39 protein-coding genes and 1 pseudogene are annotated in these 43586 nt (G+C 59.4%); 15 read left to right on the forward strand and 25 right to left on the reverse strand.

Annotated features, from left to right (window positions below):
* Window positions 1-453: 453 nt before the first annotated feature.
* Together AOZ13_RS03740 and AOZ13_RS03745 are read right to left on the reverse strand one after the other, a co-directional pair.
* Window positions 454-1251 (reverse strand): hypothetical protein, encoded by a 798-nt coding sequence (locus AOZ13_RS03740; RefSeq protein WP_020222871.1) that lies wholly within the window; start codon window positions 1249-1251, stop codon window positions 454-456.
* A 154-nt stretch (window positions 1252-1405) separates the two neighbouring features.
* Window positions 1406-2266, reverse strand: coding sequence for a CBS domain-containing protein (locus AOZ13_RS03745; RefSeq protein ID WP_020222697.1), 861 nt, complete (start codon window positions 2264-2266; stop codon window positions 1406-1408).
* A gap of 111 nt (window positions 2267-2377) precedes the next feature.
* Between AOZ13_RS03745 and AOZ13_RS03750 the strand changes: the two genes are divergently transcribed.
* The 3 genes from AOZ13_RS03750 to AOZ13_RS03760 are packed head-to-tail and all read left to right on the forward strand — an operon-like array spanning window position 2378 to window position 3978.
* The gene (locus tag AOZ13_RS03750) at window positions 2378-2734 is read left to right on the forward strand and encodes a hypothetical protein (RefSeq protein ID WP_020222696.1); all 357 of its coding nucleotides are present in this window, start codon (window positions 2378-2380) and stop codon (window positions 2732-2734) included.
* Window positions 2735-2748: 14 nt separating this feature from the next.
* Window positions 2749-3018 (forward strand): hypothetical protein, encoded by a 270-nt coding sequence (locus tag AOZ13_RS03755; RefSeq protein ID WP_020222695.1) that lies wholly within the window; start codon window positions 2749-2751, stop codon window positions 3016-3018.
* A 42-nt stretch (window positions 3019-3060) separates the two neighbouring features.
* The gene (locus AOZ13_RS03760) at window positions 3061-3978 is read left to right on the forward strand and encodes an ADP-ribosylglycohydrolase family protein (RefSeq protein ID WP_049933802.1); all 918 of its coding nucleotides are present in this window, start codon (window positions 3061-3063) and stop codon (window positions 3976-3978) included.
* Window positions 3979-4015: 37 nt separating this feature from the next.
* Here the strand turns inward: AOZ13_RS03760 and AOZ13_RS03765 are convergent, their stop codons facing one another.
* Window positions 4016-4291 (reverse strand): helix-turn-helix transcriptional regulator, encoded by a 276-nt coding sequence (locus tag AOZ13_RS03765; RefSeq protein ID WP_020220555.1) that lies wholly within the window; start codon window positions 4289-4291, stop codon window positions 4016-4018.
* A 145-nt stretch (window positions 4292-4436) separates the two neighbouring features.
* Window positions 4437-5372, reverse strand: a complete 936-nt coding sequence (locus AOZ13_RS03770) for an ImmA/IrrE family metallo-endopeptidase (RefSeq protein WP_021779864.1) — start codon at window positions 5370-5372, stop codon at window positions 4437-4439.
* Between the two features lie 217 nt (window positions 5373-5589).
* Here AOZ13_RS03770 and AOZ13_RS03775 point away from each other — a divergent pair, with 217 nt between their 5' ends.
* Entirely contained in the window at window positions 5590-5865 is a 276-nt protein-coding gene (locus AOZ13_RS03775; RefSeq protein ID WP_020220553.1) for a hypothetical protein, read from the forward strand.
* A gap of 42 nt (window positions 5866-5907) precedes the next feature.
* On the opposite strand, the gene AOZ13_RS03780 is transcribed toward AOZ13_RS03775, so the two are convergent.
* From AOZ13_RS03780 to AOZ13_RS03840, 13 genes are all read right to left on the reverse strand, one after another.
* The gene (locus tag AOZ13_RS03780; RefSeq protein WP_081706757.1) at window positions 5908-6210 is read right to left on the reverse strand and encodes a hypothetical protein; all 303 of its coding nucleotides are present in this window, start codon (window positions 6208-6210) and stop codon (window positions 5908-5910) included.
* Window positions 6211-6282: 72 nt separating this feature from the next.
* Entirely contained in the window at window positions 6283-6495 is a 213-nt protein-coding gene (locus AOZ13_RS03785; RefSeq protein WP_020220551.1) for a hypothetical protein, read from the reverse strand.
* A 62-nt stretch (window positions 6496-6557) separates the two neighbouring features.
* Entirely contained in the window at window positions 6558-6821 is a 264-nt protein-coding gene (locus tag AOZ13_RS03790; protein WP_020220550.1) for a DUF7389 domain-containing protein, read from the reverse strand.
* Between the two features lie 18 nt (window positions 6822-6839).
* Complete coding sequence (locus tag AOZ13_RS03795) at window positions 6840-7223, reverse strand: DUF6166 domain-containing protein (RefSeq protein ID WP_049933809.1); 384 nt, start codon at window positions 7221-7223, stop codon at window positions 6840-6842.
* A 210-nt stretch (window positions 7224-7433) separates the two neighbouring features.
* The gene (locus AOZ13_RS03800; protein WP_021779868.1) at window positions 7434-7613 is read right to left on the reverse strand and encodes a hypothetical protein; all 180 of its coding nucleotides are present in this window, start codon (window positions 7611-7613) and stop codon (window positions 7434-7436) included.
* Window positions 7614-7615: 2 nt separating this feature from the next.
* Window positions 7616-8107, reverse strand: coding sequence for a hypothetical protein (locus AOZ13_RS03805; protein WP_049933804.1), 492 nt, complete (start codon window positions 8105-8107; stop codon window positions 7616-7618).
* 192 nt (window positions 8108-8299) lie between these two features.
* Window positions 8300-8521 carry a hypothetical protein gene (locus AOZ13_RS03810; protein ID WP_199896981.1) on the reverse strand — a complete coding sequence of 74 codons (222 nt, stop codon included), beginning with the start codon at window positions 8519-8521 and terminating at the stop codon, window positions 8300-8302.
* A gap of 420 nt (window positions 8522-8941) precedes the next feature.
* Window positions 8942-9928, reverse strand: a complete 987-nt coding sequence (locus AOZ13_RS13825; RefSeq protein ID WP_449404296.1) for a biosurfactant protein 1 — start codon at window positions 9926-9928, stop codon at window positions 8942-8944.
* The gene (locus AOZ13_RS03820; RefSeq protein ID WP_020220547.1) at window positions 9897-10301 is read right to left on the reverse strand and encodes a hypothetical protein; all 405 of its coding nucleotides are present in this window, start codon (window positions 10299-10301) and stop codon (window positions 9897-9899) included. Before AOZ13_RS03820 ends, AOZ13_RS13825 begins: the two co-directional genes overlap by 32 nt.
* A gap of 91 nt (window positions 10302-10392) precedes the next feature.
* Window positions 10393-11313: a transcription initiation factor IIB gene (locus AOZ13_RS03825; protein WP_020220546.1), complete on the reverse strand. Its 921-nt coding sequence runs from the start codon at window positions 11311-11313 to the stop codon at window positions 10393-10395.
* An 85-nt stretch (window positions 11314-11398) separates the two neighbouring features.
* Window positions 11399-11845, reverse strand: coding sequence for a hypothetical protein (locus AOZ13_RS03830; RefSeq protein WP_020220545.1), 447 nt, complete (start codon window positions 11843-11845; stop codon window positions 11399-11401).
* Window positions 11842-12417, reverse strand: coding sequence for a DUF7342 family protein (locus AOZ13_RS03835; protein ID WP_020220544.1), 576 nt, complete (start codon window positions 12415-12417; stop codon window positions 11842-11844). The genes AOZ13_RS03830 and AOZ13_RS03835 overlap by 4 nt, the downstream gene beginning before the upstream one ends.
* Before the next feature lie 55 nt (window positions 12418-12472).
* Window positions 12473-12739: a type II toxin-antitoxin system HicB family antitoxin gene (locus AOZ13_RS03840; RefSeq protein ID WP_020220543.1), complete on the reverse strand. Its 267-nt coding sequence runs from the start codon at window positions 12737-12739 to the stop codon at window positions 12473-12475.
* An 877-nt stretch (window positions 12740-13616) separates the two neighbouring features.
* On the opposite strand from AOZ13_RS03840, the gene AOZ13_RS03845 reads away from it, so the two are divergent.
* Window positions 13617-14819 (forward strand): Cdc6/Cdc18 family protein, encoded by a 1203-nt coding sequence (locus AOZ13_RS03845; protein ID WP_021779871.1) that lies wholly within the window; start codon window positions 13617-13619, stop codon window positions 14817-14819.
* Window positions 14820-16376: 1557 nt separating this feature from the next.
* On the opposite strand, the gene AOZ13_RS03850 is transcribed toward AOZ13_RS03845, so the two are convergent.
* The 3 genes from AOZ13_RS03850 to AOZ13_RS03860 all read right to left on the reverse strand — a co-directional run bounded on the left by AOZ13_RS03850 (window position 16377) and on the right by AOZ13_RS03860 (window position 18829).
* The gene (locus tag AOZ13_RS03850; protein WP_020220539.1) at window positions 16377-17771 is read right to left on the reverse strand and encodes a hypothetical protein; all 1395 of its coding nucleotides are present in this window, start codon (window positions 17769-17771) and stop codon (window positions 16377-16379) included.
* A 62-nt stretch (window positions 17772-17833) separates the two neighbouring features.
* Window positions 17834-18466, reverse strand: a complete 633-nt coding sequence (locus AOZ13_RS03855) for a DUF6735 family protein (protein ID WP_020220538.1) — start codon at window positions 18464-18466, stop codon at window positions 17834-17836.
* A gap of 102 nt (window positions 18467-18568) precedes the next feature.
* Window positions 18569-18829, reverse strand: a complete 261-nt coding sequence (locus AOZ13_RS03860) for a hypothetical protein (RefSeq protein ID WP_081641481.1) — start codon at window positions 18827-18829, stop codon at window positions 18569-18571.
* A gap of 193 nt (window positions 18830-19022) precedes the next feature.
* Here AOZ13_RS03860 and AOZ13_RS13830 point away from each other — a divergent pair, with 193 nt between their 5' ends.
* The 9 genes from AOZ13_RS13830 (at window position 19023) to AOZ13_RS03910 (ending at window position 36636) form a co-directional block, all read left to right on the forward strand.
* A complete protein-coding gene (locus AOZ13_RS13830; protein WP_148294558.1) occupies window positions 19023-20057 on the forward strand; it encodes a hypothetical protein in 1035 nt (344 codons plus the stop codon).
* A gap of 49 nt (window positions 20058-20106) precedes the next feature.
* Window positions 20107-22770 carry a hypothetical protein gene (locus tag AOZ13_RS03875; RefSeq protein ID WP_021779874.1) on the forward strand — a complete coding sequence of 888 codons (2664 nt, stop codon included), beginning with the start codon at window positions 20107-20109 and terminating at the stop codon, window positions 22768-22770.
* A gap of 276 nt (window positions 22771-23046) precedes the next feature.
* Window positions 23047-26712: a helicase-related protein gene (locus AOZ13_RS03880; protein ID WP_020220535.1), complete on the forward strand. Its 3666-nt coding sequence runs from the start codon at window positions 23047-23049 to the stop codon at window positions 26710-26712.
* A gap of 16 nt (window positions 26713-26728) precedes the next feature.
* Entirely contained in the window at window positions 26729-28621 is a 1893-nt protein-coding gene (locus tag AOZ13_RS03885; protein WP_020220534.1) for a DUF1998 domain-containing protein, read from the forward strand.
* Window positions 28622-28624: 3 nt separating this feature from the next.
* Entirely contained in the window at window positions 28625-29383 is a 759-nt protein-coding gene (locus AOZ13_RS03890; protein WP_021779875.1) for a phospholipase D-like domain-containing protein, read from the forward strand.
* Between the two features lie 1039 nt (window positions 29384-30422).
* A complete protein-coding gene (locus AOZ13_RS03895; protein WP_159101005.1) occupies window positions 30423-32783 on the forward strand; it encodes a DUF5797 family protein in 2361 nt (786 codons plus the stop codon).
* 183 nt (window positions 32784-32966) lie between these two features.
* The gene (locus AOZ13_RS03900) at window positions 32967-34898 is read left to right on the forward strand and encodes a hypothetical protein (protein WP_020220531.1); all 1932 of its coding nucleotides are present in this window, start codon (window positions 32967-32969) and stop codon (window positions 34896-34898) included.
* Window positions 34899-34900: 2 nt separating this feature from the next.
* Entirely contained in the window at window positions 34901-35902 is a 1002-nt protein-coding gene (locus AOZ13_RS03905; protein WP_199897061.1) for a hypothetical protein, read from the forward strand.
* A complete protein-coding gene (locus AOZ13_RS03910; protein WP_020220529.1) occupies window positions 35902-36636 on the forward strand; it encodes a DUF6339 family protein in 735 nt (244 codons plus the stop codon). Before AOZ13_RS03905 ends, AOZ13_RS03910 begins: the two co-directional genes overlap by 1 nt.
* Before the next feature lie 6 nt (window positions 36637-36642).
* Here AOZ13_RS03910 and AOZ13_RS03915 read toward each other — a convergent pair whose 3' ends face one another.
* Both AOZ13_RS03915 and AOZ13_RS15615 read right to left on the reverse strand, forming a co-directional pair.
* A complete protein-coding gene (locus tag AOZ13_RS03915) occupies window positions 36643-37242 on the reverse strand; it encodes a hypothetical protein (RefSeq protein WP_234402824.1) in 600 nt (199 codons plus the stop codon).
* A 385-nt stretch (window positions 37243-37627) separates the two neighbouring features.
* A pseudogene (locus AOZ13_RS15615) lies at window positions 37628-38137 on the reverse strand (hypothetical protein); the annotation flags it as partial.
* Between the two features lie 242 nt (window positions 38138-38379).
* Here AOZ13_RS15615 and AOZ13_RS03925 point away from each other — a divergent pair.
* Entirely contained in the window at window positions 38380-38913 is a 534-nt protein-coding gene (locus AOZ13_RS03925; protein ID WP_020220526.1) for a hypothetical protein, read from the forward strand.
* Window positions 38914-38970: 57 nt separating this feature from the next.
* Here AOZ13_RS03925 and AOZ13_RS03930 read toward each other — a convergent pair whose 3' ends face one another.
* The 3 genes from AOZ13_RS03930 to AOZ13_RS03940 all read right to left on the reverse strand — a co-directional run bounded on the left by AOZ13_RS03930 (window position 38971) and on the right by AOZ13_RS03940 (window position 43421).
* Complete coding sequence (locus AOZ13_RS03930; protein WP_199896977.1) at window positions 38971-41028, reverse strand: BbrUII/HgiDII family restriction enzyme; 2058 nt, start codon at window positions 41026-41028, stop codon at window positions 38971-38973.
* A complete protein-coding gene (locus tag AOZ13_RS03935; RefSeq protein ID WP_044956955.1) occupies window positions 40979-42031 on the reverse strand; it encodes a DNA cytosine methyltransferase in 1053 nt (350 codons plus the stop codon). Before AOZ13_RS03935 ends, AOZ13_RS03930 begins: the two co-directional genes overlap by 50 nt.
* A 499-nt stretch (window positions 42032-42530) precedes the next feature.
* A complete protein-coding gene (locus AOZ13_RS03940; RefSeq protein ID WP_020220522.1) occupies window positions 42531-43421 on the reverse strand; it encodes a hypothetical protein in 891 nt (296 codons plus the stop codon).
* Between the last annotated feature and the right edge of the window lie 165 nt (window positions 43422-43586).

Genomic DNA, 43586 nt, shown 5'->3' on the forward strand with positions numbered 1-43586 from the left:
TTTGTGAGGTACTGATTCTGGAAAACGGAGTGATAGTCTCCGGCTAACTGTTCCGAGATGGAGAGTGGCCCCGACTCATCAGGCATACACAGGATATCATCTCACTTTGCAATAACCCTTTCGACGGTTTGCAGAGTTAGAGCGAATACCCCCGCCCCGTTTGCAAAGTGAGCCAGGAAATAAGAAGAAGTGGTGGCCAAAACAGAGCTGAACACCATCTGGATATGACTAGCAGTTATTAGAAGAATATATCGCGTACTGCACTACGGGTGTGGTACATCTAGTAAATACATAAATCCTTCTCCTATCTAGGGTCGCTTCAGCCGGTTTTCAAGGTTCATTCTTGCGGGTTCCCTGGTTACAGCAGAATCGGGCTATCTATCGCTCGTTCTCTTTCGCTAGCTCACTTTGCAAACGGGGAGGGGGTGGAAAACGGCCATCACTTAACGACGACTACACTGGAAGGCGACCATCCGGCCGCGGGACTCGTCCGTGCTTGATTTCGTGGTCGACGCGACGGAGGTGCTTGCAACCGCCGTCAGGTTCTCGCTTCTGGTAGTCCGGACAGGTACACGTCTCGGCGATGATGTCGACGTCGTAGATGCTTCCCGAGGCTGAGCGAACCTCGTACTGGCCGCCCTTCGCAAGGAGGGAGACGTCCATCTCCTCGTCGATCGCGCGCTGCGTTCGGGCTTCGAGGCCTCCCGTCTGCGCTTGGTCGCTCACGGCTTCGCGAGCTCGGACGTCGCCCGCACAACCACCGTCGGGCGCAACGGCCTGTGTGTCTCGTTCGAGGCGCTCGTCGAGTTGGTCCTCGACGGGGTGGCCGAGTGGCCAGCAGTAGTGGACTTCGCGACGACCTCGGTGGTTGTAGGCGCCGATGTCGACGGCGTCACCCGACCAGACGCGCCAGGCGCCGAGCGCACCCATCACGTCACTGACTGCTCTCGGGACGTGTGCGACGTCGTCGGGGTAGAAGACGCGGAACCGCGTGCAGTCCTCCCGGGCGGGCATTTCGTCCCACCAGGGGACTGTTGAGCGCCAGGTGTCCGCCATCGCCGCGTCCCTCCCGTACCCGACGGTCACGTCGACTGCCGATGAGCGCTGGTCGGCGTCGCCTTCGAGGAGTCGGAGGACGGCGTACCGCAGGTATTCGTGGAGCGAGTCATCGACGCCGCTCGCGACCGCCAGGTAGTCGTTCGCGACGTGCACCGCTTCCTCAAGGAGCGTCTCGAGATCGTGTTCGGGCATCGTTCGAAAACCGGGGTCTGTGCGCCCCGCCCCTCGCGGGCGCCGACAAACCTTAACCAACAAGACGCAGATCCTATCCCTATATGTTGGTTAAGATGCCGGCGCGTTGTGGCTACTCTGTGAGGCCACATGGCAACAGCCTCGTTAGGAGCGTCTATGGTCGCGTGTCAGGACCGACTTGCTGTTCCGTGCGTCGTGCTGCGGTTGGGTCCGGGTCGTAGCCAGCGTCTTGGAGAGACGCGAGTACCTCGGTGATCGTTTGGAGAGTGTCATGGAGATTCTCAGTTGTGCGGCCACTGCTGAGAAAGCGGTCACTGTCGGTGTTTTCGACGAGGAGGTTGGCGTGTGCGACGTCGTTGCGGAGTTCGGTGACGTCGTGGAGTCGCGCATCCGCGGTTTCATCTCGTGAGAAGCCACACGCCTGCCAGCAGGCCTCGACGTCGGTGACGATAGTTTCGAGAGTCGAGAACTGCGCGTAGTGGATCTCCTCAAGGGCGACATTCGCGGCTTGGGCGTCCTCGTAGCGCTCTTCGATCGCCTCGATTTCGCTGACGGTGACGGATGTCCGCTTCCAGTCGGGTGCCTCCATGAGGACGAGTTTGCGGAGGTGTTCTTCGAGGTAGGTGATGCGGTCGAACAAGTACATGCGGGCGGGGGCAGTGTTGAGGTCGGCGCGGGTGAGGACGCCGCTGACGTGATTGTGGCCACCAAGGAAGTAGGCGGAGTGCTCGATGAGGGCGGCGAGGACGGCAGGGAAGGCCGCGTCCCCGCTGATCATGTGAGTAATTGTGAGCGGCGTGAGGTAGGCGTCAAGCGTATCGCCTGTGGTGTCAGTGGTGACGTCGTCTTCGTGGATGAACCCGACGGGGTCGCTGTCTCGGTAGACGGGTGCGGCGTCGTAGCCATTCTCTGTGAGCCACTCGGCGGCGTCACTCGGCGACGTGTCGTGGGGGAGGTGTTCGACGGGCTTGGTGGCGAGTTCCGCTGCAGTACAGTCGTAGAGATCGCGAGGCATACTGTGAGGTTCTCGACCAGGCTACTCAACGCTGGGGGTCGTGTGCCGCGGCCGGATCTGTCTGTTCCACCATAAGACTAATGCATATGAGACATATATTATCACTTGATTATGCCCAAGGGACATTTCGGGCGGTCGGGGGCGAGTATCGACCACGGGGACGCGAAGGTGCTCTTCCCAGTCGACGAACTCGACGGAACGGTGTTCCAACATCGCGACGCCGAACTCGCGCTCGGCGACGTCGAGAGTGAGAACGTCATCGTCATCGTACCGACGAGTCTAGCGAGCAGTTACAGCCTCACTCAGCGTCCTCTCACCGCCATTCCCGTTGCCGACCTCCCCTTGGATGTCCGATCAGAGCTTGCCGACGCGCTCGACGCCCCCATCGACTCCTACGAGTTCATCCAGATCGGCAAGTGGACCGTCGATAGTCCTAATCACTCGCTCGCCGAATACACGAACGCGTAGCAGACGACCACACCATGCCCGACCAACTCGCGGAGCAGTATCCCGAAGCGGCACCATACATCCAGCAAGCCGTCGCGGAGCACGGCGAAGAGTGGGTGCTGGAACACTACGACGAGCAACTGTACCCACTCGGGCGGATCATGGCGATGCCCGATAAGGACGAACTGCCGTTCTACGACGACGACGAGCACGACACGATGACGGAGGACGAGAAGGTGGAGATGTACCAGGCGTGGGCAGCGTACCGAGAGAACCTCCGCACGGGTACGAAACCTGAGGAGTGACCGCGACCCTACACTTTTCTCAGCGGTCGTCCTTGGTGACGTATGGACGCAGATAGAGCTCGTGGTGTATTTCTCGGGCTTGCATGTGGTGATGCGCTTGGCCGGCCGGTTGAGTTCGCCTCGGCGTCGAATATCGTTGCCGAGCACGGTCGTCTCGACGAGATGGTCGGGCACGGCACGTGGAATCAGCCTGCTGGCACGATCACTGACGACACCGAGCAGGCACTCTGCATCGCGCACAGCCTCGTCGACCAACAGACGTTCGATCCGGCGGATATCGCGGAGCAGTTCGTCGCGTGGTACGACAGTGGCCCGTTCGATATCGGTCGGATGACGATGCGTTCGCTCAGCCGCCTCAAGCATGGTGACGCGTGGGATGAGGCCGGCCAGCAGGTCTGGGCGCAGAGTCCAGAAGGCCAGAACGCGGGGAACGGCAGTGTGATGCGGTGTCCACCGCTCGCGCTTCCCTACATGGAAGATCGGGCGCAACTCGTTACGGTGAGCCGGCAGTCCTCGCAGATCACGCACGCCGATCCGCGATGCACCTACGGCTGCGCGATTCTCACTCTCACCATCGCGGGTCTGCTCCATGATGTTGACACACCGCTTGGCGACGCGCTCGACGACGTTGGTGCGGACGCACCAGACGAACTCATGGCTGCATTCGAACCGATCGCCCGCGGCGACCGCCCTGCGTCACTGGAAACGTCCGGATACGTCGTCCATTCCCTGCAAACAGCGCTACACGACGGCCTGCACACCAGTAGTGCTGAGGAGGCAATCGTGACTGCTGTCAATCGCGGTGGTGACACCGACACTATCGGCGCGATCGCCGGTGCAGTCGCCGGCGCGCGCTTCGGTGCGTCGTCGCTTCCTGAGCGCTGGCTCTCCGCTATCGACGAGACTGCGGAAATTGAAGAACTGGTCGATCAGCTCGAGATCGCGGGACCCTCCGAGTAGAGCGGTTCAGAGTGGCCCGTGCCGCTAATTCGTGTCTCTACAGGTCGACGTACTGGTTTTCCCACTCGCGGCGTGCTTCGAGCTCGCGTCGGCCACGTCGCGTGAGCGCGTAGGAGTTGGTGCGTTCGTCGATCTTCCCCTTGTCGACGAGACCCTTCTCAACGAGCTCATCGAGGTTCGGATAGAGACGGCCATGGTGGACTTCGGTCTCGTAGTACGTTTCGAGTTCGTCCTTGATTGCGAGGCCGTGCTGCTCGTCCAGCCCCGCGATGACGTAGAGCAGGTCGCGCTGGAAGCCAGTGAGATCGTTCACTATCCCCATTTGGACTTGTCTATATATTAGCGTATCGGATACAGCCGCCTCAAGTAGGAAAATTGCCATCACACCGGCTTTCGCTTCCATTACTATTGGATAGTTTACTGAATTGGCCGCCTCTTGGTGTGGAGAATTCGGATCGCTATGCGGTCTTTGAATCGACGACGTCGATGAGTTGCTCAGCCGTTCGGCTGATTCGGCCGAGTCGCTCTCGGATTGCCTCCGGGTCGTCGCCGGCCCAGGCGGCGAGGTAGAACGACGAATTACTCGTGTCGAGGCCATAGTGTCGGCCGACGATGTACGCGACGGCCTCGGCTTCGAGTTCCTGCTCGGAGCGCGCCAGTGGGTCGCTGATGGCGCCATGGAGGAGGGCGTGTGCGAGTTCGTGGACGAGCGTCACCGCGAGATCCGCCTCGTTCGCCCGGTCACGAACCGCAACGAGTGGTGATTCGTCTGACTGACGTGGCTTGCAGATACCTTCTGCCTGCCCATGGATCCACTCGTCGGCGTCGACGAGACGCACCTCGACGTCGAGTTCCGAAGCTGCGTCTTCGAGGACGGTGACGAGGTCGCCGGCGTCGCCGGTCGCCGCCGTCTCGAGTTCGGGGAGTGGCTCGCCCTCGGTCTGTGAGACATCGAAGACCGATGCCGGCCGAAAGCCGACGAGTCCCTCCGACCACTCCTCCGGTGGCGTCTCGTCGTACGCACAGTCGCTTTGTTCGTGGTAGCTCGGCGAGTTCCCGCACTCTGGGCATTGCGTGGTGATGATGGGTGCCCAGATCCAGATGGCGCTCTCGCCCTCCTGGACGTATCGGTCGAACTCCTCTTGCCACGCTCGGTAGCCTGCCACCTTCGTTGCCTCCGGACACTGGAGGGTGATTAAGAGGGTGTTCCGGTAGGAGTAGTCGTGGAACCGACTCTGGACATCCAGCCACTCTTGGAACGCTTCACTCTCACGTGCCTCCTCGACGTGTGTGATGAGGTCCTCGACCCACGCCTCGATCGTTTCGGTCATCGATTCACTTCGCGAGCTCGAATCCTCGAACGCGACCGCTGACTCCGATTGTGCGTCACTCATGGATTTGGTCGCGACGACGCGCCGCGTGGGCGCGCCCGCACCCCTCCCGGGGCCAACAAACTCTGGCGCTGTGTCCCGACCGACGTCACTGCTTTTTCGAGTCGGCCGTCAGGACTCATCACTCGATGCTGTTGCTGAGACGGGATTGCTGGCGCTGTTCTCCTGGCCGCCGACATGGAACCAGAATCTACACGGCGTTCTCTCCCGAGCGTACGGTATGGCTAAGACCGTCGACGACCTCCGAAACGAGATCCGGGTCGCCACGGGCCGCTTCGAGCGCGAGATTTCGGCGACGTTCACGAAAGAGGACCTCGCCGCCATTTGCGATGCCGTCGGCTACGAGATCGACACCAACTCGCTGCCGCCGACAGCACAGATGCGCGCCGGTATCCTCGCGAGGATCGATGAACGCGACGACGATGCGACGAATGAGATCGGTCGGGCGTTCCGGAAGGGCGAACTCGAAGCGATTGCCGACGCGCTCAGCGAGTAGCTTTTCTCCCTCTCACTAACTGTCCATGTCGGGTAGTCGCAGCTAGTCGTGGAAGAGGCAGCGTGTTGCGGCGTTTTCGCCGGTGAGTGTCTGCTGGTCTTCGGGGGTATCGGGGAAGAGCGCGGCCTGCTCGTCATCCTCACTGGAGTCCTGTACTTCGGGGCGGTCGTCGACGCCGAACTCACTAGCCTTGGGTCGATCGCGTCGTGATTCGCGATCGCGATGGTCGACATCGGCGCCAAAATCCTCGAGAGACGTTTCGACGCTCGACTCCTGGACTTCAAGCCCGCCATCGTCACTGAACGCTGCTTGATGGTGAATCTCTGGGTTTGGTGTATCGCTCATCACTGAATGCCTCCACCCTCTCGGGTGGCTCGATAAACGTCTCGTCGGGCCACACACTGAGGCGCCGACTATCTAGCTCTCGTCGCGGACTTTCGCGGCTTGTTGCGCGAGTAAGTGGAGGATGGGCTCGCGATTCTGATGCGCGTTCTCGTACGCGACACACTCTTGGACGGTCTCGACGTCGGGAATCGTTACGATACAGGCGCGGAGGACGTCGGAGCTCGCTGGCGTAAGTCGCTGTTCGGGCGTGAGCGTACTCGTATTCTCGCTTTCTCGGTTGGGCATGATGGACGCCTCGCCCGCTCCCGGCGTCGACAAACCGATATCGAGAGCTTCCAGTAGCGTTCCTACTCGGTTTCAGCCTCGGGTTGGATTTGGCGTGCGTCCTCGGCGACCCGGTGCAGATACTCCCGAAGGACGTCCATGTCTTCTTGGGCGTCGTCGAGTGTCTCGGCTTTCACTTTGCCCTTGATCTTGTCCTCGTCGCGTGTTCCGGAGCCGCGTTTGAGTTGGACGGTGATCGAGACGCCGACGTCGGTACGTTCGACGTGCTGGGTTTCAGTCGGCTGTTCGGCGCGTGCGTCGCTCGAAGAGTCAGTCGTATCGGACATCGTTGGTGTGAGAGATGGCTAGGCAGTCGGTGCGACGTCGTCGTGGAGGACGTGTTCGATATCGGCGTCGGTGAGCGTCCAGGTGCCATCGGCGCCGTACTCGAGTTGGCTGATGACCTCATCTTTGAACGTCTGATAGTGTTCGCGGGCGAGCGCTGCGTTGTCCGTGTAGTTGAGGAGGACGGCGAGTGCGAGCTGTGCCGGGCCGCTGCCGCGATAGCCGACGGCGAATCCGCTCGGACTATGCCGGGCGATCTGGAGGCTGCGCTCCGGTGTGAGGCGCTCCCCACCGGGGTGCGTCGTCACGACCGTCTCGCCCTGCTCCCGGGAGCCGACGTAGCGAATCTCGCCCTGGTGATGTGTGGTCTGTGCCGTCGCGTGGTCGTCGAAAGTTCCACTCATCGTTCGGTTCGAGAGCACCACTCAGGCACTCCCGCACCCCTCTCGGGGGCGACAAACACGACGGCGGTCGCGGCCCGGCCAGTTTAACCAACACTGCCCTATTCCCGCTCTCAGATGTTGGTTAACACTCCGTCATCCAAACTTCCAAATCTGTCTAAGAGATCGTAAAGCGCCATCCAGGTGGATATTTACACTTTGCATACGGGGTGTCTACACGTCGCTCGTTCTCGAGAGTTCGTTCTCGAAGTAGCAGTCCGCACAGCGCTGATCACCCTGTGCGGCGTAGACCGGGTCCGCCGGGACCTCCCGACAGCTCGTACAGTAGCCGAAGGCGGTTTTCGGGATCGGCTTCTGCCACGGCGGCCGTCGACGAGTCGTGTAGCCCGCCATCGTCAGTAGTGGACGTCGGCGGGGACGATCCAGCACGACTCGGCGCCGCCGAGAATCGTGTTGAGCCGGTCTCGGTCCCGAATCCCCTGTCCGTGTTCGTCGTAGAGGACGACTGACGGCCCACGATAGGCACCAAGGTTGTGGCAGGCGTGCCGGACGAGGTCCTCGTCACGCATGATTGCCTCGTCGTCGAGTTCGTCCAAGCCCTCGCGAACAGCCGCGAGATTCTGCTCGAACGCCTCGATGGTCGCCTCCCAGCCAGCCTCCAAGAGGTCTTGGCCGGCGTTCGACTCGACCGGCGTCGCGGCCGGCCGCTCACCCCACCGTGCCTGGCCCGCCCCGGTGACGTCCGTCTCGTCAAACGTCACGTAGTAGTCGAACACGGCGTCGGCGTCTGGGGCGGCGCCGACCAGTCGGTCGAACGCAGATATGCCTGCTGCCAGTGCTTCGTCGCGCGTCGATGCCTCTACCAGCGCGTAGATGAGCATGTGCATCTTCGAGTCCGACGCACGCCCCCTCGGGTGCGCGTCACCCCTCTCCGCACGATAAACCTCTCAGAGACTACCGCAGGATACAGGATATCTCTCTCGTGATGGGGGCGATTTACACTCGACATCTGGAGTGTCTCGCTGTCGTCGTCGTACTCCTGCTGGTGCGACGTTGAGCGTTAGATAGAGAGGTCTAACTTAACGGCCGTAGAGTAAGTACGAGAATAGAGAAAATGCCAGTATTGCACTAATAAAGAAGATAACTAATCCGAGAAATCCAGACCACATCGCCCCCACAACAGCGCCGAAAACAAATCCGACAATAGCCGAGCCGAGTAGAAGGATAGCTCCCATCTGCCACTCTGCAAGAAATGCCACAACCTTTTCTCTCATACCATCACTTCCATTATTCTTTCCCATACTGGCACTTTCATTATACATTCGAATAGTCTTTTCGACAGTAGATATACAGTCTGGTTCGGCCTCGTCGCGCTGGAATTATCCACACTCCCGATTCGGTCAATACAGGCGACTAATCTCTCGGTTTGTCAGGCGGCTGCTGGAATGTTCGGAGCGATAGCGCTCGCAATGAATAAATCTGCGATAAAAAGAAGAAATGCAAATCCGCCGCTGAACTCGTGGGTATCAGTAGTGAGTGATGCATGAACGTACGCAGCCAGACTTACCACCATAATTCAAGAACTTGAATGTAAGTCAATAAGTCCACTGGAACCGCATGTTCAGTAGACCCTGCGTCCCGATACAATCGCAGACCCACCTAACGGTTGTTTCATCTAATATATCGCAGCAGGAAGGATAACGGTCTATCTGCGCTCCGGGTTACGATGGGTTCGGACCGTGGCGTGATGTCCCACAGACTCGACAGTCCCAGATAGGCTGCCCGGCCCACTGGTCGGCGGGACTGGTTTCGGTGCCGTGGAAGCGATGCCGGGTTTCACGCTCGCAGCGTCGACACATGAGTGTCTGCCGTGTCGGCGTCGCGGACGACCGCTGTCCTGTGTCGTCGGGACGCGACGGCTGTTGGAGTGCGAGCGCGGGGACGAGCCAGAGGGGGTCCGCTGCTTGCTCACGCACTGCGGTGAGTCGCTGCCGCGAGTTGATCGCGTCCCCGGCATGATCGTAGAGGTAGGTCGGGTGTCCGCCCGAGTCTGCATCATCCTCCCACTGTGTGCGGTCACACGCTTGGTGAAGCAGGCGCTCGCCGACGTCACTCTCCACTTGGACGACGTCGGGAAGGCTGCCCCAGTGGTTGGTGAGCGTTCGCGACGGCGAGCCATCACCATCCGCGACGAGTTCGCACTCGTGGATTGCGGTGTCGCCTTTTGTGACGAGGAGTGAGTGTGCGGCGGTCCCCTTCGCGAGCGCTGCGTACTCCGTTCGTGCTGGGACGAGCGTGAAGACGAGATGGAGGAACTCCAGTTCTGTCTCCTCCCCCTGTTGAATCGGTGTCTTCGACGCCGCGTGTTCACGGCGACACGACGCACACCGCTCACTCGTCGGTGGGACAGACGGGCCACACTCCGGACACGTCGACGATGCCTGTACAGACCCAGGATAGTCAGTACTCGCCAACTGGTCGCGTGGCTCCTCGTCTTGTTCGAGGACGTGATCTGGCTCTCGGGTTGCTTCGCCTCTGGGCCGAAATGCGTCCTCGTCGCGACGGCGATCAGGGTCTCGCGTCACACGATCTGTTCGCTCGCCTCTACAGATATATCTGGGCCGGTGGTGGTCTGATTGCAAGTTGGGTTCGTGTTCTGTGTTCTCGGTCGGTGCCCTATTCTCGCGGGTCACCGACCGGGACGTCACCGTACTCGGGACAGTTCACCCAGCCCTGCCCGAACGCCGCTCCAAACCCCTCATCGGGGTACCACTCGTGTTTTTCTCCGCAGTTTGGGCAGTCGACGTGTGGGGGCTGGATCTCCGCGGCCTCCTGTTGGAGATAGTGATTCCCTTGGTAGGCGTGACAGTGCTGGCAGACGTTGCCCCAGACTCGCTTCTCAAGAGTCCTACTATATACTCGCTCGACTGGCGTTTCATACTCCGCGAGCAATGCTCCGAGTGGCGTATCCAGATGGTCGTTGCGGGGCCACACAACCGGCGTGTCCTCACCACACTTCCAGCACTCCGTCTGCCACGTCACGAACTTCTCGTGATCTGCGGGGAACTCTTCCGGGAGCATTGTTGCTCCCCTTGTTCGCTCTATTCGTATTTGGCTGCTTCTACGCCTTGACGCAGTATTCTCCCCGCCTAACTACAGAAGTAGATTCGGACTACTGGAGTTCGCTGCGGAGCGTCTCGCGATGCGTCCGAATCGTCGTCGTCGTGACGCCCGCGACGTCCGCGACTGCAGCCTGTGTGAGCCGGTACTCGGTCTCCTGCGCTACGTGATAGAGGCAGGCCGCAGCGAACCCCGGTGGTGATGCGCCCCGCGCGAGAGATTCGGCCTCGGCGCGTTCTGCGAACATCCGCGCCTGTCGCCGGACGCTGTCGGGGACATCGAGGTCGGAGGCGAGACGTGGGAGGTACGCGTGTGGCTGCACCGGCTGGGCCGGCAGTCCGAGCTCTTTGTTCAGGGTCGCGTAGGCGTTGGTCACACGATTCTCCCCAACACGTGCGGCCTCAACGACGTCCGCGAGTGGGAGTGAGCGGCCGTTGCATCGGCAGGCGGCGTAGACGCTCGCTGCCGCCACCGCCTCGATCGACCGCCCTGGGAGGAGTCCCTCGGAGTGGGCGCTGCGGAAGAGCTGGCACGCCTGCTCCTGGAGCGTGTCGTCGACGTCGAGCACGATCGCGACTCGCTGTACCTCTCCAAGTCCGTGGCTCAGGTTTCGCTCCTGTTTGGAACGGAACCGCCCCCGTTTCTGCTCGCGACGTAGTCGGCCGAGCTGCCGGCGCTTCTTCGCCGAGAGCGCATTCCCCTTCCCGTCGCGTTTCCGCCCGATCGTCGTCGAGAGTCCTCGGTCGTGGCGCGATGTCGTCAATGGAGCACCTGTTCGCTCGGTCTCCTCCTCGTACACCGGCTCCCCGCTATGGTCGATTGCGTGTTCTTCCAGGACGAGTCCGCACGCCTCGCAGACTGTCTCCACCGTGTTCGTCGCCACTCGCCCACCGCATTCCGGGCAGCCGTTCGTCTGATTGTCAGTCTGGACGTCCTCGTCGAAACCGTTCGCGTAGATCTCTCTCGAAGCCATCCTGATCACGAGGTATCCGGGGAGCGCGTCGGTCCGCCGAACTCCTCACCCCTCTCTGGGGGTGACAAACAGACTGTGGAGTCAGCTAGTCGGTCCAGAAGCCACGCTGGCGGTCCTCAACTTCGCTTAAGACTGCTGCAAGAACGTCCCGCCAGTCAGCGGGATGGCTGGTATCCTCCCCCGGCGTCGGCGCGTCCGGCCCTGGGTGAATGTGATCTAACGCGTTGTGCGTCGAGGGATGCCGGTCCCACCGATGGTCAAACTCGCTCTCGGCATGGCTTTCGTGGTAGTGAATGGAGAACGTTCCATTCTCAAACCAGACGATGTCGAGACGTGCCTCGTTAACCTGTACTGGGTAGAGCGCGGAATCGAAGACACAGACGAGCCGCTCTGGTGCGGTCGGCGGCGACTCCTCAATTCGAGCGAAGCGAGCATCGTTTCCGAGACGCTCAGCGATGATCGAGAGCCGTTCGAAATCGACCGGTGCACCATCACCGACGTCGAGCTCGGGCGTCTCGCCACCGTCGCTCATGCCGGCGACTGCTGGCCAGCAGCACCGTCGTCCACACCAGTGAGCGCGCGTTCGAGGAGTGCGATCCGCCGTCGCGTCGTCATCCAGAAAGAGACGTCCTCCCAGACGTCCTCCACCCGTTGGTCGTGTTCCCGTGCGTACGCCGTGATCGAGACGTCCTCGGGTGTGTCGACGTCGAACTCGGTCGCGTACGACTCATCGCGGGCCGTCGCAGTCTGGAGAAACTCGAGCAGTTCGTCCTGCGAGTACTCCTCTTGGAGGTGCTGTATGCGCCGCCACTGGAGATATGCCTCGTTGCGCTCGTACGTCGCCGGCGCCTCCGTCACCCGCGTGACGACGCCCATGCGCTCGAACCACTCCAAGTACTCACGTGCGGCATCCACACCATGCTCGGCACGCTCCGCGACCTCCTCGACGGTCGTCGGGCTATCAAGAGTCAGGATCGCATCAAAGAAGTCGTCGCGCGTCCGTCCTCCGCGGACGACGTCCTCGGGTGGTGTGAGCGCATCGAAGTTCGGAGCGTTCCGCTGCTCCGCCGCGTCGGCTTGCAACTCCTCACGCGGTTTCTTCATACTACTCCCAACGCAATCAGACGGGATAAATATTCCTCTAGGCGGAATATTCCGTCTACTTGAGGAAGTCGGGACGGTCGGTGTCGCGAGTTGTGGTCGCCTCGGGGTCGATCCCCAGCTCGCGGAGTTCCGCATCGGTCGGTTCGTGGCCGATCTCGCCCTTGTGGAGCGCGACTGCCTCATCGAGATTCTCGAGGGCGTCTACTCGTGACTTTCCTTGGGTCGTGACGCCGGTCTCGACGTCCGTCGCGATCCACCAGTCGTCCTCACGCCACAGCCGAATCTCCCCCGGACGCGGACTCTCCTTCGACGACCCAGCCATTATCGCCTAATTCGGCCGCTAACCGGTAACTATCCGGTGCTGTCAACCACCCGTTGTGCGGAACGACACCGATCTTAACCAACACATGGCGGTGTTCCTAGTTCAGTGTTGGTTAATCGAAGCGGGCCCTCCACTGGTTCCGGAGTTAACTCACGTACAGTAGCGTCGTGTCAGGAGATACGGTGGCAGATGATTTCGGTGCTCCCGCAGACAGGGCATTCGTTAGTCGAAGGATCAACGGTCGCACCGCAGCGCCGGCACTCCACGACTCTCTCCGGTTGTGCTGTGGGCGAGAGCACTCGCTTGAGTAAGCGAATCATGTGTTAGGCCCCCTTGGGAGCGGGGACGCGGCCAGAGGAGGGGCTAGCCGATGTTGGAGCGTGTGACAGTGGGCGCGAAGCGCGCTCCCCCTCCTAGCTGGTTCGATGCACTCGAGGCGGATATAGTCCAGTGACTTCCGTGGCCGGCACCTCCCACACACCACTTTTCACGAGTGTTTGTGGGCGAATGGCATAGCGGTGGCTGGTAGGGAGACACCAGATTTCACGAGAGTTGTTATGGACTCCAGAGGGGGAGAGACACACCACTTTTCACGAGAGTTTCCATGATCAAGGGCCGGGGCGAAACAAGATACAAGGTTCTCCTAGAAAGAGACTAGACAGAAATAATCTTATTTCTACCCACTACGGATACTGTTTCTGCACTCTCTACTTATTCTTTTCCCATTCAATGGGTTGTCGTAGGCTGCTCTACTCTTGTAGCTCCAACACTCGTGAAAAGTGGTGTGTCTCTGTTTTATATACCGCTAACTCTCGTGAGACTCGCGACTCTTATGAAGCATGGGTGTTTAAGTAACTCCTGTCCCATGTCACCACCAATGGGGCTCGCACCGTTCGCACCCGACAATACCATCTTCAAGAACGAAACCGCGCTCCGAGACAGCTACCGGCCCGACGAACTCCTTGAACGCGACGAGGAACTCGCCGCCTACCAAAGCGCCCTTCGTCCAGTCATCAACGGCGCCCAACCCAAGAACATCTTCCTCTACGGCGAAACCGGCGTCGGAAAAACCCTTGCCACCCGAATGGTTCTCGACCGCCTCCGCCAGGACCAAGCCGACTACGACCATCTTGACCTCCATACCGTCAACCTCGTCTGCAAGTCGATGGGGTCCAGCTACCAGGTTGCTGTCAATCTTGTAAACGAATTCCGCGACCCACACGAGGAGATTAACTCCACTGGCCACCCCGCCAGCGACGTCTACAACAAACTCTGGACGCACCTTGAGGAGCTCAATGCTACCCACTGCCTCATTGTTCTCGACGAAATCGACGCGATCGGCAGTGATGACAACCTCCTCTACGAACTCCCACGCGCCAACGATAACGGGAATGTCGAGAGTACCTGGGTTGGCGTTATCGGTATCTCGAACGACTTTACGTTCCGGGAGAGCCTCAGTGCGCGCGTCACAGATAGCCTCTGCGACGAGGAGATTCACTTCCCGCCCTATGACGCGAACCAACTCCGCAAAATCCTCACCCAACGCTCCCAGGACGCCTTCCGCGACGACGTGCTCAGCGGCGACGTCATCCCTCTCTGCGCTGCCCAAACCGCCCAAAAGTATGGGAGTGCACGGCAGGCATTGAAGCGTCTCTACAAGGCTGGCGACCTCGCTCGCGATGAGGGTGCTGACGAGGTCACTGAAGACCACATCCGACAGGCTGACGATCTGGTTGAACGCGATAAAGTCCAAAGCGAACTCTCCAAGCTCCCTACCCAGGCGAAAATTGCGCTCTACGGCCTCCTCATGCTCGACGACGACGGGAAGACGCCCGCGAAGCGCTCCAAGATCTACGAGCGCTACTCGATCGCAGCGAAGCAACTTGGTGCGGACGTCGTCTCCGACCGCACCATCCACGACAACCTCAGCCAACTCACCCTCAAGGGCTTCCTCGACGTCAACGAACAAAACGAAGGCCCGAACGGCGGCAGCTACTACGAATACGAATTCAGCATCCGCCCTGACCTTGCTCGCGATGTCCTCCGACACGACGGCCGCACCGGCGACCTCTGGGAATAGTTCCCGTTAGGTTCTGTAGAGCCCTAGCCGGTTATTCGTCAGTAGAACAGCGTACCCGTATCACGATTTTGAATACAGCCCTCTGGGCTGTCTGTACTCCGCTATTCTCGCCACTAGCGGTCTTCCGCTGCACCGGAAATAGTACTCTCTCCCTCCCCCTGATTCCTCTTTTCCTCCACCTCCCGGATATACTGCTCCTTCACCGGCCGGTCAGCGTATTTCTCGCCCCCCACAGTAGTTAACTACTCAACAAGAAATACCACTCCCCACTGGAAACGCCACTTCAGCTAATCTAATAGGGGTTCGCTAACTCGTGCAATCTGGGGGGTCCTCTGTCGCCGCGAAAGACAACGAGTGCTCGCCGAGCAATCAACTAGCAGGCGGCAACACAAAACACGACTGCGATGACACCATCACCGAAGCATACGTTGCGGCAATTCGTGACCAGGTCAATCGCGGCCAGCTCCGGAATCGGATTCATGACTAGCCGACTCATGCCTGCCTGGTGCTTGCAGGTGTCGCTCACGCAATCGAATCAACCCCAGCCTAACACTCGAAACGACCTCTGTCTCCCCCATCTCGGAATATAGCGATATACACGCTCTTTGACCGCTAAGAACGCCGTCTATGGAATACAGAGGGGTCGTTTCGAGTGCTTCAGGGGACGGTCTCTCTAGTTCTGTGGCGACAGTCGCTCGGTCGCTAACTCGTGCAATCTGGGGTCCCCTACTTATCCATAGCGCGCCGTCGATCCCTGTCTCAGAGATCGCCCCGCGAAGCGTACGTTGAGACACGTCGACTGAGACTCGCGGATTTTTGCACTGGAAATTCTACTCCCCACTGGAAACACCACCCGGGGGTAGTGGCACTGGAACCACCACTCTTGCTCCCAGCTTAACCAACACTCCGCGCATTACTGCTCGTACTGTTGGTTAACGCGATGGCGCGCTCTCACAGATTCGTTGTATCCGCCAGATTGGGTGCTCCACTGACCGGCAGCAGTCCTCCCCAGTCGTCGACGTGACCTTCTCGCAGAGACTCACGAAATACGAGGGTGGCACCCCCCAGATTTCATGAGTCTCTCTTGCCCTTCGGACGGGCTTTGAGGGGCTACAGCCCCATCTCCGGTTGGTTGTGGTGTCGATAACTGTTTCCGACGAGTAGTTGCTCCAGTCTGCGAGTGGTGAAAGCTCCGGAAACGGTGGAGGGGATGGACCCGTGCTTCGGCACCCAACTCTGTGAACTCGTCCCATATTATGCGGACACGGTGGGGTGTGTATCCTTGACTTCTCATGAAATGTGGGGGGTCCCCCTACTGCAATCCCCGTGATATGACGTGAATCCCGCATTAGCACTCCCTTCGTGGAACATCCCCTCAAGAGTCCTGCGTACGGCGCCGTCGTTCGCGACGACCCTGCACATCGCGGCGCCCGTTGACGACTTTCAGCACGTCGAACCTCCATGAACCCTCGCCGTTGATTGATTCACCCTTGTATCAGCATCTGCCCAGCGAGCAGCTTGGCTCAGCCCCACTCTGAAACGGGGGGTAGATAGCGATCAGTGCTTGGGGAGCGGTGCGGGCTCGAAGTCGAAGTCCGTCCGATTAGCGGGTGCGTCCTCAGGAATCTCCTTGTGGTTGAGGAGGGCGTCTGGGTATGCATCGTAGGCGAGTCCAATGAGGAGGGCTTCGACCTCCGCAAGGTAGGCTGGATAGCCGTATGGTCCGGGATACTCGGCTGGATCCCACGCGCGCACCCAGAGGTAGAGTTCGTCTGTGAGCTGGTGGGTGCCGTCTTCGACGAGTTCGCTCGCCCAGCTCAGCTTCTTCGATGCCTCCCCGAACACTGTCTCCGAGAGCTCACCAACGTGCCAGTAACTTCCGTCTCCCCAGCGGGCGAAACTCCGCGTCCCGTCGCGATTCTGCGCGATCTCCTCGAAGTTCGCGCTCACCTCGTTCTTCTTCCCGTACGCTTCCGCCTTCCCGATATATCGCGGCACGATATCCCCCACCCCTGGGTCGTCTTCGTCGGCGAGCTGGTAGAGTACATAGAGGAGGCCGTTCGGGCCGTCGGTCACTCCATCCTCGTCGACGCATTTCCGCCCCTCGCTGCGGATTCGGTCGTCGATTTCGGCCGTCCGCTCGAACACCGTCGAGGATCCGATCTCGGTCAACGACACCGTCAAGTCCGCGTCCGTCTCGAACAGTGGGATCGGATCCGCCAGCGATTCGTCCTGCAGCTCCGCGTGAATCGTCTCCCTGACCCAGGCCTCCCAGAGGTCAGCCTTCGTCTCCCCATCGCGGTCACGCGTCGGCGGTTCCCCGGCCAGCATCGCTTCCTCGCTCTGCTCGTCCGTGTCGAACGCAACCCATTCCGGCCCAAGCGCGCCCATGCGTTGTGCGACGCGATTCGGGACGAAATCCCGATTCGCCAAGACACGATCGAACCCCGGATACGAGTGCGCGAGCCCCACCAGTTTCCCCTCGAGCTCGTGGCGATACGTCGGATAGCCATACGGGCCCGTTTCGATGTCGTCGACGTCGACGACCCACGCGCAGAGTGGCGCCGTCGACTGCTCGTAGACGGTGGCGATATGGTCGTACTTCCCGTAGCTCCCCCAGGAGCCATCATCCTCCCAGTCACCGATCGGCACCGCATCACGGAGCCGCCGGAAATGCTCAAGCAGCCGACTCGCAACGCTTCCCGTTTCGCCGATATAGACCGGGCGAATCGACTGTGGGCCATCAACCGGCTCTTCGAGCAGATAGAGCAGGTAGAGATAGTCCCCAGATCCCCGGCCGAGGCGATATGCATCGTATGCCTCAGTCATCTCGAGTTCCGGCCCGGAGGCGTCGATCATCCGGACGGGATCCGGCGTCTCCACGTCGCGAATATCCGAGAGCACCGTCGCCTCAACCCACGCCTCCCAGACATCCGCCTTCGTTCGCTCCATCACTATGCTTCAAGTATCGGCCTCAGACATACAAAAACACTCGGCACAACCGGCAATCGAAACTACTGCAGCACGACGTGGACATCAGCGTCGGCACTCCACTCACGGAACATCCGTTCGAGATACGCGAGCGCCTCCCCCTCACTCGCGAAGACGCGGCGGTCGAGGAAGTCGCCGACGATGGCTTTCAGCGCGTCGAACTCCCCACGAACGTACTCGTCGTTAGTGGGGTCGCCGTCGCGCCAGGTGACTGTCCGGAGTGCGCCATGGCCGACGGTTGGCGCACGGCGCGCCGTCGTCGCGACGTCCTCCAACCCGAACCAGAACACGCGATACGCCCTCACCCGCAACTGCCAGTCGTCACAGCGCACGACGTAGAACGCCTCGTGAGCGAGGTAGTCGACGTACTCTTGGCGGATCTCCCGGAGGCTGAGGCCAACAGCACACGGCTCAACCTCGACTCGTGTCGGTATCTGACTCTCCCCGCACTCTGATGTGGGAATCCCGCGATCTGAGGCGGTTCGTAAGTATTCGTAGACGTGTTTCGTCCACTCGTTCCCGCTCGTGTACTCTCCGAATGGCGTCTCCAGCGTAAGCAGCTGCTTCAACTGGAGATTTTTTGCCCCGCGATGCGAGTAGTGGAGGTTGTACTGTCCGTCTGATCGTTCGTAGGCAACGAGAGTGCGATGTCCCATACTGATTCCGCGCGACGTCCCTCAGGACGCCCCGCACCCCTACAGGGGCGACAAAAACACAGACGGTGGATAGAGCCGCGACTACTTTCCGTCTCGCTCCAGCTATTCCGAGTTCTCCGCAGGGACGAGATCTCGATGGCGAAATGAGACGCCGAGTACTTCGCCGGTCTGGGCATCTTTCAGCGTGTATGAATACGCATCCAGCTCTCGGCCTGTTTCAGCACTCAGATTGTCCTCCGTGACGTCTACAACGATACAGACCAACCCGTGGAATCGGCTATCGAGATCATCCTTACCGAGATAAATCTCAACCCGGTCACCAACTGAGTACGATTCTGTTGCTGGATTCGGGATGTCTTCCATCATGCTCTTTCTTGCCTGCCAGCGTATATGTGTTGGTGGCAAGTCTTTCCCGTCTGGTGGACCCCGTTTAACTAAACATGATGTCTGAAATCTGCACAACGCTTATAGATGGCTCGCTCCTCCAGCAGAGGTGACGTGACACCCACTCGACCTGTGTGCTTCTCCCAGAGACTTCGGAATGAGGGACGGTAGGATGGACGAGGAGCAGATTGAAGCTATCTCGCGTGCACTTCGATCCGACGAGTATCGATCCAGAGGGATCAAACTGATTTCGAAAGTTGAACCTCTGTCGAAGGAGCTTGCTGACGCGTGGGCTGACGACGTAGCATTCGCGCTACGAGACGAATCGAGTGCGTACACTCAATACCAGCTACTTGAACAACTATCTCGGATCGCCCGCCGAAGCCCTCGGTCGGTCGTACCGATCGTTCCAGTCATCGTCTCACACGTCGCTGACGGCCTTGAGAACACTGGTAGTGACGACCCCGATGGGAATGCTAAGGTCAGATACGGAACTACCATCCTCCGGGCGGTCGTAGATGGTACGGGTCCCGAAGAGGGTACGTTTGATGTCAAGCGAACGGACGTCGACGCGTTCTTCCAGTGGGGCGGTTCGGAGCATCGTTCTCTCGCGTATCGGTTGCTCGGTCGTAGTGCTTCTCCGGACTCTGTGAGTGAACTCGTCCACGACGTCTCCTACGAGTTTGAAGGCGTCATAGACGCACGCCGTGCGGCGCTTGAGGACGCCGGTCGATTAGTGCTCGCCTCCACCAAGGGACAGGGACCACTGAGCTCGGCGGATACTGTCGTCTCGTTCGCCAAATTATATGCGCACGAGTCACTTGAGCCCGACGTTGAGGTACGACAGCACGTGGTTGATCTGCTCTTCGAAGCGCTCGCCGACGCCCGGAGTGACGAACGGGCGGACCTGCTGACTGCCGTCGAACGACTCTCTCGAACGGACCCCGACTTCGCGAAGTCGATAACCCGTCGAGCGTGCGAGTACGCAGGTGGTGACTATCTCCAGCAGGACGACGGATGGCACGTCCTCCAGCGGGTCGCGGAAGGAGCACCCGAAGTGATCGCCGACCGATCCGAGTGGCTTGCGAGCGAAGCAAGTCCCGACGGTGCTTACAGCATCCGTGCCTTAGAAGTCGTCTCCACGGTTGCCGATCGGCTATCTACCGTCCCCCCCCGTCCTCGCCGAAACCGCGATACGTGCGCTTGACTCGGGCGACAAACACGTCGTCATCGCGGCGATTGACGCGATCGTATCTATGGGCATCCATCCCCCGCCCCCGAAGCTAGCCGAGCTGGACGACGGAAACACCGATGTCGCGAAAGCTGCATCCGATGCTCGGCGACGGCTCTCGAAAATGGGTGGTACCGAGTCTTCGCACATAACTGACGCACTTCGGGACGACCCTCGTATTGGGTTCTTCGCCGAGGACGGAGAGAGTGACCTCTATCTCAAACGCCGGACAGACGGCGGGATATGGGAAGACCTCTCCCTTGGTGATGTTCGGAGAGGGGTTGTCGAAGAGACGGTCCAGGCGGTTGAACGGGGAGAGAATGTTCCCGTCGTACTCCCGTACTACCGGCCTCATGACGTGGTACTGGTCGGGGTCGTACTTGAGTTGGCTGACCCCGGTGTGAACCGACAGATCGGTCTGTACACTCCCGGATCTCGGACACAGTGGGGGATGAAGGGCCAAGTTCGAGAGGAGCTAGCTCGATTCGGGCTCTCGGACGTCTCTGGCGACGTCGTCAGTGCGACGCCTATCCCCGATGTCGTTCCCCACGCGTACGTCTGGGAAGGAGAAGTTCGCGAAGATTCAGACGGTACGGCCCCCGGCAGATTCGTCGTCTGCAAGCAGCTCCACGACTTCGAAGAAGTTGGAGATCTTGACATAGCGGTCCTTAATATGACCGCGCGGACGCGCGAAGATACGGCAGCACGGATACAGGACGTAGAGGAGAGTCATCCCGACGCCACCCTCGTCAACGCGTACAGCTACTACACGAAGAACGAGATAGAGGGGCGACCACCGTACGGTCCACCGACGGGGTTGGAGGATGCGTCTACACTGCCGAGTGTGGCGACACTCGATCCTGTCGTTGAGCGAGGCCCCCTCCCAGCGCAGACCCGATCGGGACGCGACACCGACGACGCGAATACCGAAGAGAGTGCGAGCGCATCTACACTCACAGAGAGAGCCTGGACGGGTGGTGACGACGACGTCCGTGCGCTAGCAACACCGGCTACAGTCAAGATTGATCACGTGGAGGCGGACGACGTCTCTACGCTCCTTGATCAGGTCTTCGAACAGTCGGCGGAACTACGCGGTGTTGACGACGGTGGCGCTGGCGGACTGATATTCTCTCGACAGTTGTTCTTCGAGCGCCTCCCCGTCCCAACGGCGGACTTCGACGAGTGGGTCCGTGAGCGCTACTACGACGGCGAACGCTTCCTCCCACCGATCATCCAGGAGCGTATCGATGACGTTGAGAATCTCGCTAACTCGATTGAGCAGCTACAAGCCGTCCGTCCGTTGAACAAGTCGGCACAAATCCTTGAGCGGATTGACGAACGCCTGCGTGATCAGAACCCGCTCTTCGACCGGCTCTCTCACTACGTCCGCGGCGCACTTGAGACGGGCCGCCGCCTCCTCGTGTTCAGTGAGAGCGTGAAGCACGCAGAAGTCCTCCGCTACTCGTTGGAGGAGCACGACGTCGTCTCTCGAGAAGAACTGGAGTCTGGCCCAGTGTCCGTCGTGTCTCCCGATACAGCCAGAGACGTCGGACCTCACGATACGCTGTTAGTGTTCGGTGCGCTCCACCAGGAGAACGCGGGGTTCTACGTACACCCCCGCGTCTCTGAAACAGTCGTCCTTACCTACGATCGAGCGTGGTCGTCGATGGTCGAACGGCAGGCTAGTGAGTTCGTTGAGACACTGAACGACGTCGTCGGAGGCTCCGACTACGCACCGTATCCAGATCCACAGGTCGTGGGTGACGTAGAACCCGAGACCGAGGAGATTCCCGAATCCGCTAGCGCAGCGGAGAGTGTACCACCCGCGACAGAGCGGTCTGGAGAGCGCGAGTCGTCAGGTGGCGCTTCTCGAAGCCAGACGGGTTCGAAGTCGAAGGCTGAGATCCTTGAGGACGCGATGGATTCGATGTCGACGCGCGAGTATCGGGAGGAATCTGGTCGGTATGAACGGGAAGTCCGCCACTACCTGGTTAAGACTGGGGACGGTGAAATGTTCGATCTCACTAACCACGACACGGTCCTTCGGCAACGTACGACCGGTGGAAGGAAGCAGTATCACTGGGTGGGTCCCGACCGTCTCACGTCCGGTGATACCTTCGTCACGATCCCCGACGAGATTCAAGAGGAGATCTGGCGCGACCAACTGCGAGACTTCTACAAGGATGAGGTGAACGCGGACGAAGCGGTCGACCGTCTCAAAGAGTGGGTAGATGCTCTGAACGAAGCCTGGGTGCGTGTTGAGGAGGAATTGTCCACTGGCGTACTTCCCACACAGAAAGCAGTCCATGGGGAGATCTACCAGCGGCTCACCGAGGCGAACGACTCCTTTGACCGCGCCCCCGGGACCCTCAAAGATTGGTTCGACTCCGTTCGCGAAGCGGACGGGCCGGTTGACCTCGTTGAAGACCCCTCACTCACCATCGGTCCACGGTCCTTCCGCGACATCCAAGCTGTCGGGCGTACGTTCGGCTTCGCGACACTCGTAGACGACGCGAAAGAAATTGAGGCCGCGATGGAGGGGCTCCGGACCATCAATCGACAGCAGGGACGCGAGCTACACACCGAGATCCGCGAACAGATGAACACCGGTATCGACAACCGTATCGCTAACGCAGCACGGCGTCACGTCGTGAGAGATATCGAGGAGGTAGACGAAGAATCCGAGTGACTTCCTGTTCAGGGTTAGAGTTACTGTTGAAATCCCTCAGCCGTGACATTGAGAAGAGCTACTCTTCCTCCGGAAATTCACGGACGTGCTGTGAAATTAGATCCTCAGAAAATCACAAGATGGCATGAGGGTTTCAACAGAGCCAAATCATCATATATTTGTCTATTATATGTGGTGTTTCGGTAGTAAATCGGTGAGAAGAACCCGAACTTCATACTCAATGCGAATTACCAACTCAACTAAAGGTTTATACAGTCGGGCTGAAAATCCGAGGTTGTGCCTCCCCGTTTCGATACTATCCCGCCGAACAGCGACCCGGAATACGTCCGACCGCCGGACGACGCCTATCAGGTGTCGGATAACCCGGAATATCGGCGGCATCAGACAGTTAATAAGGTCGTCACGCAGCGACTGATCGACAGGATCACTGGGCGTGGTGACGGCCAGGAGACGGTCTACGGGATTGATCCGCAGGAGCAATTCTTTGCGGGTGTACTCGCGAGCCAGTATCCGTATCGTGAAGCGCAAGCCGAGGATGACGCGTACCAGAACTTCGCGGCGAAAGTCGCGCCATTCACGCTCGGGGTGAAGTTCCGCGTAGACGAGGACGTCGCGGACGACGCGACGGTCACGATCACTCCGGACGCGAAGGTGTTCTACCGTCGCTTCCCCGAATACGATGAGCAGACCGAACACGGGGAACTCGCGAACGCGACCGAAGACGCGGAGAGAGAGGATATGCGGGAAGACGCCCGTGCTGACGGCGGTACGAGCGCCGAGGACGCCCGAACGCAGAGCCTCGTCGGGGTCTACGAACGCGTAGAACCGTCGCTCCCCACGATTGAACTCACGGGCGCTGACCTCAAGGAGGCGGCGGAGAATGGTCAGCCGGTGACAGAGAGCCTAGACGACGCGCTCGCGAACGCACGGAGCGAGTTTGAGGACGACCCGCGGGCCTTCTGCGAGCCCGACCCAGGCGCGTCCTATCGGGAGCAGAGCGACGTTCCCCCCGAGGCTCGAGAGGACGAAGACGCGTTCTCCCAGTATCTGGATCGCGTGTTTACCGGTGAGCCGGTCCCGACACCGTGGCAGGCCGACGTGCGAATCCGATGCAGTCGCCGTCCAGACGAGGGCACGCTATCGGTCTCCGTCCAGCTCGTCAACACGCATGGCGAGGACTTCGCGAACGCAACCGAGTGCGACGCGGAGTGGCAGACGTACCTCTTCGACACCCAGATCGGCGTTGGCGTGGACGGTGTGGACTTCCTGCCATTTGAGTCCCAGGAGATCCGCGACGAGTACCAGTACGACGGCGAGATCTACGCGGTCGGTGAGAACTGTGCGGTCGACTCGCCGGATGGCGACGACGTAGACCACGTTAAGACGACGACCGTCCCGCTACACGAACAACCGAAGTACCGGTCTCGTGAGACGGTCCCCGCGCCGTTCGGCGAACTCTCTGGAGACGGTATCGACTCGGTCCTCGGAACCATCGCGACCGAGATGGAACGCGCAGCAGAGCAGTACGACGAAGTACGTGACGAGGTCCTTGAGGGCAAGTCAGAGGACGCGGAAGAACAGTTTGAGGAAGCTCTCGAAGAGTTCGTCGCCGAACGTAAACGATTCCAGCGTGGACGTGAGCTGATCGCCGAGGACGACGACGTTGCGAGAGCGTTCCGTGCGCTGAATGAGACATTCTCCCGGATGGGCGAGGAGTTCACCGAGTGGCGTCTCTTCCAGATAATCTTCATCGTGATGAGCGTCCCGGACATCGTCGCCCAAGCCGACCCCAGCCGCGACGTGGACGACCAGTTAGACATCGGCGACGTGATCTACTTCCCGACTGGTGGGGGGAAGACCGAAGCCTACCTCGGGCTCGTCGTCTTCACGGCGTTCTACGATCGGCTCCGAGGGAAGGACTTCGGGACGACCGCATGGACGAAGTTCCCACTCCGACTCCTCTCCCTCCAGCAGCTCCAGCGGATCGCAAACGTCCTCTGCCAGGCCGAAACCGTCCGGCGTGAGGAGGACCACTTCGGCGGTGAGGAGTTCAGTGTCGGCTATTTCGTCGGGAAGAACAACACCCCGAACAAGGTGATTGAGGACGGTGGGGACGTCAACAACGCCGCGAAGGCACGGGACGACGAGGAGATGCAGGAGGACTGGCTCATCGTCTCTGAGTGTCCGTACTGTGGCGAGGACTCCGTCGAAGTGACAGGAGACGAGCGCCGCCTCCGGATCGTCCATCGATGTACGAATTCGGAGTGTCCCGAAGTCCGGCAGCAGGGTGGTGAAACCGCCGAGCTGCCGGTGTACATCACCGACGAGGAAGTCTACCGATACGCCCCGACTTTCGTCGTCAGCACGATCGACAAGATCGCCATCATGGGGATGCAGCGTCGGGCACGCACCCTCTTCGGGCGTGTGAAGCACCGTTGCCCAGACCACGGATACACCGGTGAGAACCGATGTCTGTGCGACGAGTTCGGATATCCGGACCGCGTTAAGTGCGACAGCTCGTCACTAGAGGAGGTCGGACCGGTTGACCCACCGTCGCTCTTCATTCAGGACGAACTCCACCTACTCCGTGAGGAATTCGGTGCGTTTGACTCTCACTACGAGACGTTCCTTCAGGAGTGGATGAGTGAGGTGACCGACAGCCAGTGGAACCCCAAGTACGTCGCGGCGACCGCGACGATCGCTGGGGCCGAAGAACAGGTCCGCTCACTCTACTGGCGCGACGCGAAGATTTTCCCCTCGCAGGGTCCGCGGCTGAAGCAGTCGTTCTACGCCTACGAAGACCCGCACCAACTGGGTCGTCAGATGGTCGGTGCAGTCCCGCGTAGCGTCTCGCGGACGTTCGCGATTAACACGGTCATCAAGGAGTACGCACAGATAATTCAGGAGTTTAAGGCCGACCTGGACGATCTCTACGAGGCGCTCCTCGAAGCGGACGCGACGAGTGGGCCACTCGGTATCCCCGACGATCCCGACAAACGCGACGAACTCTTAGAGAACCTGCTGACGCAGTACGAGACGCAGATATCGTACAACATCTCGAAGAGTAACAGCGACATGCTCCAGCGGTCGGTCAAGACGATGATCAACTGGCAGCTGGAGTCACACGGAGACCCGTACGAGGCCCTCACACCCGTCTCACTGACTGGCGAGACCCCAATGAGCGTGGTTCGCGACGCCCTCGCTCGTCTCGAGTCTGACGATCCGGATCGCCCGATCGACATAGTCATCGCCACGTCAATGATCTCGCACGGCGTTGACGTGGATCGGTTCAACTTCATCTCGTTCTTCGGGATGCCACGGAACACAGCCGAGTACATCCAGGCGTACTCGCGGGTGGGTCGGAAGCACACTGGGAGCGTATTCCTCCTCTTCGACTCGATGCGGGCACGTGACCGCAGTCACTACACGCGGTTCGACCACTATCACCGCTATCAAGACCTACTCGTCGAGGCGACACCGCTCGAACGGTGGGCCGAGTTCGCCGTGGAGTGTACGCTTCCCGGTATCTTTGCCGGCCTGATCATCCAGTACTACGACGAACTCCTTGAGGACGAGTACGACGACCGAGTCTACCTCCACGAAGGTCTCCAAGAAGCCGCGCGGAACGGGGACATTGATCGCGAGGAGATGCGGGATATGGTCCTGCGGTGCTACGCCGTGACGGAGGACTACGACCGGGAGTGGGCCGACACGACGGGCATGCAACTCTACCGTGAGAAGGTGGAGAGCTACTTCGACGAACTCTGGACGCGCGCGATGAAGAAACCACTTGACCCCAAGAAGAGCTGGATCGGGTTCCTCCTCGATCGGAAGGACGACCACCGGGGCCCGATGCGGAGCCTTCGTGATATCGACGAGCAGATCCCAGTCTACCCCACACCGAACTCGGCACCGCTACTGAACATGTTGTCCGACGAGTGACGGAGGATACGAGACAATGAGCTATGAGAATGCGGAGATGGAGCGCGGTGTCGCACAGGTGCTGGCGAACTTCGTGCCGGGCGACTTGTTCGACTACGCCCGGTACGGGATCACCATGATGGTTGACGAGTGGCAGCACCAGGAGATGGACGTCGACCAACGGCGGATCGCTAACCACGTTCAGGGACGTGTGTCGAGCTTCCCGAACGGAAATCGGCCACCGTGGTCGGAGCTTGACGACGCGCAGATCGACGTGTTCCGACCCCAGAAAGTGTACGGCGAGATATTCCCGACGACGCTCGTCTGCAAGCGCTGTGATCACGTTGAATATCGAAACACGTCAAAGGGACTCCAGTACACTAACGGTCGGTGCACTCGGTCGGGATGCAACGGGGACCTCCAGCAGGTCTCCTTCGTGGCGACGCACGACTGCGGTGAGGTCTTCACGCTGAAACCGTCCGGCTGTGGCGCTCACGACCACCAAGATATCCGCCTCAACCGTGGTGTACCCGAGGACATGCGGACGTGGTCGTTCGAGTGTGGGATCTGCCATCAGCGGACCGGCGACCTCTCGGCATACTGCGATCGTTGTGACGAGTGGGTCCAGTCGATACAGCCGACGAACGCGGGGTCGGTCTTCTACCCCCAGCGGGAAGTCATCGTCGACATCCCACATGTGGACGTTGACGAGGACGCGATTCCATACGGAGAAGAGTGGACGCGTATCCTTATGGCGGCACACCTTGACGACGTCGATCTAGAGGAGAGTGGCGTCACACTGGAAGACATCGCCACGAGTACCCAGTCCGAAGAAGACGTACTAGAGGACCTATACGAACAGTTCGGTCGAGAGTGGGTTGAGGAGAACAAGGAGCAGGCACTCCAGATCGCGATGGGGAACTCCCCGACGAAGGGGACCGTCGTGGCACAAAATCGGGATCGTGTAGAGTTACCGGCAGAGCATCGCGGAGAGGACGTCGGGAGCGCGTACACCGTGGTCGCCCACGAACTCTTCACGTTCTTGCGCTCAACGCGTGGGTACGAAGGCGGATCGATGCGCGAGAACGTTGAGGACCGCCATCCGACCCCGCGCCCACTCTCGACGTTCGTGGACGACGACGAGTTCGTCGAGAAGTACCCGCAGTCGAAGCTCTACCGAGAGAAACTTGACCGAGTCAACGTCACAGACGCGTGGATCGTAGACAACTTCCCACTCCTGAACACGGTCTTCGGATACACGCGCGACTCGCCAGACGCGAGTGAGACGACGCTCCGAGCCTTTGACCACCCGTGGGGACTTGACGCGCTTACCGTGTGGGGTGACCGCTCCCCGTCGGAGGCGATCGTCCTCGAACTTGATCGGGGGGCGATCGTTGAGTGGCTCGTGGAGAACGACTACCTGGATTCGTCAGAGGCTCCTGACACGGACGACGACACCGAACTGAAGCGGTGGTTCTTGAACAACTTCGACGCCACACAGACACAGAACCCATTCGCACCCATTGAGGACGAACTCACGAACATCGTCTACCGTCTCGTCCACTCTAGCAGCCACGCTCTGATGAATACGGCTAGTGAACAGTGTGGACTTGACACCGACAGCATCTCCGAGCTCCTACTCCCGACGGTCCCGGCGATCGTGCTCTACGCTCAGAGTATGGAACACTTCGCTCTCGGTGGGATGTTCACGTTGTTCAAGACCCGACTTCACCCCTGGATTGACGACGCGGTTGACCACGCGTCGCAGTGCATCTACGACCCCGCGTGTCTCGAAGACGACGAGGGCGCGGCCTGCCATGCGTGTCTCCACGTCAGTGAGTTCACGTGCGAGTACTACAACGGTGCACTTGACCGAGAGCTGCTGGTCGGTGGCGACGAACACACGCCGTTCTGGGACGTCCAGAGGTAGTCTGTGAGCGACCGAGGGTTCAACGACGACCCGGACTTCACCGTAGCTCGTGGAGTATCGGTGCCCGTCATCGTCGCTCTCCGAGACTACTTCGCCGAGAATCCGTCTGAACGAATCGAGATCACCCGCCAGGACCTTGAATCGTTTGCTGGGATATCGATTGCCAAACCAGAAGCTGAATCGATATTCACCGGACTAGTGCTGAACGGTGTGGCGGAGCAGGCTAGCCGTGGACGGTCGTTCGCGGACTACTCGTTCGTCGTTGACTGCGAGCGCGCCGCGCGAGTGTTCGAAGGACAACGCATCGCTCGCGCTGCATTAGAGGAGGTGGGAGTTCTTGAGCGCGATACCGAGGCCGACACCGAGCTGACTGCGACGTTCCCGGCGGGAGTCGATCAATCCGCTATGCAGTCCGTTCGCCCGCTCTCAAGTGACCTCCGTCGGATGATGTTCGACGCGGACACCATCGTCCGGATCGCGAATCCGTACTTTGACCCGAAGACATCCGCGGTCGGTGACATCGCGGGTCTCGCGAACCGCGGTATCGATACCCGAATCCTCACCCGTGAGACCAGGTCCGACGACGAACGGCTCCGAGCTGCGTTGAACGCGATCTACGACCGTATCGATCCGCCGAACCGGCACCTCCTTGAAGTTAGAGATCTCTACGAGCGTGACGAGACGGGGCGACAGGCCTACGCGACGCACGCCAAGGTCACGATCGCCGATCGCGACGTCTGCTACGTTGCAGTGCCAACCTGACCGAGACGAGCCTCTCGTCGAACTTCGAGCTGGGCGTCCTACTCCACGGTGAGAACGTTAACGTCGCGATTGGCGTGTTCGACACCGTCTTCGACTTCGCTCGGGAGGTTTCACTGCCGCTCTAAGAGTGCCTGTCGACAGATCCTGATTATGTCCCCATCTCTCGGTGGGGTAAAGGGGTAGCTCTGCATCGTCAGTCCTGAATAATTCAGAGCTAAATATAGACGACTTGGCTCTGCTGAAACCCTCTCCGCGTCTCGCGGTTTCGTATACGTACTGGTTCCAGTTGGTCTGGCCGTGAGCAGCCAGGAGAGCATTCCTCTTGGATGTCAATAGCGAGGGATTTCAACAAAGACGACGACTTGTATTTTTGGGAGGGGCACGATGGAAACCCCCTGTTTATGATATTTATCTACCGCGACCATTCGTCTTTAGCTAATACTCACAGTAATACCGAACAGCTGCGTTTCACAGGCGAATTACGTCGCAACACGTTCGATACGGGGCAAAAACACGGTTTTCAGACGCCGTGGACTGCCTATTCTCAGTAGCAAGAGCGTCTCAGTCCCTGGTTTCGCTCTTCTAATACTATAGGGAATAATACAGAGTTGGAATATTACTACTAGTCTTCAGCGTGTCATAGAAGTCTTCACATGGTACAGTCATATTCATTATCTTTTCAGAGAGTAACAGACGTAAAAGAGCGTGCACCAGGTGCACGACTCTTAGAATCGTTCAAAGATAGGGTTTTTATTCCCGTATAGTGACTATTCTTGCTCAGTTGGCGTTATTCGACGTATCGACCGTGATTTCTATAGAGCCGCAGACAGCAGGCTTGGAGCCGGTAACGCTGAATCCGTCGATAGCCATGAGAACAGTTCTATGACACCCTCACTAGTCTTAGCTAAAGACGAATGCTACCGCGACATTTATCCCTCCCCTTAGCCAATCGGCAGTGTATGGGTCTAGTCATCACACAGCGCGAGGAGAGAGGACTACTCCGGTGTGTTCGAACAGAAGGTTCGGCATCTCCAGAGGGATGACTGGTGGAGACCCCCCGATTCAACGGGTTTCGGTCGATCGAGTAGACGCCCGTGGCATCGGTCACCATGAATCGAGCGATGCCAGCCCGCTCCGGCTCGGCCCTCTCCCCGAGTCGGTCGTTGGTGAATCGCTACTCGTCGAAATCTGGGGGCTAGGAGAAGGACGAGTAGTAGACCAGCGATACAGACCTGAGATAGAACCGCCGGCAGTCTCGATGGATCGATCTATGGTCGAATCGATTCTAGCACCTGCCGGTGAGCTGTCGTCTGGCGACTACGTCCTCGGTATCACTGAGGGATTCCGTGGTGACGTAACGCCTCGGATGATCGCTGGTGGATACCGGATCCAGATTCCCGGAACTGATGAAAAGAACGTCGTACTAGCACGCGTCAAGGAGGCACGACGAAAGACCTTCGGTGCTAACGAAGCGAGCGCAGTTCGAGTCGACTCTCCGTCCCTCTTCCGGACGACTACTGAACGCGGTATCGGTCTCCGTCGCTTGATGGCAGACGGTAAGTGGCGTGAACCCATCGTTAGCGAATTAGAGTTACGGACGCTCGAAGAGTTAGTTGAGCGCGTTGATAATGGTCGCTCCGCCTCAATCCTCTACCCTGGGTTTGATCCCGACGTCTCTCTCCAGGCAGCGATCGAACTCCTCTACCACGCCCGACCGAGGTCAAACGTCGCATTGTTGACCTCTGGAAGTTCGATCCAGTGGGGTCAGAAAGGAGAGATCCGAGACGCGTACCGTGGATACGGCCTATCGACCGATCCCGTCCCAAGTGAAGACGTCATACCCCTCAATCGAGTGTTCTCTCACGGCTACGTTCACGGCGGTGAGATGAAGACGTCGTCCGGGGCGTTGCTTGATCGTCACCTCATCCTGACGAAGGATAATGGCGAACTCTCCGCGATACCTAACCTCACGGCCATAGTCGTGGATTACACGTCAAGGAAGCCGGGCATAGACGAGGAGACCATTGAACGTGTCCGTGAGCGGTTCCCGAACGTCCCGATCGTTTCCATCGGGAGTGTCTTTACGAAGAACGAACGGGATGGTGTCCCCCGATACGCTCCTCCCGCCTTCTTTGAGAACGAGGAGACATTCCCATCGATCTCGGACATTGGGGATGTGATGGGAGCGTACGATCCACAGGTCGGGCGGACGACGTCCGGGTTACGGACGACAAAGTACACGAACGACTCGTCCGGGAGCCCGACATCACCGATCACTACCGACCAGCTCGGCCTCCTCCGAGAACCCACGATGGCCGTCACGCCGGTCGATAGTGGTGATCTATCCCGTTGGTTTGAGCTCGCGACCGAGAGATTCGAAGAGTTACTCGATAGTGGCGTTGATCGAGCAGGTCACAAGGTCTACTCGAACGAGATGTTCTACGAGCGACTTCCCGTGCCCGTGGAACGGTACAACGATTGGATTCGAGACGAGTGGGACGCCGGAAAGCGGTTCGTCCCGGATACGACAGACGCCGTACTTGACGACTTGGAGACGTACGGAGGGAAGATAGACGACCTCCAAGCACCGGCACACGTATTCGCTGCGCACAAGGCTCTCTCCGAAATCGACTCGGCCCTCCGAGAAGAGAACCCACTCTTCGAGCGCGTCTGTGAGGAAGTCACGGATGCGCTCGATAGAGGCTACCGCCTCGGAGTCTTCTGTCCACGAAAGAGTTGGTCCCACGTCCTCCAGGAGGCGTTAGTGGAGCGTGGGTTCTCCACAGACGCGATCGGATCGAACGTCGTACTGCTTGATCCAGACTCGATCCGGGACACACCTCCTTGCCATCGGCTCGTCTTCACAGGTCCGCAACGTCCCCAGTACGCGGGGTTCTACTTCCACCCACGCGCGACCGAGGTCGTAGTGTATACTTACGACGGACGGTGGGAAGGGACTGTGGCTAGACACGCTCGCGAGTATCGCCAGCGGTTGAACGTCGCCACGTCGGGATCGAATGCAGAGCCGTATCCGGTCCCTGACTGGGGAGACGCGACAGACGACGTGACTTCCGACGTGGCCGATGTAGAGACATCAGAAGACGAAGAATCGGAGAGCGAGCCTAGTACGGACACCACTAGCAGTTCCAGTCGCAGGGAAGCGATAGTCGAGAGCGATAGCATAGACGACGAAGAGCTCCACCGACTAGCTCAATTGGTGGAACACGCACCGACGAAGAACCGGGAGCTAGCTGACCTGTGGGGATACGACTCCGGTTCCGAGGTCTACCAGTACTTGTCGACGCACCTGCGCGAGTACTACGAGCGTAACGAGGACAAGCTGATAGTCCCGACTGCGGAAGGAGAGCAACTCGTAGAGGAGCGTACCGCGAAGCGGTGAAGACCGCTTTCATTTCGACTCGTATACTGTCGTCACGAACTCAGAAGACGCCCTCGTGAAGATCGTCGCATGACCATTCTCTCGATTAGTGCCACGTCTACGCCACCACCGTGGCGAATCACCGAAACACCACGATTGACACATTTATGTACCTGCTGTAAGATGATACGTTAGAAACGACGTATGGGAACGGAGTCTACACTACCCGACCGCTGGTTCTTCGAGGAGCAACCGGCGGGTCGGTCTCACAGCCCAGGGCTCCTCCAGAAGAAGACCCTGGACCGGAGCCTCGATACGTTCGTCAGGGAGGTGCTCCAGAACGTCAACGACGCTGGTCTCAACAACGACGACCCCGTCCGAGTCACGTTCCGGCTAGTTGATCTCACCGACGACGAAGAATTCCGTGATGCTATCCGCTGGGACGACCTACTGACGCACGTCCGCGGTGCGGCGAAGGAACAGAACGGGCCTGGCCTCGAAGAGTACCTCGAATACCTCGACGACGGAGGCTCTTTCCGCGTCCTCGTCGTTGAAGAGGAGAACACGACCGGCATACAGGGAGACGAAATCTCCCCCGGGACGGACTACACCGCCCTCGTTCGGGACCCCGGTAGTAGCAACAAGACTGGAGAGACTGCCGGTCGTCACGGCCTTGGGAGTTCGGTCCTCTGGGTCGCATCTGGACTTCAGACGGTCTTGTTCAACTCGGTGCTAGCCGACGAAGCGCCCGGACAGGAGTCCCCCCGGTTCATCGGTCGATCGTTCATCCCTACCCACGAGACTCCGGACGGAGCGTGGCACGAGAACGAAGGCTGGTTTGGATCTCCAACCGGGTTCGACGACGACGACTTGCAACGGCCCGAATCGGTCTGGGACGGCCCCGCACGCGATCTCGCGAGCCGTCTTTGTCTCTCGCGTCCGGACGTCTCCGGAACGAGTACGGCAATCGTCGGGTTCCGTGACCCCTCTGACCCATCGATGTCTGACCAGCCGAATCCGCCGGAGATCGCAGATACGTTTGAGGAGACCGCTGCAGAGTACTTCTGGCCGGCTATCAGCCAAGGTGACCTCGAAGTCCATCTCGACATGGAGGGTGACGAGCGGACGGTTGACTCCGACACGATTGAGGACTTTGACTCTGTCGCCCCGTTCATCAAGTGCTACGAGGGCCGGACGGACGCACCCAAGACACTCGGCGGCCCAGGACAAGTCGCTAGTCTCGAATTTCCGTACGAGATCCGGAGTAAGCGGAAGGAACAGACGCCGTCCGAAGGGCAGATCTCGCTCGCGGTCCGGCGAGCGTACCCCGACGAGGAGGAACGCATTGGCGACATCGCGATGTTTCGAGGCTCGGGAATGGTGGTGAAGTACAAACCGGCTCACCACCTCGGTTTCTCCGGGAAGTTCCACGCCGTGCTAGCCTGCGGGAACGCCCGCTCTGGGCCCAACGAGGACCCGACGCCAGCAGACCGGGCTATCGAGGAGTTCCTCGCAATGGCCGAACCACCGGCTCACGACGAGTGGTACGGGAAGAACAACGACGAATTGAAAGGAGCCTACGAGGACGGCAGCGTGAAGTGCGTTAGGAAGCTTAAGACGGGCCTTCTCCGCGAATACCTCTCGGACTTACTCTACGGTCACGAGGACGAAGGTGGAGAGACGCTGAATCCAGGTCGGTCGATACTCCCACGTACACGGAGTTCCCGCGGTCGCTCGGAACGCGAGGGAACACCGTCTATTCCGAGCCCCTTCGACTACACTGTCGACTCGGAGGTCGTCCACGACCACTGGGTCTTCCGTGGTGTCGTCGGTCCCGACGAGGGCGTCGGCGACGTCGTCGATTGGTCGGTCACCATCGGTCTGAAGGCGATGTACGAGGACAACAGCGAAGCCGACGAGATACCGATCGCCGACGTGGACCTCCGTGGGTCTCCCGATGCGACGTACTCTATCTCCGACGGCGAGGCAGAGGTGATAGTCGACTCTGCAGTGGATGAGATCCGATTCACGATCGAATCCGAGCGGTTCCGAGACACCGACCCCAGGCTCGGGGACGTCGGTGAGACGAAGTTCAAGATCACGGACGGCACGATCCACGTTGAGGAGGGTGAGTGACCGTGCGAGAGATCCGCCTCAACAAGAATCTTACCTATCGGACGTTCCCGTACCGGTGTGAACCGGACTCACTAGAGTTCCGGATCGACCAGTTCGCCGTAGACGACGGGTCGTTCACGGAGCCCGAGCAACCACACTACTTGGACCTCGACGAGTACCGAGGGTGGGATACGCTCCACCTCCGCATCGAGATCCGCATCCCCGACGGTCTACTTGGGAAGGTCTTCCCAGAGTTCGACGACATCCCCGGAATGCTCGTCGTCGCCGCACACTGCCGTACGACGTATCTCCGGGAAGGGATCGTCGTCGAAGACGAGCCCATTCGGTCAGGCACGTACACTCGCGACGTCGAATTGTCGTCGGACTCCGTCGCAGGGTCCCTCGACCTCCGTCCCCTCCTCGTCCGGACGACGGACACGGATGCAGGCGACGAGTACGCCACGGAAGCGGGTGTATTCGTGGCCGACGGTCCGCGTGGACGCGTCGACTTCGAGGACGACAACGCGGGTGACGAGGGCCTCCTGGAAGTCCGAACACGAACATTCAGTGAAGAGGGAGAGGATAGTCGGTTCCCACCGGAGGACCGTCTCCACTACCTTGACCTAGAGAGTGATCCGGGGCAGCCGATCGTGTGGGTCAACGACGACCACACACAGGTCGCGAGTCTGATGGCAGGTGACGGCGGGAGCCAGTACGACCGCCTCACGCGCGATCTCGTGTGGAACCAAGTCATGTCGCCGGTGTGGACGCGTCTCGTCACCATCGCGGCGATTGAGTACGACGCCGACACCGACGAGTGGGACCCCGAATGGCAAGCAGCAGTATTCGAGGATCTCCACGATGAACTCTACGACGACCTGACACCGGAGAAAGCTGCCGAGCGTCTGCAAGAAGACCTGACCAAAGCACCCGTAGACGCGACGAGACGGGTCGAAGACGCCGTCCAGAGTGTCCTTGATCCGGCGACCTGCTACATGAAACATATCCAGGGATTGACCGACTGATGAGCGAAGACCGACTTACACGACTTGACTCCGGAGCACGGACACTTCTCGAAGACGACCCCGGATTCCTCCGTGGTGAGGAGGGATCGAAGTGGCTTAACGAGGACGACCTGAGCCGATACACCCACGAGACCGATTACACTGCCGACTTAGACTCTCTCGGTGACCGGCTGCAGGATATCGTCGACGAGTACTCGAAGTACACGGGCGAGATGGACACGAAGGCTGCGAAGGCGGTCCACGAGGAGATCGACCTATCCCGCGCTGCGGCGAGCGACTCGGGAATCTGGAACGCTCTCGCGATGAAATACTATCCGTGGTTCGTCCGTCATCGGTGGAAGTACGAGAGCAAGACGGGGATGAAGAAGAAGTTCTGGACCTACGGTGCCGCGCTGGACTCGAACTCCAGTACCTTTGAGCGTCTCTGGTGGATCGCCGAGCTCACCCACGAGGGGGACGACTATACGAACACTCGTCGTGCGTTTAGGAGCCGACGGTTCTGCTTCCGGGTGTTCGACATCCAGCTCGGGCGCTACAAGCCAGCGGCCCTCGCCCTCCTTGACGTACTCTACGACGAAGAGAATGGGTCGTTCGTGTCTAACGACATCATCGACGGTACTGTGAAACGATTCCGACGCGCGGGTTCGACAGTGCCCCTGGAGGCCAGAACTCAAGACGAACTCGTGCCGATGATCCAGGGGATTCGAGAGGACGTTAAGGAGGCGACCGAATAGCCTCGCCTATTGGTTCGAGAAATCCGCTAGGTCGGCGTTCTCCATCCGCGACCGACGTTCGTCCATCTCGGCGTCGTAGTTAGTGTAGTCCCGAACACCCTGTGTAGCGTCGGTAGCGGTGAGCCACGCGCGGACGAGGTGTCGGACGAACGGTGCAGGGATGCAGTTCTTCGCCATGTGTTCCTTCGGATACTTGCCCGTCGGATACCCTTTCGCTGCTGCCCACCACTCTGGAGACCGTTCACTGTAGAAGAAGGGAGAGGTCTCGGTTTTGCTCCCGAGGTGCCCGATCGTCGGTGGTTGGTTGACCGGGAACGACGTCTCGAACGCCCGCTCGTATCGGATGGGGAGCCCAAACATGCGCCCTTCGAGGACTGTCTTCTTGTGTTCCTTCAATGGTGCCGTCGGCTTGTTCTCAATGATGTAGTGCGTACCGTAGCGCCGTCCGATCTCGCGTGCTTCGTCTATGAGTTCAGGAGCGTCGCCGTCCTTGTTCGCACTCGGCATATCACTCCACGCCGTGCAAGGTGGGTGGGCGACTACGAGATCGAACGTCCCGTATTCGAAAGGTAGTTTCTCAGGATCCGATGCGTCTCCCCGAATCACGTGGCTGTGGTCGTACGCCCTCGGATTGAGCGTGTATCGCGTCACGGTACCGAAATCCTGTAATACCTCTGCCTCGGTTCCGTGATCGGCGAAGATGTGGAGGATCTGTCGGTCTGGGCCAGAATCGTATGATGACATGGTTAGATGCTCTCTCCGACGACCGATACGGGGGTATACTGCCGACTCTCGTGAGTCGTATCTCGAGAGGGTGAGGAGACACGTAGACGTTCCCGCAGACGACGTAGATCGTCCGTCCACAGTCGCAGTGACTGTGACCACCTCGTCGTCAGACCCGTAGCGATCACGTTAGTCTCTCTTTGCACCACCACCAGTAAGAGTGCGTCGCCTGAGATACGACTTGGCCTCAGGATATCCTTAGAGGATTCTATCGGCGGGCAGCTGCATAGTAGGTACAGTATTCTGGTGCGAAGCAAATCTCACACCGTGGGTCGCCGGTACAGACGGCTGCCCCGAAGTCGAGGAGTGCGAGATTGTACGTCCGTGCTTCGTCCTCAGGAAGTAGATCGTGAGCGAACGCCTCCTGGTCTGACGGCGTATCTGGCCACCGCGCACCGAATACGCGTCCGTAGATCCGTTTGACGTTCCTGTCCAGGACGGGGAGTGCCTCACCACACGCGAAGCACACCGTCGCGTTCGCGACGTACGGACCGACACCGGGGAGTTCCATAAGCTCGTCCGGGTCTCTCGGCAACGAATCGTACTCCGCGGCGATCTGTTTCAGCGACGCCGCTCGCATGTTGTGGAATCCGATCGACTCTATAGCCGCTGCGAGTGTTTCCTCGTCGGTCTCCTTGATCGCGGCTAGCGATGGGTACCGTTCGACGAACTCGGGGAACAGCCGATTGACGTTGTCGGCTGGCGTCTGCGTCAGGAAGAACTCTGCGACGAAGACCTCGTAGAACGTCGCGTCCGTGTCTCGTCACGGGTACTCTCGTAGATTCTCGTCGGCCCACGTGAGTAGGTCGTTCCGGAAGCGTCGTATCGTCTCTCGGTCCACTAACAGACGATTCTCCCGCCATAGTACATATAGTCTGGCTCGGTGAGGGATGTACGAGTCTGACGTGTGTCTCTCGAAGGGTGGCAAAGTATTACGATGACTCGTCGTGAGGGGAGGACATGGTCAAAGTCGTGAAAGAGGGGTTTCTAAATCAGGAGATTCGAGATACGAAGACCTCCCGTTCGTTCCCAGAGGACCAATACGAGCGCATACTTTCCTCCGTCGAAGAGGCACCGATCCACATACTCGAAAAAGATAGTGACGAGGACTTAGACCGACACATAGCGCACGGACTGCCCGACTATCACTTCGAACAGGACGCGAGGACTGGAAGAAACCCGCGGTGCAAATTGTGGTGTCCGGATTTCGATCACAGTGTCGACCTATACAACACAGACGAACGGATTGCGATTGAGATTGAGAAGAGCCAGCGGAAGCGCGTGAGTGACGACGTTCTGAAATTCATCAGAGGTGGGAAGACTCACGAGAATAACCGTAAGAAGATTGAGTTTGGGTGCCTTGTCGTCCCGGTAAATTGGGGATCGGGTAATAACGACCTATTCAATGAGGCTATGAACTGCATGAGGTTCATAAGAAGTGTGTTACACGTAGAAGATATCGCGGTCATCGGATACAGGATTCCGTCAGAATAGTGCCGCGTGTTGGATCGCGGGTTTTCGGTGATGGTGAGCCTCACGCCACCCTCGGGGTCAGTTGAACACGTCGCCGGTCTCTATGTCGTTGATGAGACGCGAGACGCGTCCCGCGTCACGATCGCGTTCGACGTGCTGGTCGTACATAGAGGCAGTCTGTTCCAAGAGGTCGGAGTATCGTCGGACGACGACACCGTTCCGTGATAGGAGCCCTTCGAGGTCGTCCCAGGTATCCATCTCTGGGACGACGAACACGACCGTCGGGTCTCGCTCGGGTCGGTCAGCCTCTTTGAGGACTGTCTTGAGGGCGACCCGGTACACGTCGACGACTTCGAGCAGCTCGTTCTGTGCGGGCTCCGTCGGATGGCGGAGACTCACGAGCGCGTATCCGGTCGCCGTCCGGACGCACCGAAAGTGCGCTCCTCTCTCGTCTTCTTCCGCCGCGACGGGCGTTCCTTCTTCGAGGCGTTTCTCCACGGCGTCGCGGACGTCGTCGTCGATCGGTGCTCGTTCCCACGACGGATCGAGGAGCCACGGATGGTCGACGAGGTGTCCGTATAGTTCCTCATCTACACCCTGCTGCCGAGTACGTCTCGCGAACTCGCCGGCGACGTGCTTCCGATGTTTCGCCATCTGGTGGTACTGCGAAGACTCGATATCGTCAAGGTCGGAGAGAACCCGGCGGACGGTACGATCGCTCGCGTCGTCAAGCGTCTCCAAGTCGCGGAGATTTTCTTCGTACTTCAGGTTCTCGAAGGCGAGTACCCCGTGCTTGAACAACTCCCGCCGCTCGTCTTCGTCATCGACGGTCATCTGGTTGATCTTCCCGAACAACTTCTTCGCACGCTCGCGATTGTTCGGCTCCAGACTCTGGTACCACATATCGATAGCACTGATCTGCCGTGCTTCCTGCGACCCCTGTTGGTTCCGTAGGTCGTTCCATCGACCAGCGATGTGGTTGAGCTCGACACGGAGCCAGCTGAGCAAGTCCTGGTACCGTGGGTCCTCCTTAACGACGTCCTCGCGGTTCGAAGTCGCGATGTCCTCAGCGTCGTCGTCGTCAAGGAAGTCGGCGTGGATCTCGCCGACGAGATACTTCGTGAACATCCGACTGTCGTTGAAGCTCTCTAGGAGGTCTGGCTTCGCCATCCGGCCACGGATCATGAGCGAGACCTTGTTCAGGTCGTCCGAACTAGCGCCCTCGCCTGGGTAGTCTTCGACGAGGTCGTTCGGTTTCTCCACCGTGCCGATCCAACCGTGGATCCGATGACCGTCTTCGGTCTCACCGCTGCGTGGCTCGTGGCCTTCGAGTCTCGACTCGCGGCAGTGTTCGACGTACTCATCGTCCTCAAACGTCCAGAGGAACTGAAGTTTGTGGAAGTAGTCTCGATCGGTGGCGGTGACCTCTTCACCGTTGATACTCACCGAGAAGTTGAACTCCGAGTCGAGGATACTGAACCGGCGCGCTAGCCGTTTCCGGAGTGCGCTCTCGGTCGTATGGACGCGCTTCGTGAGGTCCTCAAGGACGATCTTCGTACCACTGTTGAGGTCGTCCGGGAAGTCGTTGAGTACCGTCGGGGTGTACGTGCGCTTCTCGGATGCTGCGCCTACCTCTTCGGAGCCGATCGCGTCCTCAATTTCTCCGACGTCCATTCGGAAGGCATTCTCGTCACCGTCTTTGATCGTGTAGACCTTGACTGTCTCCGCGATCGACAGGAGTGAGAGTTTCCCGATACCCTTCCGGCCCATCACCGGTCGGTTGTGTTCCGGTGTCCGATTTGGACGCTCCTCGTCTTGGCGACGCTGGTAACCGACGTGGAGATAGCGATTATTCACGTCGTGTGCGTCCATCCCGTGTCCGTCGTCTACGATTGTTACCCGCCCTTCGTCTGCGTCAATGTCTACGGAGACATTCTCGGCATCGGCGTCCCAGGCGTTAGCGACCGCTTCCGAGAGGACTGCTGGAACGTTGCTGTAGAGATTTAGCCCGAGATGATTGAGAACGTTAAGACTAAGAGACATCTCGTACGGTGTCTCCTCCTCGTCAACTACCTCCGTCGGCTGATCAGGCTGCGACATCGTGTTCCTCCAGATGCGAGACGATACTCTGTCCAACGACCTCAGCTAGCCTGACTGGCACGGCGTTCCCTACGAACTTCCCGATGGTCTTGAACTCCACGCTATCACCATTCGCGACGAACTCGTAGTCTTCGGGAAAGGTCTGCAGTATCGCCCCCTCCCGTAGTGAGAGTGCCCGATCCTGTTCCGGGTGGCCGAAACGTCCGCTTCCGTAGTTATAGAACTGCGTCGTCACGGTCGGCGAGGGGGCATCCCACTCCATGCGACCATAAACGGAGTCGAAGGATTGGCCGCTCTCTTTCTTGTGGCAGTCGAGACGGATGTCGGGATTCCAGTCGCGCCACGTTCCGCCGGGTTTCGACTGACGGATACGTTCGAGATTTCGGTCTACGAGCGTTCGTGATTGATGAAGTGGATCCGATTCGTGCGTCTCGCCGGCTTCCACTTCGGGTAGGTCTCCGATGGCATCGCGCACCGTCGGGTAGTCCATCGGAGCGTGTGTCGGGTCTTTGAGTGAGATGTCGCCGAGCCTTGACGCGAGGAGGACGAACCGACGACGACGTTGTGGGATTCCATATGCGGGACACTCTACAGTGTCGAACCACATCTGATACCCCTCTCGAAATAACGTATTCATGAAGTCAGAGTAGACGGGTTCGTTCGTTACTTCGGGGACGTTCTCCATTGAGACGACTGCGGGTCTGATGTCCTCTACGATGTCACCGAACTTCGTGAGGAGGGTGTAGTCGTCTCGTTCAGAGACGTCAGCACCGTTGTTCAAATTCGAGAAGGGTTGGCATGGAGCGCACCCAGATAGAATTTTCGCAGCCCCGTCGGGATAGAGAGATTCAACATCTCCACCGTTCATATCCGAGACATTACGATTTACGAATTCGGCAGTGTTGTTCAACTCATATGCGTGCCGGCAATCGGGATTCAATTCGACCCCTGCAGACACGGGGACTCCAGCTCGTTCTAGCCCGTGAGTAAGTCCCCCGACACCACAGAACAAGTCCACGGCTGCCGCATCCGTTTCCATAGTCCTGAATCTACCACACCACTCACATAAAGATTAACATCGACTGCGCTAAGTAATGTCACGCCATCTAATGTGACATGTTCGATTTTTGGCTCACTTCTTGAACCACCACCCGTCAACCGGATTATTGTGGGAGGTTTGGCTAAATCGCCCTCGTTTGTCTACAACCATTAATAATACGCCACTGGTCTCTTCAGATATCTCCGCCTGGTCGTCTCTGTGTTCCGAACCATTCACCTAAGAGTCACACGTATGAATGGTTATCTTCGCTGCCGTCATGACTCACGATGCTGACGTAGCGTCGCGCCCGTTCGGGCGCAAAATAGATACTCTCTTCTCTGAGTTCTATACTGTTCTTCAAATACCATCTATCTCTCGTAGCACTCGGTCGTGGCTGCGCGCGCAGCGACCCGTGTGGGAGCAAGCACGGAGCGGAGGGTGGGGCGGTGGGGATTGGGTCTGGTCCGGCAGACAAAAAGAAAGAGGCTACCTGGTCGTGCTACTCCCAGTAGCGGCCGCGCTCAGGGAAGTTGATGGTGGTCCAGCCAGTGCAGGTGACGGATACCCGGCCTTGGTACCAGCTTCGGGCAGCCCCCCGAATGCACACGGTCTCGCCTTCGGCGACTGCTGGTTGCGCGCTCTTCTCCCAGACCGTGAACTTGACCGTCCCAGAGTCATCTTCGAGGAGGCCGACTTGGGCGATCTTTGCACTCGAGGGCGTCCAGAGCGTCTTCACGCGTCCGCGAACACTCACCTCCTGCCGATCGACGTCCCCAACCCGATCGATGGGGATGATCTGTCCGGGTGCGGCCTCGAGTGCGTCTTTCACGTCGAGGACGGCACTGGGAATGTCCGCACCATCACGCACCGCCTGGGCGAGCCGCCGGCTGATCGCCGCCCGCGACCACCCATCGAGCTCGTCCGCCAACCTGGAGGCTTGCTCGTTCACCGCCCCGAGTTCCGCCTGCGAGAGCCTCTCGCGAGGATCGTTGTCGGGACTCAGCGACTGGTCCACGCTGGCGGCCCGCCGCTCGAACTCCCTGGTCCACGCGGCACTCCGTTCGGCCGCGACGTCACGCGTCCGCTCGGCACGCTCCTCCTGCCCTCCGAGTTCTGCCTGTGCGCTGATCCGCTCCAACTCTGCTTCGCGCGCCTTGATGCGTTCCTCTTGTGCAAGTGTCACACCGGGAATCCGCTCCTGACTCGCGTCCGCGATTCCGTCCGGGTGGTTCGCGTCGACCTTCGCCTGCGTCTCCGCTTGGACCGTGGCCTGGAACGCCGGCGTCTCCGCCACCACCGTGAAGCCGTCCTCATCGACCGTCTCGCGCTCGCCGTCGCCAAACTGTTCATCCACCGAAACAACCTTCTGACTCGCGTTCTGACTCGACATTGCAGTATTCTCTGAAGGCGCTTACGCGCTGACGCCCGCGATGCTACAACATCGCGGGGGCCTCGGCACAACGACCGACAGTGACGTCTCTGCGCTCTCGCTCGCGCCTTCGCCTCGCCCCCAGCGGGGGCGAGCGAGAGCGCTCAACACAGCGGCCACTATCCA

Source organism: Halarchaeum acidiphilum MH1-52-1, assembly GCF_000474235.1.
Classification (GTDB): Archaea; Halobacteriota; Halobacteria; order Halobacteriales; family Halobacteriaceae; genus Halarchaeum; species Halarchaeum acidiphilum.

Bases quoted from the DNA above. Each gene is read 5' to 3' on its own strand.
- AOZ13_RS13830 (WP_148294558.1), top strand. From the start codon at position 19,023: ATGGACGAGGAGCAGATTGAAGCTATCTCGCGTGCACTTCGATCCGAC.
- AOZ13_RS03760 (WP_049933802.1), top strand. From the start codon at position 3,061: ATGGACGCAGATAGAGCTCGTGGTGTATTTCTCGGGCTTGCATGTGGT.
- AOZ13_RS03885 (WP_020220534.1), top strand. From the start codon at position 26,729: ATGAGCTATGAGAATGCGGAGATGGAGCGCGGTGTCGCACAGGTGCTG.
- AOZ13_RS03850 (WP_020220539.1), bottom strand. From the start codon at position 17,771: ATGGAGCGAACGAAGGCGGATGTCTGGGAGGCGTGGGTTGAGGCGACG.
- AOZ13_RS03840 (WP_020220543.1), bottom strand. From the start codon at position 12,739: ATGGCTGGGTCGTCGAAGGAGAGTCCGCGTCCGGGGGAGATTCGGCTG.
- AOZ13_RS03745 (WP_020222697.1), bottom strand. From the start codon at position 2,266: ATGCCTCGCGATCTCTACGACTGTACTGCAGCGGAACTCGCCACCAAG.
- AOZ13_RS03820 (WP_020220547.1), bottom strand. From the start codon at position 10,301: ATGCTCCCGGAAGAGTTCCCCGCAGATCACGAGAAGTTCGTGACGTGG.
- AOZ13_RS03785 (WP_020220551.1), bottom strand. From the start codon at position 6,495: ATGCCCAACCGAGAAAGCGAGAATACGAGTACGCTCACGCCCGAACAG.
- AOZ13_RS03795 (WP_049933809.1), bottom strand. From the start codon at position 7,223: ATGAGTGGAACTTTCGACGACCACGCGACGGCACAGACCACACATCAC.
- AOZ13_RS03755 (WP_020222695.1), top strand. From the start codon at position 2,749: ATGCCCGACCAACTCGCGGAGCAGTATCCCGAAGCGGCACCATACATC.
- AOZ13_RS03895 (WP_159101005.1), top strand. From the start codon at position 30,423: ATGACTGGTGGAGACCCCCCGATTCAACGGGTTTCGGTCGATCGAGTA.
- AOZ13_RS03770 (WP_021779864.1), bottom strand. From the start codon at position 5,372: ATGAGTGACGCACAATCGGAGTCAGCGGTCGCGTTCGAGGATTCGAGC.
- AOZ13_RS03825 (WP_020220546.1), bottom strand. From the start codon at position 11,313: ATGGCTTCGAGAGAGATCTACGCGAACGGTTTCGACGAGGACGTCCAG.
- AOZ13_RS03805 (WP_049933804.1), bottom strand. From the start codon at position 8,107: ATGCACATGCTCATCTACGCGCTGGTAGAGGCATCGACGCGCGACGAA.
- AOZ13_RS03875 (WP_021779874.1), top strand. From the start codon at position 20,107: ATGGGCATCCATCCCCCGCCCCCGAAGCTAGCCGAGCTGGACGACGGA.
- AOZ13_RS03835 (WP_020220544.1), bottom strand. From the start codon at position 12,417: ATGAAGAAACCGCGTGAGGAGTTGCAAGCCGACGCGGCGGAGCAGCGG.
- AOZ13_RS03845 (WP_021779871.1), top strand. From the start codon at position 13,617: ATGGGGCTCGCACCGTTCGCACCCGACAATACCATCTTCAAGAACGAA.
- AOZ13_RS03940 (WP_020220522.1), bottom strand. From the start codon at position 43,421: ATGTCGAGTCAGAACGCGAGTCAGAAGGTTGTTTCGGTGGATGAACAG.
- AOZ13_RS03800 (WP_021779868.1), bottom strand. From the start codon at position 7,613: ATGGCGGGCTACACGACTCGTCGACGGCCGCCGTGGCAGAAGCCGATC.
- AOZ13_RS03780 (WP_081706757.1), bottom strand. From the start codon at position 6,210: ATGAGCGATACACCAAACCCAGAGATTCACCATCAAGCAGCGTTCAGT.
- AOZ13_RS03790 (WP_020220550.1), bottom strand. From the start codon at position 6,821: ATGTCCGATACGACTGACTCTTCGAGCGACGCACGCGCCGAACAGCCG.
- AOZ13_RS03830 (WP_020220545.1), bottom strand. From the start codon at position 11,845: ATGAGCGACGGTGGCGAGACGCCCGAGCTCGACGTCGGTGATGGTGCA.
- AOZ13_RS03775 (WP_020220553.1), top strand. From the start codon at position 5,590: ATGGCTAAGACCGTCGACGACCTCCGAAACGAGATCCGGGTCGCCACG.
- AOZ13_RS03810 (WP_199896981.1), bottom strand. From the start codon at position 8,521: ATGGGAAAGAATAATGGAAGTGATGGTATGAGAGAAAAGGTTGTGGCA.
- AOZ13_RS03900 (WP_020220531.1), top strand. From the start codon at position 32,967: ATGGGAACGGAGTCTACACTACCCGACCGCTGGTTCTTCGAGGAGCAA.
- AOZ13_RS03910 (WP_020220529.1), top strand. From the start codon at position 35,902: ATGAGCGAAGACCGACTTACACGACTTGACTCCGGAGCACGGACACTT.
- AOZ13_RS03935 (WP_044956955.1), bottom strand. From the start codon at position 42,031: ATGGAAACGGATGCGGCAGCCGTGGACTTGTTCTGTGGTGTCGGGGGA.
- AOZ13_RS03750 (WP_020222696.1), top strand. From the start codon at position 2,378: ATGCCCAAGGGACATTTCGGGCGGTCGGGGGCGAGTATCGACCACGGG.
- AOZ13_RS03740 (WP_020222871.1), bottom strand. From the start codon at position 1,251: ATGCCCGAACACGATCTCGAGACGCTCCTTGAGGAAGCGGTGCACGTC.
- AOZ13_RS03860 (WP_081641481.1), bottom strand. From the start codon at position 18,829: ATGGAAGACATCCCGAATCCAGCAACAGAATCGTACTCAGTTGGTGAC.
- AOZ13_RS03925 (WP_020220526.1), top strand. From the start codon at position 38,380: ATGGTCAAAGTCGTGAAAGAGGGGTTTCTAAATCAGGAGATTCGAGAT.
- AOZ13_RS03855 (WP_020220538.1), bottom strand. From the start codon at position 18,466: ATGGGACATCGCACTCTCGTTGCCTACGAACGATCAGACGGACAGTAC.